63 protein-coding genes and 2 tRNA genes (1 of these 65 cut by a window edge) are annotated in these 56,826 nt (G+C 42.2%); 32 read left to right on the top strand and 33 right to left on the bottom strand.

What is annotated here, in order from left to right; translation table 11 throughout:
* Together FTU40_RS05355 and FTU40_RS05350 are read left to right on the top strand one after the other, a co-directional pair.
* On the top strand, nt 1-487 hold the 3' portion of the coding sequence (locus FTU40_RS05355) for a hypothetical protein (protein WP_180040074.1). 161 nt of this gene lie to the left of the window's left edge; the window shows 487 of its 648 coding nt (coding positions 162-648); its start codon lies off the left edge, out of view; the stop codon is at nt 485-487.
* A gap of 216 nt (nt 488-703) precedes the next feature.
* On the top strand, nt 704-1,054 hold the full coding sequence (locus FTU40_RS05350) for a hypothetical protein (protein WP_005170170.1): 351 nt from the start codon (nt 704-706) through the stop codon (nt 1,052-1,054).
* Between the two features lie 161 nt (nt 1,055-1,215).
* Here FTU40_RS05350 and FTU40_RS05345 read toward each other — a convergent pair whose 3' ends face one another.
* Nucleotides 1,216-1,434 (bottom strand): hypothetical protein, encoded by a 219-nt coding sequence (locus tag FTU40_RS05345; protein WP_005170167.1) that lies wholly within the window; start codon nt 1,432-1,434, stop codon nt 1,216-1,218.
* 873 nt (nt 1,435-2,307) lie between these two features.
* On the opposite strand from FTU40_RS05345, the gene FTU40_RS05340 reads away from it, so the two are divergent.
* Nucleotides 2,308-2,481, top strand: coding sequence for a hypothetical protein (locus tag FTU40_RS05340; RefSeq protein WP_005097508.1), 174 nt, complete (start codon nt 2,308-2,310; stop codon nt 2,479-2,481).
* Between the two features lie 37 nt (nt 2,482-2,518).
* On the opposite strand, the gene FTU40_RS05335 is transcribed toward FTU40_RS05340, so the two are convergent.
* A complete protein-coding gene (locus FTU40_RS05335; protein ID WP_005097509.1) occupies nt 2,519-3,436 on the bottom strand; it encodes a LysR family transcriptional regulator in 918 nt (305 codons plus the stop codon).
* Between the two features lie 485 nt (nt 3,437-3,921).
* Nucleotides 3,922-3,997: transfer RNA gene (locus FTU40_RS05330), tRNA-Arg, on the bottom strand.
* Between the two features lie 178 nt (nt 3,998-4,175).
* Between FTU40_RS05330 and FTU40_RS05325 the strand changes: the two genes are divergently transcribed.
* The 7 genes from FTU40_RS05325 (at nt 4,176) to FTU40_RS05295 (ending at nt 10,270) form a co-directional block, all read left to right on the top strand.
* Nucleotides 4,176-5,111, top strand: a complete 936-nt coding sequence (locus tag FTU40_RS05325; RefSeq protein WP_005170164.1) for an ABC transporter ATP-binding protein — start codon at nt 4,176-4,178, stop codon at nt 5,109-5,111.
* Nucleotides 5,108-5,881 carry an ABC transporter permease gene (locus FTU40_RS05320; RefSeq protein ID WP_005097525.1) on the top strand — a complete coding sequence of 258 codons (774 nt, stop codon included), beginning with the start codon at nt 5,108-5,110 and terminating at the stop codon, nt 5,879-5,881. Before FTU40_RS05325 ends, FTU40_RS05320 begins: the two co-directional genes overlap by 4 nt.
* On the top strand, nt 5,881-6,696 hold the full coding sequence (gene queF / locus FTU40_RS05315; RefSeq protein WP_180001202.1) for an NADPH-dependent 7-cyano-7-deazaguanine reductase QueF: 816 nt from the start codon (nt 5,881-5,883) through the stop codon (nt 6,694-6,696). The genes FTU40_RS05320 and queF overlap by 1 nt, the downstream gene beginning before the upstream one ends.
* Before the next feature lie 18 nt (nt 6,697-6,714).
* On the top strand, nt 6,715-7,368 hold the full coding sequence (locus tag FTU40_RS05310) for a hypothetical protein (RefSeq protein WP_005097528.1): 654 nt from the start codon (nt 6,715-6,717) through the stop codon (nt 7,366-7,368).
* 294 nt (nt 7,369-7,662) lie between these two features.
* Nucleotides 7,663-8,664, top strand: a complete 1,002-nt coding sequence (gene mltB, locus FTU40_RS05305) for a lytic murein transglycosylase B (protein ID WP_074383547.1) — start codon at nt 7,663-7,665, stop codon at nt 8,662-8,664.
* A gap of 290 nt (nt 8,665-8,954) precedes the next feature.
* A complete protein-coding gene (locus tag FTU40_RS05300) occupies nt 8,955-9,569 on the top strand; it encodes a septal ring lytic transglycosylase RlpA family protein (protein ID WP_005097531.1) in 615 nt (204 codons plus the stop codon).
* A 245-nt stretch (nt 9,570-9,814) separates the two neighbouring features.
* On the top strand, nt 9,815-10,270 hold the full coding sequence (locus FTU40_RS05295; protein WP_005097532.1) for a DUF962 domain-containing protein: 456 nt from the start codon (nt 9,815-9,817) through the stop codon (nt 10,268-10,270).
* Between the two features lie 18 nt (nt 10,271-10,288).
* Here FTU40_RS05295 and FTU40_RS15365 read toward each other — a convergent pair whose 3' ends face one another.
* The 4 genes from FTU40_RS15365 to rpsB form a co-directional block, all read right to left on the bottom strand.
* Nucleotides 10,289-10,432 (bottom strand): DUF3465 domain-containing protein, encoded by a 144-nt coding sequence (locus tag FTU40_RS15365; RefSeq protein ID WP_347929744.1) that lies wholly within the window; start codon nt 10,430-10,432, stop codon nt 10,289-10,291.
* Nucleotides 10,398-10,538 carry a DUF3465 domain-containing protein gene (locus FTU40_RS15360; protein WP_347929327.1) on the bottom strand — a complete coding sequence of 47 codons (141 nt, stop codon included), beginning with the start codon at nt 10,536-10,538 and terminating at the stop codon, nt 10,398-10,400. The genes FTU40_RS15365 and FTU40_RS15360 overlap by 35 nt, the downstream gene beginning before the upstream one ends.
* 410 nt (nt 10,539-10,948) lie before the next feature.
* The gene (gene tsf, locus FTU40_RS05285) at nt 10,949-11,824 is read right to left on the bottom strand and encodes a translation elongation factor Ts (RefSeq protein ID WP_005097533.1); all 876 of its coding nucleotides are present in this window, start codon (nt 11,822-11,824) and stop codon (nt 10,949-10,951) included.
* 142 nt (nt 11,825-11,966) lie between these two features.
* Nucleotides 11,967-12,713 (bottom strand): 30S ribosomal protein S2, encoded by a 747-nt coding sequence (gene rpsB / locus FTU40_RS05280; RefSeq protein ID WP_005097534.1) that lies wholly within the window; start codon nt 12,711-12,713, stop codon nt 11,967-11,969.
* A 471-nt stretch (nt 12,714-13,184) separates the two neighbouring features.
* Between rpsB and map the strand changes: the two genes are divergently transcribed.
* From map to FTU40_RS05265, 3 genes are all read left to right on the top strand, one after another.
* Nucleotides 13,185-14,012: a type I methionyl aminopeptidase gene (map, locus tag FTU40_RS05275; RefSeq protein ID WP_005097535.1), complete on the top strand. Its 828-nt coding sequence runs from the start codon at nt 13,185-13,187 to the stop codon at nt 14,010-14,012.
* A 252-nt stretch (nt 14,013-14,264) separates the two neighbouring features.
* Nucleotides 14,265-15,500, top strand: coding sequence for a pyridoxal phosphate-dependent aminotransferase (locus FTU40_RS05270; RefSeq protein WP_180040072.1), 1,236 nt, complete (start codon nt 14,265-14,267; stop codon nt 15,498-15,500).
* Nucleotides 15,501-15,865: 365 nt separating this feature from the next.
* Nucleotides 15,866-16,303: a PaaI family thioesterase gene (locus tag FTU40_RS05265; RefSeq protein ID WP_180040070.1), complete on the top strand. Its 438-nt coding sequence runs from the start codon at nt 15,866-15,868 to the stop codon at nt 16,301-16,303.
* A 35-nt stretch (nt 16,304-16,338) separates the two neighbouring features.
* Here the strand turns inward: FTU40_RS05265 and FTU40_RS05260 are convergent, their stop codons facing one another.
* A complete protein-coding gene (locus FTU40_RS05260; RefSeq protein ID WP_180040068.1) occupies nt 16,339-16,794 on the bottom strand; it encodes a hypothetical protein in 456 nt (151 codons plus the stop codon).
* Nucleotides 16,795-17,030: 236 nt separating this feature from the next.
* Here FTU40_RS05260 and FTU40_RS05255 point away from each other — a divergent pair.
* A tRNA-Asn gene (locus tag FTU40_RS05255) sits at nt 17,031-17,106 on the top strand.
* A gap of 90 nt (nt 17,107-17,196) precedes the next feature.
* Here the strand turns inward: FTU40_RS05255 and FTU40_RS05250 are convergent.
* The 12 genes from FTU40_RS05250 to FTU40_RS05195 all read right to left on the bottom strand — a co-directional run bounded on the left by FTU40_RS05250 (nt 17,197) and on the right by FTU40_RS05195 (nt 27,501).
* Complete coding sequence (locus FTU40_RS05250; RefSeq protein WP_180040066.1) at nt 17,197-18,030, bottom strand: DUF4198 domain-containing protein; 834 nt, start codon at nt 18,028-18,030, stop codon at nt 17,197-17,199.
* A 136-nt stretch (nt 18,031-18,166) separates the two neighbouring features.
* Nucleotides 18,167-18,820, bottom strand: a complete 654-nt coding sequence (locus tag FTU40_RS05245; protein WP_159138194.1) for a tRNA-(ms[2]io[6]A)-hydroxylase — start codon at nt 18,818-18,820, stop codon at nt 18,167-18,169.
* 13 nt (nt 18,821-18,833) lie between these two features.
* Entirely contained in the window at nt 18,834-19,559 is a 726-nt protein-coding gene (gene pdxJ, locus FTU40_RS05240; protein WP_180040064.1) for a pyridoxine 5'-phosphate synthase, read from the bottom strand.
* Nucleotides 19,560-19,572: 13 nt separating this feature from the next.
* Nucleotides 19,573-20,283: a DNA repair protein RecO gene (locus FTU40_RS05235; protein ID WP_005097545.1), complete on the bottom strand. Its 711-nt coding sequence runs from the start codon at nt 20,281-20,283 to the stop codon at nt 19,573-19,575.
* Between the two features lie 11 nt (nt 20,284-20,294).
* On the bottom strand, nt 20,295-20,489 hold the full coding sequence (locus FTU40_RS05230; protein WP_005097547.1) for an NF038104 family lipoprotein: 195 nt from the start codon (nt 20,487-20,489) through the stop codon (nt 20,295-20,297).
* Nucleotides 20,490-20,526: 37 nt separating this feature from the next.
* Nucleotides 20,527-21,555 carry a GTPase Era gene (gene era, locus FTU40_RS05225; RefSeq protein WP_005097549.1) on the bottom strand — a complete coding sequence of 343 codons (1,029 nt, stop codon included), beginning with the start codon at nt 21,553-21,555 and terminating at the stop codon, nt 20,527-20,529.
* On the bottom strand, nt 21,555-22,253 hold the full coding sequence (gene rnc, locus FTU40_RS05220) for a ribonuclease III (RefSeq protein ID WP_005097550.1): 699 nt from the start codon (nt 22,251-22,253) through the stop codon (nt 21,555-21,557). Before rnc ends, era begins: the two co-directional genes overlap by 1 nt.
* A complete protein-coding gene (locus FTU40_RS05215; RefSeq protein ID WP_005170117.1) occupies nt 22,225-22,596 on the bottom strand; it encodes a DUF4845 domain-containing protein in 372 nt (123 codons plus the stop codon). Before FTU40_RS05215 ends, rnc begins: the two co-directional genes overlap by 29 nt.
* Nucleotides 22,597-22,620: 24 nt before the next feature.
* Nucleotides 22,621-23,448, bottom strand: coding sequence for a signal peptidase I (gene lepB, locus FTU40_RS05210; RefSeq protein WP_005097555.1), 828 nt, complete (start codon nt 23,446-23,448; stop codon nt 22,621-22,623).
* A 20-nt stretch (nt 23,449-23,468) separates the two neighbouring features.
* A complete protein-coding gene (lepA, locus tag FTU40_RS05205; RefSeq protein WP_005097556.1) occupies nt 23,469-25,286 on the bottom strand; it encodes a translation elongation factor 4 in 1,818 nt (605 codons plus the stop codon).
* A 249-nt stretch (nt 25,287-25,535) separates the two neighbouring features.
* On the bottom strand, nt 25,536-25,991 hold the full coding sequence (locus tag FTU40_RS05200) for a thioesterase family protein (RefSeq protein WP_180000175.1): 456 nt from the start codon (nt 25,989-25,991) through the stop codon (nt 25,536-25,538).
* 127 nt (nt 25,992-26,118) lie between these two features.
* On the bottom strand, nt 26,119-27,501 hold the full coding sequence (locus tag FTU40_RS05195) for a Do family serine endopeptidase (protein ID WP_100355698.1): 1,383 nt from the start codon (nt 27,499-27,501) through the stop codon (nt 26,119-26,121).
* Nucleotides 27,502-27,737: 236 nt separating this feature from the next.
* Between FTU40_RS05195 and nadB the strand changes: the two genes are divergently transcribed.
* The gene (nadB, locus tag FTU40_RS05190) at nt 27,738-29,366 is read left to right on the top strand and encodes an L-aspartate oxidase (RefSeq protein ID WP_180040062.1); all 1,629 of its coding nucleotides are present in this window, start codon (nt 27,738-27,740) and stop codon (nt 29,364-29,366) included.
* A gap of 108 nt (nt 29,367-29,474) precedes the next feature.
* Here the strand turns inward: nadB and FTU40_RS05185 are convergent, their stop codons facing one another.
* The 4 genes from FTU40_RS05185 to pabC all read right to left on the bottom strand — a co-directional run bounded on the left by FTU40_RS05185 (nt 29,475) and on the right by pabC (nt 32,462).
* Nucleotides 29,475-29,891: a PaaI family thioesterase gene (locus FTU40_RS05185; RefSeq protein ID WP_005097561.1), complete on the bottom strand. Its 417-nt coding sequence runs from the start codon at nt 29,889-29,891 to the stop codon at nt 29,475-29,477.
* An 84-nt stretch (nt 29,892-29,975) separates the two neighbouring features.
* Entirely contained in the window at nt 29,976-30,587 is a 612-nt protein-coding gene (gene tmk, locus FTU40_RS05180; RefSeq protein ID WP_180040061.1) for a dTMP kinase, read from the bottom strand.
* Between the two features lie 2 nt (nt 30,588-30,589).
* Nucleotides 30,590-31,648, bottom strand: a complete 1,059-nt coding sequence (gene mltG, locus FTU40_RS05175) for an endolytic transglycosylase MltG (RefSeq protein ID WP_005097564.1) — start codon at nt 31,646-31,648, stop codon at nt 30,590-30,592.
* A 1-nt stretch (nt 31,649) separates the two neighbouring features.
* Nucleotides 31,650-32,462 carry an aminodeoxychorismate lyase gene (gene pabC / locus FTU40_RS05170; protein ID WP_159516070.1) on the bottom strand — a complete coding sequence of 271 codons (813 nt, stop codon included), beginning with the start codon at nt 32,460-32,462 and terminating at the stop codon, nt 31,650-31,652.
* Between the two features lie 159 nt (nt 32,463-32,621).
* On the opposite strand from pabC, the gene FTU40_RS05165 reads away from it, so the two are divergent.
* From FTU40_RS05165 to FTU40_RS05130, 8 genes are all read left to right on the top strand, one after another.
* Nucleotides 32,622-33,629, top strand: coding sequence for a sulfate ABC transporter substrate-binding protein (locus FTU40_RS05165; protein ID WP_180040059.1), 1,008 nt, complete (start codon nt 32,622-32,624; stop codon nt 33,627-33,629).
* Nucleotides 33,630-33,807: 178 nt separating this feature from the next.
* Nucleotides 33,808-34,821, top strand: a complete 1,014-nt coding sequence (locus tag FTU40_RS05160; protein ID WP_180040057.1) for a sulfate ABC transporter substrate-binding protein — start codon at nt 33,808-33,810, stop codon at nt 34,819-34,821.
* A gap of 29 nt (nt 34,822-34,850) precedes the next feature.
* Nucleotides 34,851-35,456 carry an alpha/beta hydrolase gene (locus FTU40_RS05155; RefSeq protein ID WP_180040055.1) on the top strand — a complete coding sequence of 202 codons (606 nt, stop codon included), beginning with the start codon at nt 34,851-34,853 and terminating at the stop codon, nt 35,454-35,456.
* Between the two features lie 87 nt (nt 35,457-35,543).
* Complete coding sequence (cysT, locus tag FTU40_RS05150; protein ID WP_005097570.1) at nt 35,544-36,377, top strand: sulfate ABC transporter permease subunit CysT; 834 nt, start codon at nt 35,544-35,546, stop codon at nt 36,375-36,377.
* Nucleotides 36,374-37,267, top strand: coding sequence for a sulfate ABC transporter permease subunit CysW (gene cysW / locus FTU40_RS05145; RefSeq protein ID WP_005097571.1), 894 nt, complete (start codon nt 36,374-36,376; stop codon nt 37,265-37,267). Before cysT ends, cysW begins: the two co-directional genes overlap by 4 nt.
* A gap of 11 nt (nt 37,268-37,278) precedes the next feature.
* A complete protein-coding gene (locus FTU40_RS05140; RefSeq protein WP_100329043.1) occupies nt 37,279-38,340 on the top strand; it encodes a sulfate/molybdate ABC transporter ATP-binding protein in 1,062 nt (353 codons plus the stop codon).
* 54 nt (nt 38,341-38,394) lie between these two features.
* Nucleotides 38,395-39,318, top strand: a complete 924-nt coding sequence (locus FTU40_RS05135) for a CysB family HTH-type transcriptional regulator (RefSeq protein ID WP_005097573.1) — start codon at nt 38,395-38,397, stop codon at nt 39,316-39,318.
* Between the two features lie 114 nt (nt 39,319-39,432).
* Nucleotides 39,433-40,635 carry an outer membrane protein transport protein gene (locus tag FTU40_RS05130; RefSeq protein WP_180040053.1) on the top strand — a complete coding sequence of 401 codons (1,203 nt, stop codon included), beginning with the start codon at nt 39,433-39,435 and terminating at the stop codon, nt 40,633-40,635.
* Nucleotides 40,636-40,695: 60 nt separating this feature from the next.
* On the opposite strand, the gene carO is transcribed toward FTU40_RS05130, so the two are convergent.
* Nucleotides 40,696-41,427: an ornithine uptake porin CarO gene (gene carO / locus FTU40_RS05125; RefSeq protein ID WP_180040051.1), complete on the bottom strand. Its 732-nt coding sequence runs from the start codon at nt 41,425-41,427 to the stop codon at nt 40,696-40,698.
* Between the two features lie 318 nt (nt 41,428-41,745).
* Between carO and dapD the strand changes: the two genes are divergently transcribed.
* The 5 genes from dapD to FTU40_RS05100 all read left to right on the top strand — a co-directional run bounded on the left by dapD (nt 41,746) and on the right by FTU40_RS05100 (nt 45,082).
* Nucleotides 41,746-42,567 (top strand): 2,3,4,5-tetrahydropyridine-2,6-dicarboxylate N-succinyltransferase, encoded by an 822-nt coding sequence (gene dapD, locus FTU40_RS05120; RefSeq protein WP_100329046.1) that lies wholly within the window; start codon nt 41,746-41,748, stop codon nt 42,565-42,567.
* Between the two features lie 131 nt (nt 42,568-42,698).
* A complete protein-coding gene (gene queE, locus FTU40_RS05115) occupies nt 42,699-43,409 on the top strand; it encodes a 7-carboxy-7-deazaguanine synthase QueE (protein ID WP_005170091.1) in 711 nt (236 codons plus the stop codon).
* A gap of 35 nt (nt 43,410-43,444) precedes the next feature.
* Nucleotides 43,445-44,113, top strand: coding sequence for a 7-cyano-7-deazaguanine synthase QueC (gene queC / locus FTU40_RS05110; protein ID WP_005170088.1), 669 nt, complete (start codon nt 43,445-43,447; stop codon nt 44,111-44,113).
* Between the two features lie 16 nt (nt 44,114-44,129).
* Nucleotides 44,130-44,543 carry a hypothetical protein gene (locus FTU40_RS05105; RefSeq protein ID WP_005170085.1) on the top strand — a complete coding sequence of 138 codons (414 nt, stop codon included), beginning with the start codon at nt 44,130-44,132 and terminating at the stop codon, nt 44,541-44,543.
* A gap of 80 nt (nt 44,544-44,623) precedes the next feature.
* Nucleotides 44,624-45,082: a peroxiredoxin gene (locus FTU40_RS05100; RefSeq protein WP_005170083.1), complete on the top strand. Its 459-nt coding sequence runs from the start codon at nt 44,624-44,626 to the stop codon at nt 45,080-45,082.
* A 166-nt stretch (nt 45,083-45,248) separates the two neighbouring features.
* On the opposite strand, the gene FTU40_RS05095 is transcribed toward FTU40_RS05100, so the two are convergent.
* Entirely contained in the window at nt 45,249-45,812 is a 564-nt protein-coding gene (locus tag FTU40_RS05095) for a YceI family protein (protein WP_051064995.1), read from the bottom strand.
* A gap of 453 nt (nt 45,813-46,265) precedes the next feature.
* Nucleotides 46,266-46,871, bottom strand: a complete 606-nt coding sequence (locus FTU40_RS05090) for a LysE/ArgO family amino acid transporter (RefSeq protein WP_005097584.1) — start codon at nt 46,869-46,871, stop codon at nt 46,266-46,268.
* A 103-nt stretch (nt 46,872-46,974) separates the two neighbouring features.
* Here FTU40_RS05090 and FTU40_RS05085 point away from each other — a divergent pair, with 103 nt between their 5' ends.
* On the top strand, nt 46,975-47,880 hold the full coding sequence (locus FTU40_RS05085) for a LysR family transcriptional regulator ArgP (RefSeq protein WP_180040049.1): 906 nt from the start codon (nt 46,975-46,977) through the stop codon (nt 47,878-47,880).
* A gap of 5 nt (nt 47,881-47,885) precedes the next feature.
* Here the strand turns inward: FTU40_RS05085 and FTU40_RS05080 are convergent, their stop codons facing one another.
* Complete coding sequence (locus FTU40_RS05080; protein WP_005097586.1) at nt 47,886-48,455, bottom strand: nicotinate-nicotinamide nucleotide adenylyltransferase; 570 nt, start codon at nt 48,453-48,455, stop codon at nt 47,886-47,888.
* A gap of 101 nt (nt 48,456-48,556) precedes the next feature.
* Between FTU40_RS05080 and FTU40_RS05075 the strand changes: the two genes are divergently transcribed.
* Entirely contained in the window at nt 48,557-49,357 is an 801-nt protein-coding gene (locus FTU40_RS05075) for an enoyl-CoA hydratase-related protein (RefSeq protein WP_005097587.1), read from the top strand.
* A gap of 73 nt (nt 49,358-49,430) precedes the next feature.
* The gene (locus FTU40_RS05070) at nt 49,431-50,234 is read left to right on the top strand and encodes a nitroreductase family protein (protein ID WP_074383348.1); all 804 of its coding nucleotides are present in this window, start codon (nt 49,431-49,433) and stop codon (nt 50,232-50,234) included.
* A gap of 226 nt (nt 50,235-50,460) precedes the next feature.
* Here the strand turns inward: FTU40_RS05070 and FTU40_RS05065 are convergent, their stop codons facing one another.
* The 3 genes from FTU40_RS05065 to FTU40_RS05055 all read right to left on the bottom strand — a co-directional run bounded on the left by FTU40_RS05065 (nt 50,461) and on the right by FTU40_RS05055 (nt 53,293).
* Entirely contained in the window at nt 50,461-51,930 is a 1,470-nt protein-coding gene (locus tag FTU40_RS05065) for a carotenoid oxygenase family protein (protein ID WP_180040047.1), read from the bottom strand.
* 140 nt (nt 51,931-52,070) lie between these two features.
* Nucleotides 52,071-52,388, bottom strand: coding sequence for an NGG1p interacting factor NIF3 (locus FTU40_RS05060; RefSeq protein WP_180040045.1), 318 nt, complete (start codon nt 52,386-52,388; stop codon nt 52,071-52,073).
* Nucleotides 52,389-52,417: 29 nt separating this feature from the next.
* Nucleotides 52,418-53,293, bottom strand: a complete 876-nt coding sequence (locus FTU40_RS05055) for a LysR substrate-binding domain-containing protein (protein WP_100329052.1) — start codon at nt 53,291-53,293, stop codon at nt 52,418-52,420.
* A gap of 171 nt (nt 53,294-53,464) precedes the next feature.
* Here FTU40_RS05055 and FTU40_RS05050 point away from each other — a divergent pair, with 171 nt between their 5' ends.
* The gene (locus tag FTU40_RS05050) at nt 53,465-55,207 is read left to right on the top strand and encodes an FAD-dependent monooxygenase (RefSeq protein ID WP_180040043.1); all 1,743 of its coding nucleotides are present in this window, start codon (nt 53,465-53,467) and stop codon (nt 55,205-55,207) included.
* Between the two features lie 189 nt (nt 55,208-55,396).
* Here the strand turns inward: FTU40_RS05050 and FTU40_RS15210 are convergent, their stop codons facing one another.
* Nucleotides 55,397-55,522: a KGW motif small protein gene (locus FTU40_RS15210; protein ID WP_005170067.1), complete on the bottom strand. Its 126-nt coding sequence runs from the start codon at nt 55,520-55,522 to the stop codon at nt 55,397-55,399.
* A gap of 352 nt (nt 55,523-55,874) precedes the next feature.
* Nucleotides 55,875-56,321, bottom strand: a complete 447-nt coding sequence (locus FTU40_RS05045) for a hypothetical protein (RefSeq protein WP_051064989.1) — start codon at nt 56,319-56,321, stop codon at nt 55,875-55,877.
* Nucleotides 56,322-56,826: the final 505 nt, after the last annotated feature.

The raw sequence follows: 56,826 nt of genomic DNA, 5'->3' as shown, positions 1-56,826 counted from the left end.
AGAGCAACTTTGTGAAATGGATTTAATTGTTCCGGCTCACACCAGCATAATATCAAACAGTCCACATCAGACCGGCACAGAAGTCGATACCAAAATCAATTTGGCGCATTCCGAGATTTACCGTCCCTTAAATTCACCTCTGCCCGTCCCTTCTGTAACCGAGAACCGCAAAAACCTCCTAGTTCCTATCGAAGAGCTGCAAGAAAACTCATCTATTGAAACAAATCCAGACAATCAACCCCATCTACCCGAACCGCAAGCTTTATCTTTTGAAGACCTCAAATATATGATGATGGAAAGCTTACAAAAATATTGTGGCTTGATGGCCAAACAGCAAATTCAGCATATTTTACAGGTACAGGATGTGCGCAGTTTAAAAATGTGCCAAATACAGTGGATCACCTCACTGCAGGAAAGCCGACTTCCTCCGCAAGAATTGAATTACATTCTAAAACAGATCAATTTTTCTTTGGCACAATTACAGTAAAATCAAGCTCATGAATAAGCATGTCTTAGTCTTTTAAACTCTTAAATGAGTGACTTTAGCAATCAAGCAGATTTAGAATTCAAATATAGACAATTGATTTTACACTATATTTATATTATCTCTAAATTTAAATCCTGAAATATCAGACTTAAGCGGGATAGAAAAAACCTGAAAATCTCGCCATATAGTGATCATTAAAATCCGCTTGGTTGCTATATGCCACATTATTTAGAATTCGATGCGTTTGATAACCCCATGCAACTGAGCAAGGTGGGCAATTGGGTCATTACCTTTTTAAGTCCGGCTGAAGAACTAGAACTTGTGCAACTGGCAATTACCTATGTACTGCCCCGCCAGCTCAGTGACAGTTTACAACCGCGACGTGTAGTGATTCAAAAAAGCTCTATCGAGCACCATTGGCTGATTCAAGCCATTGAATGTTTTGACAGTAATACTCGTCAGGAAATTTCTTTAAGCCCCGAACATATCACCGCTCAGAAAACCTTAAAACAGATTCTGCAAGAATTTGAAAAATATGATGTGAATGTACAACTTAAGCACATCTAATTTCTGGCTCACCTCGGTGGGCTTTTTTATTAATAGGGGATAAATTTTGCTTTTCTGCATTCATTAAAAACTCACCAGGAAGGTGAGTTTTTAATGGCTAAACCTGTAATATCGGATAGATGGACTCAATTTTTTCACCTTTGTATAACGTATTGATCCAGTTATTCTACGACTTTATAAATATTTGAAGACTTTTGACTTTCAAATAACAGTTCAATACTCGGTAAAATAGTTTCGCCATCTACCACGATATGTTCAATTTTTTTTACCAGATCAATTGCATCATGCTGATGTTGCTCTACAAATGAACGTAATAAAGCTTTCGCCTCAATGACCTTGCTAAATTGGTCTTTCACCTTTATATCAATAATCTTTGACATTTTCCTCTCCTTTCTATTTTCTAAGTTTCCATTTTTTATATCACACTTAAATCGCTTATTTAACGTCAAGATGTTAGCGAATTTGGCAATGTAAACTTTTTTATATGAATCAATTAGAAAAGAAATTATCTGGAATCATTAAACAAAGCTTTATAACAGACATTAAAAAAGCTCGCATTGCTGCGAGCTCTGTGTTGGATGGCTAGTGCTAGATTTATTGTTTGGTGATCAACATCAAACTCAACTAACTGTCATTGATCCGTCCAACTTATCGGTAGCGTCTTATTGGTTTTACGACCTACCATGAATTCAATATAGCAACATTTTTCAGACCTACAAGCCCTCTTTACACTTCTAAAAGAAGACTCATACAAGATTTAAATTGTCATTTTTCAAAACTAAATTATGCTATTTCAGGCTTATTAATTTCCAAATATTATTCTTTTTAGAAGAAAATATTTTTAGAATAAATATATGATTTCTATAAAATTTTAATTTAAGTTAATTTAGCTCAATATGTGTTCACATCATCCTTTATTAATTTATTCAGTTTTTTAAAATTTATTTTTTTAAATTATTGAGAATAATAAGCGCTACTCAGAAATTAGCGAACCTCTACAGGAACCGCTGTAATTAGCCGAATTAAAAGTAATTTTCTTATAGATATAATCCATTGTTATTTTGAACATAAAGCACTAATTTTTATTTAAAATGTACTGTATAAACACACTTATAAGCATCACAATTTGTAAAATCAAATCAGTTATAAAACAACAGTGTAATAAAGTCGCTCATATACAATAAACAAATGTACTCAAACCCGATATTAAATCGATCAAAACAAATTTATATTTCTAGAAAAGGTATATTGCGATGACTCATCCAGATGAAAAAATTAATGAAGAATTTCCAGAAGAGGAATTGGACCCACAAGAAAAACAGGATCGAGAGATGCAGCGCGGCCAGCTGGGCGTAGATAAAGACCCTCAGGTAAAAAGAGACCAAATCCGTCAACAACATCAGGATGAAGAGGAACAGAATCCTTAATATTCATATTATTGAGCCTGCTCCTTTGAGATTAGGATCAAGTGTAATACTGTGCCCGCTTTTTAGAGAATCGGTCAAGCTGCTTTAAGAATCCCTCAAAGTAATCTTTCTGTTTTTCTTCAGTTCGATAACCTGCATATAAAGTACGGCGTAAGCCTTCAGGGGCTACACAATCCAGACGGCGCGAAGTCACCCAGCCCTTCTGTTCATATTCATTTACCACCCAATCTGGCAATGCCGCAATCCCACGACCACTGGCAACAAGCTGAATCAGCATTTGAGTCAGATCGGTCGTCCGAATCTGTTTTGGCAAAATATTCGCAGGAATAAACAAGCGTGACATGATATCCAGACGATGCTTATCTACCGGATAAGTTACTAATGTTTCTTCTGCCAGTTCCTGCACCGTAATCTCTTGGGCACGTACTAAAGGATGTGTATTAGACAACACCAAACGTGATTCATATTCAAATACCGGGAAATATTCCACACCTTTGAGTGCAATCGGATCGGCAGTAATCAGTAAGTCAAACTCGCCCGTTTGTAACAATTCATGCGGATTGGCTTCAAAGCCCGAAGCAAAATCCAAATCAACATCTGGATATTGGATACGATACTGATTCAAAAGTGGCATTAGCCAGTCAAAACAACTATGACACTCTGACGAGAATATAATACGGCCTGTCTGTCCATGCACAATACGTGTGATATCACTTTGCGCTATCTGTACTTGTGGTAGCACATCATCAGCCAGTTTCAACAAACGTAAACCTACATTAGAAAAACTCACAGGGCGACTACGGCGATTGACCACTTCAACCCCGAACCATTGATCGAGTTCGCGCAATTGGTGAGACAAAGCTGAAGGTGTTAAACAGAGATCTCCTGCTGCTGCAACCAGTGATCCATGTTCTCTTAGCGCTGTCAGTGTTTTTAAATGTCGTAGTTCTATCATATGGCTTACCCAAAAAAATACAGAAACCAGCTACTCAAGCTTGGTGAATAGCATAATCTATTTTAGGATAATCACTTTAATATTTTCACGTTTAAATTATTTTAATGAATTTTACTCAACAAATAATCTGTTCAAAAATGGGTTTATTAAAACATTTGAGTTATTTCATCCTCAAGATATTCAAGAGTCGTACTCTGCATTGCAATCAGCTCTCGTATTCAAAATATTCAAAGCCGTTGTGAATTAGCGCATCAACTCAAAATATAGAATCAGAATAAGTAAAAGAAAATGAGCATGTCATTTGTTTGTCTGAAAACTTTTAAGATTATTTTTGAGCAGTATCAAATAAAGTGAAAAGACAGAGTTTGAGATTCGATTTAAGCAATGCAATCTATATGGTGGCACTGAATAAAATGTTTTATGAAAAGCGATCTGGTATAAAGATTTAATTTAGAGAGATTTTTATGTTGTAAGAAATAAGAAAATGGTGCGCTCAGCGGGACTCGAACCCACGCCACAGGCTTCGGAGACCTGTACTCTATCCAGTTGAGCTATGAGCGCGCGATGCACATCATAACAAAAAAAATCATAAGGTAAAGCAACTATCTATAACTTCGTCATTTTATGCTTAGACTTTATACAATGTTCCAAAACAGCAACACAGAATTCCATGTGAATCACTTGGCTTATTTTCCAAGATCACTCACAATATCTCAACTTTTCACCATTTGAGATATTCATGACTGATGCACTGATCTTAAGAGATGTGTCAAAGACCTATCGCAATGGCTTTCAGGCATTAAAAGGAATCAACTTAAATGTACCAGAAGGTGAGTTTTATGCACTTCTGGGGCCAAATGGCGCCGGAAAATCCACCACCATCGGTATTATCAGTTCATTAACAAAAAAAACCGCCGGCACAGTCGAAATTTTTGGTCATAACCTGGATACCCATCCCTCCCAAGCCAAACAGTGTTTAGGTGTGGTTCCTCAGGAATTTAACTTCGCCCAGTTTGAAAAAACTTTCGACATTCTGGTGACGCAAGCCGGCTATTACGGGATTCCTAAAAAAATTGCACAGCAACGGGCTGAACTCTATCTGACCAAGCTGGGCCTATGGGAAAAACGTGCAACGCAGGCGCGTATGCTGTCGGGCGGTATGAAACGTCGTTTGATGATTGCACGTGCCATGATGCATGAACCGAAACTTTTGATTCTGGATGAACCAACTGCGGGTGTCGACATCGAATTACGTCGTTCAATGTGGGAGTTTTTGAACGAGATGAATGAGCAAGGGACATCCATCATTCTCACCACCCACTATTTAGAAGAAGCCGAAATGCTGTGTCGCCGCATTGCGATTATCGATCGTGGTGTGATTAAAGAAGACACCAGCATGAAGAGCTTCCTAAGTCAGCTGAATGAAGAATCCTTTATTTTTGATCTTGCAGCACCGATTGAACCTTTGCATCTGGAGATTATCGGGGTACGTTTTAATTTAATCGACCCGATGACCTTAGAAATTACCATGGACAAGGCACATAGCATGAATGATCTGTTCCAGCTATTGGAATCACAGAATATTCAGGTACGCAGTATGCGTAACAAATCCAATCGTCTGGAAGAGCTTTTTGTCAAAATGGTCGAAAAAAATCTGGATGGAGCTGCGCAATGAACATTAATCAACTCAGCGTAGCTTTATATACCATTGTATATAAAGAAGTCCGCCGTTTTATGCGGATCTGGCCGCAAACCTTGTTACCACCTGCCATCACCATGAGCTTGTATTTCGTGATTTTCGGCAATCTGATCGGTTCGCGGATTGGAGACATGGGCGGCTATAGCTATATGGAGTTCATTGTGCCCGGTCTGATCATGATGGCCGTGATTACCAACAGCTATGCCAACGTCTCTTCCAGTTTTTTCAGTTCAAAATTTCAAAAGAGTATTGAAGAGCTGGTCATGAGTCCGGTACCGATGCATGCCATTCTTTGGGGACATGTGCTGGGCGGTGTGATTCGTGGAGTACTGGTGGCGATTATTGTTAGTGCCGTAAGTTTGTTTTTTGCGGATCTATACATTACCAACTGGTTTGTGACGATTTATACCGTATTGATTACCTCCCTGCTGTTTTCTTTGGGTGGTTTTATCAATGCCGTCTATGCCAAATCTTTTGATGATATTTCGATTATCCCGACCTTTGTTTTAACGCCACTGACTTATTTAGGCGGTGTGTTTTATGCAATTTCTGCCTTAAGTCCATTCTGGCAAAATTTATCTTTGATCAACCCTGTGGTGTATATGGTCAATGCCTTCCGCTATGGCATTTTAGGACATAGCGATGTCAATGTAACTGTTTCACTTGCAGTGGTCACCTTATGTTGCGGCCTGCTCTATGCATTGGCCTATCATTTACTCTCCCGTGGTTCAGGAATGCGTGAATAATGAGTGTAGAACAATCTCTCCTTGGTAAAGACACCAATTACCCGACAGAATATCAGCCGGATGTTCTGTTTCCAATTTCGCGCGCGCCTGCCCGTGAACAATACGCACATGTTGAAGCGATTCAGCAAGGCACCGACTGGTGGCATGTTTTTGAAATTTCCTGGTTAAATTCAGCCGGTGTGCCGCAAGTCGCAATTGGACGGATCAGCCTGCCTGCTTCTTCGCCGAATCTGATTGAATCCAAATCACTCAAGCTCTACTTTAATAGTTTGAATTTTGCCAAATTTGAATCTCAAGCTGACTTTATCGCCACGGTGGAAAAAGATTTATCTGCTGCGGCTGGCGCAGAGATTACGTTAGATTTATTTCAGGTTGATGACTTGGAAGTTGCCAAGCCTGAAGGCATCTGCATTGATGAACTAATTCCGGAACGTCTGGAAAATCATCCTGATGCGAGTCTTTTGGCTCTGGATGCGAACCATACCGAAGAAGTTGAAATCCAGCTGTATTCACATTTATTAAGAAGTAACTGCCCAGTCACTGGACAACCGGATTGGGGTACAGTATTTATACGCTATCAGGGCAAAAAACCTTGTTATAAGAGTATTTTGGCTTATATTATTTCTTATCGTCAGCATAACGGTTTTCACGAACAATGCGTGGAGCAGATGTTTGCCGATCTCTGGCAACAACTGAAACCGGAAAAGCTGATGGTCTACGCAACCTATACACGCCGCGGTGGATTGGATATCAACCCTTGCCGTGTATCGGATTTAACATGGATGCCTCGCCCTATTCGATTAGCGCGACAATAAAAACATTGAGGTTTAACAATGCCATTTTTTGGTTTTATTCCTTCTGCAGAGCTTTTAAATACAATTCAGACTGCACAACAAAATAAAAATTCAAATGAGCCGCTTTACCCACTTCGTGATAAAACCGCATTGATGATTAATGATGAAATTATTGATGCGATTCTCACGGAACTGGTGCGTCGTTTTCCTGCAAGTGATAAGCGCGATACTGCGGAAAAACTGGCGGGCTATATCAAGTCAACTGTGGCGGTATTGCTGAAACAGTTATTGAGTAAAGCGCCGAATGATGTGGTGAAGCAATCTATTGCTTTCTCTGAACGTAGTCTGTTTAAAGACCCTGAAGGACAAATCCGTATTGGTGAGTCGCTGGATGCCAATCTGGTGACCAATTTAAAACATCATTATGCGGAACTAAAAGCCGGTCAGAGTATCGACAAACAAATGTTTAGCAACCTGTATAAGCAGTTTGGTGAAGCGACGGTACGTCACTTTATGGTCGATTTTAATAAGACCTTAGATCTCGGCATGATCAAACGCAAGGCAGCAGATATTGGTGCTTCTGCTGTGATTAAGGCCATCAATATGGCTGCAGATAAAATCATTCTCAATCTGAACAAGGATGAGCTTCGCGCCATGGCTGAATATCATGACACCTTGTTCTATACAGAATAGGTCTGCATAGAATCATCTAAGAGTGATTTTTTGAAATTAGCCTGACTTCGGTCAGGCTTTTTTATGTTCAATGAAATAGCTTGTTACAGATAAGCAGCTCCACAAGGCAAACTGACGCAAAAATAACCAGTCTTTCACTATTTTTGTATATGCATCTAGGTCTCTTAATCATCCGAATGTTATCTTTAATCTGGTTTTTACAGCCTCATGATTGAAAAAATTTCTCAATCTTTTTCATGGCATGATTCAAATAACATTGCCCGCAACTTATCAAAAATTGGAAATCGTACCAAGATGTTGAAATCGAATTTTTATAAAAAATTTAAACAGCTTTCAATCGCATTGACCGCATTCGGTCTCAGCAGTTTCAGTCTGGCCAACGATTTCCAATCTCATCCCTCTTATGCCAGTTTTAAACAGACTGCCATGCAAAATTATGGACTGAGTGCCCAGCAAGTCGATTCAGCCATGAACGGGGCGCGTAACCTGCCCAATATCATCAATATTATGAATCGTCCAGGTGAAAGCAAGCCTTGGTATTCTTATAAAACCAACTTTCTGGCTGAGTCGACCATTCAACGCGGTGTGCGCTTTAAACAGCAATATGCGGAAACGCTGAATCGCGCTGAACAGCAGTTTGGTGTACCACAGTCAATCATTCTCGGGATTTTAGGGGTAGAAACCGGCTTTGGTACCAATAAGGGTTCTTTTGTCACCCGTGATGCGCTGGCCACCTTAGGTTTTGGTTATGAGCGTCGTGCCCAGTATTTTCAAGATGAACTGGCGGCATTAATTGCCTGGTCTTATAAAGATGGCGTTTCAGCTTCTTCTATCGTCGGCTCTTATGCAGGTGCGGTCGGTTATCCACAATTCATGCCAAGTAATATTCCAAAATTCGGCGTGGACTACGATGGTAACGGACATATTGACCTGCGTAATTCAGCAGTAGATGCGATTGGCTCGATTGCCAACTATTTAGCCCAGCATGGCTGGCAGCGTAATCAACCGATTGCTTTTCCGGCCCGTTATAGTGGCTCGAACCCGGATGCGGTAATTGCCAAAGATCTGACTCAACCTAGCCCATATGGTGTGTTAAAAACACAAGGGATTAGCCCAATGAATCCTATTGTTCAAATTGACGATCTAGACTTGGTCAATGTAATTCAATTACAAGAAAATTATGGGCATATTTACTATATTACTTATCCAAATTTTCAAGTGATTACTACTTATAATCGCAGCCGAATGTATGCCACTGCATTGTGGTTATTAGGTACAGAAATTACTAGCCGTTAACATGAGAATTTAATACAAATTATTAAAGTCAACATTTTTATGAGTGATTATGAGCAAATATTGATCAATTTTAATATTGTGTTACAATATTGATCATATTTTAATCACTCATTGTTTATTTTAAGTTCTTTTTTAAACTATTTTAATTAAATACTAGACAGGATATTGCAGGCATGAATATTATCCATTTCGTTAAATGTAGTTGCATAAGTTAAATATCAGGCGTGTTTACATGGTTTTTCAGTTACTTATGAACAAATCCATGCGATATGCTGTTAGGAGTTGATTCGATGCATTCTTCAATTTTGAAGTATTTTATGGCTATTGCCACGATAGTCACACTGACGCAATCGCAGGCAGATATGGTTCCGTCATCTTCGTTTAATCACGAAAATGACAATTCGCGCCTTGCAACGCGTGTATTAAATAAAGAAGCTCAAAGCTTCAATTCAAATTTCACCAATTTGAACAGCCTTTCAATCACTGAGCGTTCTGGCGATAAAGTTCGCCGTGAAACCATTGCAGCGAAAATTGAAATTCCTGCAGAAGAGCCTTCAGTGATTGAAAAACTGAATACCGTGGCTTCTAATACTGTACGCAAGTTCAGTCAGACAGGTACAGCCTCTTGGTATGGTCGCCAGTTCCACGGCCGTAAAACTGCAAGCGGTGAAACCTTTGACATGAATGCAATGACTGCTGCTCATCGTAGCCTGCCATTGAACTGTTATATTCGTGTGACCAATAGAAATAATGGTAAAAGCGTAGTGGTTAAAGTCAATGACCGCGGCCCATTCCATGGTAACCGTGTCGTCGATTTATCTTATGGCGCAGCGAAGAAACTCGGCATTACCAATGCCGGTGTTGGCAATGTCAGTATTGAGCGTGTCGCTGGTCCAAATTCTTAAGATTTAACTTGCAATACATTTAACCAAAAGCCACAGTAATGTGGCTTTTTTATTAACTTCAAGTTATAGAAAAATGACAATCAATCTATAGTTCCTCTTATCTCCGGCTACCTGTCCATTACAGCTTGAATGTTGCAAATTCGCCAAATAAAATTCACGTTCTGGCACGATTAACTTTTGACCAAACCTAGATTCTGCTTTATATTTTCAGGCAAGCACAACGTATTCATGGAATGGAGCGAATAATGAAAACAATATCTGAATGGCTGGATGAATATAGTGACAGTCATCAAAACAAAACCAATAAGCTGATTCACTGGGTCTGCGTACCGACTATCTATTTTTCGATTATTGGCATTATTGCGCACTTTAGTGCTTTACTGACCGCCCTTCTGCTAGCTCTGGCTTTTATTTTCTATGCCCGACTAGATATTGTTTTGGCAGTTGCAATGGCTGCTTTAACATTGATCATGGCCTGGTTAATCTGGATTCTGCCAGTCGGTGCCGGTTTTTATGTTGGCCTATTTGTTTTTGCCTGGATTGGTCAGTTTTATGGCCACAAAGTGGAAGGCAAAAAGCCATCTTTCTTTAAAGACCTTCAATTCCTTCTTATTGGCCCGATTTGGTGCATGGATGCTTATTTAGCTAAAGTAGCACCTTCCTGGAAAAGTCGCCAGATACGAGACATGAAGAGCATTTAGCAGCATTCTTCATTTTTTCTAATGAGAAGAACCTTCTTGATAGGTTCTTCCTTGATGTTTTAACCGGCCATACACATGTTTTCGGGCACAATCATGATGCATCCAGTGCGCCACATCCCCCTTCTCGCTATTTATATTCACTATAAAATTCGACAATATCATCTTTTTGAATCGAACCAATGCCGGGTGCGGAATCGATATTATATGTCACCAATACAATTTGATCATTCAAGCATGAACTCTTAATAGCGTGATCCTTTATGATCATCACCTAACGTTGCAATCATTGTTCGATAAGATCGAACCCCAATAGCACCCTGATGATGTTGAAAAGCAGTCTAAATTTTATTGAGATCATCTTGAGACATAGCTTCAAAATGAGTGTCGGTGTGGCGACTTGGCTGACTTTGTGTTAAGGAGCTCCACTCAAACTGGTTTTGCTAGGTATCAACACAGATATACAGCAATCAATAAGCAATCATCACCCCAATACCCATGTCGGTTTTATATGCGCTATTAATGATTTTCAATTCTTTAAATTTCGTTGATTTTATCACGCGTACTTTCTAAGCAAACTCGCATTTTCCAAGAAAAACTACCGCTTTCGACTTATTGTATTTTTATGCAGATATAAAAAAAGCCCCACAAAGTGGAGCTTCTTTATAATTCGTTACCGAATTATTGAGCAGCAGCCTGAGCAGCAGCAACTTCTTCTGCGAAACTCATTTCAGCTTTCTTCTCGATACCTTCACCAACTTCGAAACGAACGAATTCAGCTACAGTAGTACCTGTTGCTTTAAGAACGTCAGCAACTTTCTTGTCGTTGTCGATTACGTACATTTGACGCTCAAGAACAACTTCGTTCAAGTATTTCTCAACAGAACCCACAACCATCTTCTCAACGATGTTTGCTGGCTTGCCAGATTCAAGTGCTTTCGCTTCAGCAATTTCTTTCTCTTTCGCGATAAGCTCAGCAGAAACGCCTTCAGCATTTACAGCGACTGGGTTGAACGCAGCAACGTGCATTGCCAAGCCTTTACCAGTTGCTTCATCACCAGTATAAGAAACAACAACACCGATACGAAGACCGTGTTTGTAAACTGCAAGGTTAGCACCTTCAACAATTTTCGCACGACGTACTTGGATGTTTTCACCGATTTTTTGAACAAGAGCGATACGCGCTTCTTCTACAGTTGCACCATCTTCTAGTTTCAATTCAGCGATTTGAGCAGGATCAGTTACGTTTGCAGCAAGTGCAGCAGCCGCAACTTTCGCAGAGAAACCAGCAAAGTTTTCATCTTTTGCAACGAAGTCAGTCTGGCAGTTTACTTCTAAAAGAAGTGCTTTGTTGCCTTCTTGAGCAATCGTGATCGCGCCATCAGCAGCGATGTTACCCGCTTTTTTAGCAGCTTTCGCTTGACCAGATTTACGTAGGTTATCGATCGCTAATTCAACGTCGCCGCCCGCCTCTGTCAAAGCTTTTTTACATTCCATCATTGCAAGACCAGTACGATCGCGCAATTCTTTAACCATGCTTGCTGTAACTGCAGTCATGTTTATCTCCTAAATTCGGTAGAAAATGAATTCTTTTTAGAACAGAAACGGCCCAGAGGAGTTCTCATGGGCCGCCTGCATACATAACGCTTACTTTGCCACCATCACATGTCGCAAAAATGACAAGCTTGCGTCAAACGCATTAAGCCTCAGAAGCTGGAGCTTCTTCTGCTTTAGCTTGTGCATTCGCTTGTGATTGAGCATATTCTTTACCAGCAAGAATCGCATCAGCCATAGCAGAAGCATACAGTGTTACTGCACGGATCGCATCATCGTTACCCGGAATAACGTAATCTACGTTGTCTGGGTTAGAGTTTGTATCAACGATACCGATTACAGGAATACCAAGGTTCTTTGCTTCTTTGATTGCAATTGCTTCGTGATCAACGTCGATTACGAATAATGCGTCAGGTAAACCACCCATGTTTTTCACGCCGCCAAGACCGCGTTCAAGTTTTTCCATCTCACGAGTACGTTCTAAAGCTTCACGTTTAGTTAGCTTAAGGAAAGTACCGTCTTGAGATTGAGTTTGAAGGTCTTTTAGACGGTTGATAGATTGGCGAAGTGTTTTCCAGTTCGTCAACATACCACCTAACCAGCGGTGATCAACATATGGTTGACCAGCACGTTGCGCTTGTTCACGGATGATTGCAGAAGCTGCGCGCTTAGTACCAACAAACAAAACTTTGTTCTTTTTGCTCGCCAAGTTGTTAGCAAAGTTCAAAGCATCATTTAACGCAGGAACAGTGTGCTCAAGGTTGATGATGTGAATTTTGTTACGCGCACCAAAGATGTAATCGCGCATTTTTGGGTTCCAAAAACGTGTTTGGTGACCAAAGTGTGCGCCTGCTTGTAGAAGGTCGCGCATGCCTACGTTGTAATCTGCCATTTTCTTTACCTTAAAGTTTGGGTTAGGCCTCCATATACCCGCATTCTCCACCCAAGGGATTGCTGTCATTTTATCAGTGGTTGCGACAGAGGACATTTTTTAGCGATACAAGGCATGAATAGTGAGATTTAACATTCTAAATAAACTATTCATAACGCAGTAGCGTCAAAAAACGTCCCTGTCCCTAAGGGTTGTAGCTAAAATCCCCTCATACTTCGTTATGAAACTCGATAAGGGAATACCATTACCATCGTTTCATGCCTCGCATGACGAAATTTTAGCTGACAACGCAACTCACATATAAAGTGACAACAATCCCTAGAAGCACCCAGAGTAATGTGTCGATATATGTGCGGATTTTTTGTCCCATCGCACAAAGCCCGTGAAATTTATTCACGAAAAAGCATTTGATAAAATGGGCGGCTATTTATACCATAGTCACACACAAATTTCCAAAAGTTTTTAGAGATCATGAACAACACTTACCAAGCGCCACGTCGACTTATCAAAACCCCTGACGAAATTGAAAAAATGCGTGTGGCAGGGCGACTGGCGGCAGAAGTATTGGATATGATCAAACCGCATATTGTTCCAGGTGTTACTACGCTAGAACTTGATACGATTTGTCATGACTATATTGTTAACCAACAACAAGCCATTCCAGCCTGCTTAGGTTATGGTGCAGCACCAGGTCGGCCTGCTTTCCAGCATGTGATTTGCACTTCTGTGAATCATGTGGTGTGTCACGGCATTCCATCGGATAGCAAAAAGTTGAAAAAAGGTGACATTCTGAATATCGATGTCACTGTGATTAAAGATGGCTATCATGGCGATACCAACATGATGTACATCGTCGGTGGTGAAACGTCTATTCTTGCTAACCGTCTATGTAAAGTAGCGCAAGAAGCCATGTACCGGGGTATTGAAACTGTAAAACCAGGGTCAACCATTGGTGATATTGGCCACGTGATTCAAAAATATGTCGAATCTGAACGTTTTGGTGTGGTACGTGAATATTGTGGTCATGGAATTGGCACGACTTTCCATGACGAACCACAAGTATTGCATTACGGCCAGCCAGATACCGGGATGATTTTAGAAGAAGGCATGACTTTTACCATTGAGCCTATGGTGAATGGTGGCGACTGGAAAACCAAATTACTGGGTGATAAATGGACGGTGGTCACCAAAGACCATTCATTGTCAGCACAGTATGAACATACCCTGCTCGTCACTAAAACAGGGGTTGAAATCTTAACCGCGCGTCCGGATGAAGATCTGTCACGCTTTAATAAATAAGTACCAAGACAACACCACAAAATGGTCACTATAAAGTGGCCATTTTTAGTTTATATTGACTGGCTTATGGGGGTTTACTGGATAACTCAAGCCTTTTAACTGTTGTCCCTTGGCATCGGAGTTCAAGATAAAGCTCTGCAAGTACACCATTTTTTCCTCAAAGTTTTCCAAATTCTTTTGCCCCATGCCTCGCATTTTAAGCTAAGATAATGTGCTTTTTATTTTTTAATCCCTATAAGAAGGAATACTGCCGTGGACGTACGTCTCTCTGATCGTGTAAATGCCATCAAACCGTCCCCAACGCTTGCTGTGACCAACAAAGCTGCTGAATTAAAAGCTGCAGGTCATAATGTTATTGGTTTGGGCGCAGGTGAGCCAGATTTTGATACACCGCAACACATCAAAGATGCAGCAATTGCAGCGATTAACAACGGTTTCACCAAATACACCGCTGTTGACGGTACGCCAGGTCTTAAAAAAGCCATTATTGCTAAATTGAAACGTGACAATAACCTAGACTACGCAGCAAACCAGATTCTGGTTTCTTGTGGTGGTAAACAATCATTCTTTAACCTGTCTTTGGCTTTGTTGAACAAAGGTGATGAAGTTATCATTCCTGCACCTTTCTGGGTCAGCTACCCGGATATGGTGATCATCGCTGAAGGCGTACCTGTGATTGTGAAATGTGGTGAAGAACAGCGTTTCAAAATCACACCTGAACAACTAGAAGCTGCGATCACTGACAAAACACGTTTAGTGGTATTGAACAGTCCCTCTAACCCGACTGGCATGATCTACACCAAAGAAGAACTTCTTGCTTTGGCTGAGGTACTGCGTAAATACCCTGAAGTATTCATCGCGTCTGATGACATGTATGAACCGATTCGTTGGGAAGATGAGTTCTATAACATCGCCACTGTTGCACCAGACCTGTATGACCGCACAATCGTGTTAAACGGTGTATCTAAAGCCTATGCAATGACTGGCTGGCGTATTGGCTATGCAGCGGGCCCTGCTAAACTGATCAGTGCGATGAAAAAAATCCAGTCACAATCCACTTCAAATCCAACTTCAATTTCACAAGTTGCTGCCGAAGCTGCATTGAATGGTCCTCAAGATGTTCTTGAGCCAATGATTGAAGCATTCAAACGTCGTCATGACCTGGTTGTGAAAGGCTTGAATGACATCAATGGTATTTCTTGCTTACCTGCGGATGGTGCATTCTATGCATACGCAAACATCAAGCCGTTGATTCGTGCCAAAGGTTTGAAATCTTGCACAGAATTCTCTGCTTGGTTACTGGAAGAAACTGGCGTTGCCGTTGTTCCTGGCGATGCATTCGGTCTGGGCGGTTTCATGCGTATTTCTTATGCAACTGCAGATGAAGTGTTGGTTGATGCACTTGCGCGCATCAAGAAAGCTGCTGATTCAATCGAAGGCGTTGACGCCGCAATTGCTTCAATCGAAGCTGAAAAAGCTGCACAATAATCAATTCGCTTGATTTAAAAACCCGCGTTGATCGCGGGTTTTTTTATGCCATTCCAAGCTGCTTTTGATAACGTATTTTAAGCAGATCAAACAAATGATCGCAGCCAAAGTGTATGCCACACATAGCATTGATCGAAATTCCTGAATATCTAAAGTATCTCTATTTCCGGTAGAAATAGCACTCTCCTGCTATCTGCAATAGCATTGAAAAAAATAAATATTTTAACCACAATAACTTTTAACCATCTAATATAACTAACTATTGCTATGAGCAACATTACATCAAAATATGTCACTTGCTATTATTGATGTTTCACTTTTAAATAAAATCGAAACAGCTAAAGAATAATCACAGGAAAAGCAGAATGAATCCAAAAGAAATGAACGGTTTGGCCTTATTACAAGCGATGCGAGATGGGAAAATTCCCGCTCCAAGCATTAGCGAAACCATGTCGATGCAACCTGCCGTTATCCAAAGCGGATACGTAGAATTTAAAGTCAAAGCCGATCACCGGCATTTAAATCCGCTTGGTGGCGTGCATGGTGGTTTTGCAGCAACTGTTTTAGACACGGTGACAGGCTGTGCGATTCATACTTTACTCGAAGCAGGGGTCGGTTATGGCACGATTGATCTGAATGTTAAAATGTGCCGACCGATTCCTCGAGACCAGCAGCTTAAAGCGACCGGACAATCAATTAACCTCAGTAAAAATCTGGGTATTGCTGAAGGTCGGATTCTGGATGAAGAAGGCCGTTTATATGCCCATGCCACTGCGACCTGTATGATTATTCACCCTGAATAACCAGGAGAACCTATGGCCAGCATTCAATCGATGACCTAAGCAATATTGCCCTTCGTCTGTCCGGCTTGAACACAGGCGATCTGTGGTCGGCTTAAGCCCTGAAACTCAAAATAATGCTTGGACACATTGGCCAGCTCTACATCTTGTATTTGCGCTGTCGATGCCTGCCAAGCTTTGGATTGATTGGTACCGGTCAAAAGATTACCTGAAATGGCATAGATATATAATTCTTTGCTTTGCTCTTTCAGATAATCGGCATTCAAAAACACTTTAAAGCTAAATTGACGTTCAGTTTCTACCAACCATTTTTCTGCAAACCACAATTGCAGCAAATCACCTAGATACAAGGACTGTTGCGCCAAGGGCCATAGCTTGATATGAGCATCTGTAACAGGAATATAATACTGTGCTGGATCTGCAATAATCTGCAGATAGTTTTCTTGATAATAAGTGAGTTGAGAGAAAATTTGAGGGATGCTGAGCGTATTCATTCGCTGTCTCCGGTTTAGCCATTTTTGTGCTGGCAAGTAGGTTTAAATCCACACTGTTTGACCATTTGGTCAAACGACTTTATGGTTTTAATCTAGCAAGTGAAATTTATTCTGACAAGTATTTTTCGTAAAATTTATGCAATTGTCTAAATTAAAAACAGACAGGCTGAATTTGTTATAAATATGACAGTTTTTGCTTGACCCCTGTCAAAATCCCTCTATAATCGCTTTCAGATTCTCCAATAGCTCAGTCGGTAGAGCGACGGACTGTTAATCCGCAGGTCCCTGGTTCGAGCCCAGGTTGGAGAGCCAAATACTAAAAAGCCCACTCATAACGAAGTGGGCTTTTTTTCGTTTAATATTTTATAAAACAAGCCTGAATGATTTCAGGCTCGTTTTGGCTTAATCCATTACATTAAAAGCCAAGGTATATTTATAACGCTTTAAATCATTCTTTTTTATTTCGAAAGGCTGCTGATAATCAATTTTCATTAAGTACTGGCCTTTTTCCTGCATATTAAAGTTGAGTAACCCTTGCGCATCTGTTGTGAGCGCTTTATAGATTTTTTTATCACGACTAAAATCTGTCGTTTGTGCCAAAATCTCAACGTTTAAATTCGCAACTCCTTTTTTATCATCCAGTACTTTCAATTGAATCGCTTGAGATTTTTTAAATGCATTTGGATGCGTGATAAATTGAACATCAAAGCCAGCATGGATATGCTGAATGACCTGATTCGACGTCACACGCCGTGAGACAAAGGTTTCAATAATATCGATAGTCTTCACAGTTTTCTGTGGCATTTTTTTCTTCAGCGCTTGCTGATAAATCACATTTTGATTGGCGGCTTGATTGGCTTTTGGAACAGCACTTAGAACCATTTTCCATTTTTGAGCAACCTGTGCATACTTTAGGCTATTCCCCTGTTTCTCGCCACGAATCCGATAGGTACCCTCTTGTTTATTTTCCAGACTATAACTACTTAGGGTTTGTGTTTTGGTCCATGCATCATCTGCAAGATAAATCTTTTGGCCTGTAGGCGTATGATAATGAAACTTAAAGTTTTTAATCGCCACTTCCGAGGCAAATGGATTGTCATAAAACCCAGATACAATCGCAGTGTGATTGTTAAAAGTTTGATAACTTAGTGGGGCAACATAAGGATAGTGTGCAAAGACTGTATTGCTGATCGCCCCCAAGATCAAAAAAGGCATGACTTTTACCAGCTTATTCATTATTTCATCATCGTTATTAAGAAATCTGCTGTATTTTATGGATTAAGCCTGTAGATGTAAATAATTCTCATTTATATATTTGCTCTGGATATAAAAAATCCCCCATGAACGGAGGATTTTTAAATGTTCACTGCAATTAAGCCGCTTGAGCCGGAACACCGCTATGGAAACGGAAAGTGTCATCTGGTGTCAGAATCAGCTGCTTTTCAACGTTACGAATATGATCAATCCGGCTTTGAATATCCTCTTGCGGATTTTTCAATTTTGCCGTGGTCGCCACATCCATCGCCAAAGCCAGATAGTCCTCAAAGTGACGAGATTCAGACTTAAGCAAGTAACGGTAATAACGTGCCAACTCATCATCCACACGCGAAGCCAGCGCGTAGAAACGCTCACAAGAGCGTGCTTCCACAAAAGCACCAATCACCAAGACATCAATCAAGGCTTCAGGTTCAAAAGTCCGGATTTCTTTGCGCAAGCCACCGGCATAACGTCCCGCACTTAAGTTCTGCCAGGCCTGTCCACGTTTGTTCATCAGTTCAAGCACTTGTTCATAATGCAGCATTTCTTCACGCACTAACTGCGCAAGCTTCACCTGTAAATCGACAAAGTAACTATAGCGAAACATCAGGTTCATGGCCGTGCTGGCTGCTTTTTTCTCACAATTAGCATGATCTTGCATCAAGATTTCAAGATTTTCGACTGCCACATTCAGCCATGCCTTGGGCGTTTCACACCCCAAGAAAGCAATCACCGGCTGCATCAGTTCATCATAATTAATATTCGACATAACGATTCTGATCTTAACGTGCTGACTTAATCACAGCTTTCATTTGCTGAACGGCTTGTGCCAGACCTACAAATACAGCATCTGCAATTAATGAGTGGCCAATATTAAGTTCATGAATTTGTGGAATCGCCGCAATTGGCGTTACATTATCGAGGTTTAAACCATGACCGGCATTCACTACCAGACCTTTCGATGCGGCATATTCAGCGCCTTTAATAATGCGCTCAAGCTCAGTCTGCTGGGTTTCAGGCGTTTCTGCATCGGCATAAGCCCCAGTATGAATCTCGATGGTCGGTGCACCACAAGCAACTGCTGCATCAATTTGGGCAAAGTCGGCATCAATAAACAAAGACACATCACAACCAATCGCCGCCAGTTCTTGCGTAGCTGCTTTGACTGATTCGAAATGGGTCACCACATCCAGACCACCTTCAGTGGTGACTTCCTGACGTTTTTCAGGGACAAAACAGACATGATGCGGTTTAATTTCCTTGGCAAAAGCGACCATCTCATCTGTCACCGCCAGCTCGAGGTTCATACGGGTTTTCAGTGCAGGACGCATACGACGCACATCTTCATCCTGAATGTGACGACGGTCTTCACGCAAGTGCAAGGTAATGCCCTCTGCCCCAGCCTGCTCACAGATCAATGCAGCATTGACTGGGTCTGGGTACGTTGTACCACGTGCTTGTCTTAATGTTGCGACATGGTCAATATTGACACCAAGTAATGCAGCCATAATCTTTTCCTAACTACGTTTGAGATTGAGAGTTTTGAATCCAGAGTTGCCGACTTTTTAATGGTCGATCACCCAATAAGGCCGTGATCACCTGTCGATACAGTTTCGTCAACAATTGTAACTGTTCCGGATTAAAATCCCCACCATTTTCATGATCTAGCATACTTAAAATCTGCTGACCTGACATGGTAGAGCGTAATGCTTTGGCCGATGGCATAAAACCGGCATTGAGCTGAAAATAATAGTGTTGTAACGGATCGATTTTTACCTGATGAGCATCTAGGGAAAAATCCAGACCATAACCGAGTTCTTCCAGCAAGATATGTTCAAATTGCCGCAAAATCTGTTTTAAGTATAAATTAGGATTAGATTGTTCTGATAATTGCTGCAATGCAGTTAATGTCTCTGCATATTTGGCAAAGGTTTGCGGCATTTCCACTTCTAGAGGGCACAAACGTAACAGAACTTCATTCAGGTAAAAGCCTGAAAAAAAGGCATCGCCAAAAAAGAAAATCGGCTGATTGACAATTTCCAGCTTGGTAAAGTTTTTGAGTTCTGATTTTCCGGTGGCTTGCAAACTGATGGGCTGATATTGCGGCGGCGGTGTTTGCCGGAGAATGCCATCCATACGACCGTATTCCTGAGTAAATAAATGCACAATATGGCTGCGCTCACGGTACTTACGATGATGAATCAAATAACCATGCAGTACTTCGTTACGCATAAGCGGACACTTTAATCCTTATCTTTTTTTGATTTTTTATCATCGTCGTCATCTCCATCCGGGATGACTGCGCCCACAACAGCCGCAGTGCCTTTGACTGCGACTTTTGTGGTTTTATAAGCCACCTTGACAGGAACCGTGACCACTTTATGGATACAGCCTTGCAAGAATAAAACACATGCAAGCACTGCCAACACTTTCATCATCACGAAATTCCTTAAAGGGGCTTATTAATTTTATAACTTAGATATCGCTATAACCTAAGCTTTTCAATGCACGTTCATCATCAGACCAGCCGCCTTTGACTTTCACCCAAAGGGTCAGCATGATTTTCTGTTCGAACATTTTTTCCATGTCGAGACGTGCATCCATACCGATTTTTTTCAGCTTAACGCCTTTCTCACCAATCACAATGGCTTTTTGGCTTGGACGATCGACAAAAATCGTAGCATCAATATAGGTACAGGCCGGCTTCATACGACCAGTCTTTTCATTCATCACTGGCTGTTCAGTTTTGAATGATTCAATCTGCACGGTTAAATCATATGGCAGTTCTTCACCCAGCTGACGCATGATCTTTTCACGAATAATTTCAGAAGCCAGGAAACGCTCTGAACGGTCAGTTAGTTGATCCAGGGAGTACAATGGCGGCTGGAACGGCAGATACTTGGCAATCGTGTCACGTAAATGCTCAAGATTGGCACCACGAAGTGCAGATACCGGTACGATTTCCGCAAAATTCATCAGCTTTTCGCGCTCACGAATCAGTGGTAAAGCTTCGTTCTTGTTCTCAAAAGTATCTAATTTGTTGATCACCAGAATCACCGGCATTTCAGCATTTTTCAGCTTTTCCAGTACCAGATCATCATTCGGCGTCCACTTCTGTGCATCCACCACAAACAAAACCAGATTCACATCACGTAAAGCCGAATGGGCAGCACGGTTCATCATTTTATTGATGGCGCGTACTTCCTTTTTATGCATCCCCGGCGTATCCACGAATACCGCCTGAGACTTTTCACGCGAATCAATCCCGACAATTTTATGCCGTGTAGTTTGCGGTTTACGTGAGGTAATTGAGAGTTTCTGACCCAAAATATGGTTCATTAAGGTAGATTTACCCACATTCGGGCGACCTACAATAGCGACAAAACCACTGCGATAATCCGACGGAATTTCGGTGCCTTGTGCGCTAAAAAATTGATTTACCAGGTCGTGACTGTCGCTTTGCGACTCGTGATCAGCATCAATGTGATCGGAATGAGTAGTCATTAAGACTTATGCTCCAAAAGTTTTAAAATATCTGCCGCAACGGCTTGTTCAGCAAAACGTCGGCTGGCGCCTTCACCCTGCATGGTCGGTAATCCCTCAATCTCACATTCCACTTTAAAATGCTGATTAGGGGCATCACCTTGAATATCTACAACCTCGTAAACTGGGAGAGGTTTCTTACGTGCTTGTAGATACTCTTGTAAACGTGATTTAGGGTCTTTAAGCTGATCGGTCGGCTCAATATGATCCAAATACGGTTCATACCATTTTAACACAATCGGCTCTAACACAGTGAGATCAGCGCAATCCACATAGATTGCGCCAATAATGGCTTCTACAGTATCTGCCAGTATAGACTCGCGATGATGACCGCCAGATTTCAATTCACCGGTACTGAGAATTAAACTCTGACTGAGTTTTAAATCATTGGCGATTTTCCCCAATGCTTCCTGTCGAACCAAGGTGGCACGCATACGCGTCAGCCGGCCTTCGTTTTCGCTTGGGTAGGCAGTGAAGAGATAATTCGCAATGATCATCCCTAAAAGAGAATCGCCTAGAAATTCTAGGCGTTCATAGTTTTGTTTATGACTGACTGAACGATGGGTCAGTGCCAGCTTGAGCAGTTCAGCTTGTTTAAACTGATAACCGATCCGTCTGGCAAGACGTTCATCATTGAGTTTTGACTGCGCTTTGATCAAAATTTTTCTCAAACTTCATCACTAAATCGATATTCATTATGAAATTTTTACGAATTTCATAATTCTTGTGTATCTGCAAACCATCGGTATGGATAACTTTGGCAATTTCATCAAACTTCAGATCGCGAATATTATTCATTGATAAACGCTGATCCATCTGCTGACGGAATTTTTCTGGTGTTATATTGGCTGGCGCACTTTTTAACAGCGCCTCAATTTCACCATCGACCATACGATCATCAAAGTAGGGTCCCCACACTGCAATCGCTACTTTGGCTAGAAATGCAAACCCCACGATTGCAAATAAAATCCCAATATACGAAGCACCTTGTTGATGTCTCATTTTTTATTTTCCTGATTGAAACAATTAATCGATTGTCCCGTTGCGACCAAACGATGGCAATTTAAAGCCAGGTTCTTTATGCATCCAGATATAGAATGCACGACCTGTTAAGTTTTCTTCCGGAACAAGCCCCCAGAAACGGCTGTCAGCACTCTGATCGCGATTATCCCCCATCGCAAAGTAATGACCTTCTGGCACCTTTACTTCCCAATATAAACCATTTTCACTTGAGTATTTACCATTTTCCACAAAGTTAATATAAGGCGCCTGACGCGCGACATTGACCCCTTCCAGCTCACGCATGGTAAAGCTATGCTGACCTAAAGTTTCTTTATGATAAATGGCATTGGGTGTATCCAGACGATCTTTTTCACGGCTAAATTCCACTGGAACTTTCGCTACTTGTTCACCATTGATGCTCAACTGACCATGATCATAGACAATATGATCACCGGGTAAACCAATAATACGCTTGATATAACTGATGGTCGGTTGTGGTGGATAACGGAATACTGCCACATCGCCACGCTCTGGACTGCCAGTATCAATAATTTTAGTGTTGACCATAGGCAGTTTCACGCCATAGTCAAATTTATTCACCAGAATAAAGTCCCCAGTTTCCAGGGTTGGCACCATTGAATCCGATGGAATATTAAACGGTTCAAACAAGAACGAACGCAGCACCAGTACAATCGTCAGTACTGGCCAAAAGTCATAAGCCCAGGTAATGATAAAATTTTCATTGCCCTTGCCGCGAGTTTGTCTTTGTTTCAGGACAAACTTGTCAAGCAACCACAGTGCGACAAAAAACAGCGTCGCAGGAACAAGAATCAAATTAAAATCAAAATCCATGGGCTTATATCCTTATTCTTCTAGCGTTCGACTTTTAACACAGCGAGGAACGCTTCTTGCGGGATTTCGACACTACCCACCTGCTTCATGCGTTTCTTACCTTCTTTCTGTTTAGACAGAAGTTTTTTCTTACGTGACACGTCACCACCATAACATTTGGCCAATACGTTTTTACGCATGGCTTTTACAGTAGAACGTGCAATGATTTGCGCACCAATTGCCGCCTGAATTGCGACATCAAACATTTGACGTGGAATCAGGTCTTTCATTTTTTCCACCAGCGCAATGCCACGATGACGCGCGTCGTTACGGTGACAGATCATTGCCAGAGCATCGACTTTTTCACCATTGATCAGTACATCTACTTTTACCAATGAAGAACTTTCAAAACGGACAAAGTTATAGTCGAGGGATGCAAAACCACGTGAACAAGACTTCAATTTATCGAAGAAATCCATGACCACTTCTGCCATTGGAATTTCAAAAGTAATCGACACCTGATTGCCGAGGAATTTCATGTCTTTTTGTATGCCACGGCGCTCGATACACAAGGTCATGACATTACCCAGATATTCTTGCGGTACTAAAATATGACATTCGGCAATCGGTTCACGTAAATCTTCTACGGTTGAACCATCCGGCATTTTAGACGGGCTGTCGATATAAATCGTCTGGCCATTTTTCATCACCGCTTCATAAATTACGGTGGGCGCAGAAGAAATCAGATCAAGATCATACTCGCGCTCTAAACGCTCTTGTACAATCTCCATGTGTAGCATGCCCAAGAAGCCACAGCGGAAACCAAAACCAAGTGCATCCGAACTTTCCGGTTCAAAGAACAAGGCCGAGTCATTAATTTGCAGTTTATGCAAAGCTTCACGAAACGGTTCAAAGTCACTGGCATCAATCGGGAATAAACCGGCATAAACCTGCGGTTTTACTTTTTTAAAGCCCGGTAGGGTTGCAACTTCAGGTGTGGTTGCCAAGGTAATGGTATCACCCACCGGCGCACCGAAAATATCTTTAATACCGGCAATCACGAAGCCGACTTCGCCTGCTTCCAACATGCCTGTTTCAGTATGTTTCGGGTTAAAGATCCCCACAGAAGTAATGATGTGCGTTTGACCTGTTGATTTCATCAACATCTTGTCGCCTTTACGCACACGACCCTGCTTTACACGTACCAGAGAAACTACCCCAAGGTAGTTGTCAAACCATGAATCTACAATCAGCGCTTGCAACGGCGCTTCGCGATCACCCACAGGTGCCGGAATCACATTCACCAGGGTTTCTAAAACATTTTCAATGCCCAGACCGGTTTTGGCTGAACATGTCGGTGCTTCTGTCGCTTCAATGCCGATAATTTCTTCAATCTCGTGAATCACACGCTCAGGTTCAGCTTGCGGCAAATCGATCTTGTTCAGTACGGGCAGTACTTCCAGACCTTGCTCAATCGCGGTATAGCAGTTGGCGACAGACTGTGCTTCCACACCTTGCGCCGCATCAACGACTAATAAAGCACCTTCACAGGCTGCGAGCGAGCGCGACACTTCATACGAGAAGTCAACGTGTCCCGGCGTATCAATAAAGTTCAGCTGATAAACTTCACCATTTGGATGGGTATAGTTTAGCGTCACCGAAGTGGCTTTAATGGTAATCCCACGTTCGCGCTCAAGCTCCATAGAATCGAGGACTTGAGCCTGCATTTCACGATCTTGCAAACCACCACAGGTCTGAATAAAGCGATCTGCGAGGGTCGATTTACCGTGGTCAATATGCGCAATAATCGAGAAGTTACGAATGTTTTTAATATCAACAGATTTTTTAGCTTGCGCCATGGGTTACCTTGAGAAAAAACGCGCTATGTAATTTAAAAATATTACATAACAAAAGCCGAATAGAAATTGCGAAGGATTATAGCAGAATGGTGATCTAGAAAAAGAATTATATTTTTAGCTTTGTCCACTCTGCCAAAATACCTGTCCAGCGATCTCAAGCTCAATCACTGCAATGAAAATTTGAAAATCACGCCATATTTTTGCTAAACCTGATTGAAATATCTAACTCTGTGCCAAAGAAGCGAGCACTTATTGATCTAGATACACTATTGAAAAATCATAAGGATTGATCTGCTCAGAAAGAGGTTGATAGGCTTGGGTAAAGGTAGGCGACATGCGTTTAGGACGTCCAGTGGCCATTTCAATACAGGCCCACTGCGTATTACCTGTAAATAACAGGGTTTGATCCTGTGGTCGATAAAATGCATATTGGCGAAATGAATACAGTGCATTGATATCGTTCAGCCAGGTTCGCAAAATAATTTCATCGCCCTCGAAAGCAGCCTTGCGATATTGCACCTGATGCTCAACTGCCACCATGGCATGTTTCAGTTCCACATATTCCTTTAACCCCAATCCCAATTTTTCAATATGGGCTGTGGCGACCTCCTGCATCCACTGTACATAGACCACATTATTGACATGGCCCAAGCCATCGATATGTTCAGCTTGCACCTTTAACGCAAGATCAAAAATAGCTGTCACTTTTCTCTTATCCTTTCCATTATTTTCAACTGAATAGAGTCTACCGAATTTATAGGCTGGGTAAATTGCAAATAATAAAAAACCGCCCATCAAAAGCGGTTTTTTATATTTAAAAATCTGAATAGAATTAGATACGCATTCCGACAATCGCACGCTGCCCTTGGCGCATGAGCGTAACGCGTGCCACATTGCCCTTCTTCAACTCAGAAACTTCTTGTACAAATTGCTCTGCGTTCAATACTGCCTTGTTATTAATATGCGTCACCACATCGTTTGGCATGATACGCGCCTGTGCGGCAATGCCACCTGAACGAACATCCTGAATCATGACCCCGCCTTTGATCTCCAGTCGATCCTTTTCTAGCGAACTTAAATCACGAATAGCCACACCAATTACAGGTCCTTTGCTCGGCTGCGCCTGTGCTCCGGCTTTTGCAGGGGTATCATCCGGTGCGGTACTTAAGGTTGCTGAAATATTACGGCGCTTATCATCTCGTAAAACCTCCAGCTGTACCTGTTGCTGAGGTGCAGTACGGTTGAGATAGTTTAATAATTCACTGGTGCGTGAAATCGCAGTGCCGTTATATTTTAAAATCACGTCGCTGACACGTAGACCGGCACGTGCAGCGGGTGAATTTGGTGCAACCTGAGTAATTAAGGAGCCTTCGGGCTTAGAAAGGTTGTAGGACTCTGCCAGATTACGGTCGATATCCTGCAAGCTGACCCCCAGATAGGAACGGGTCACTTTACCATTCTTTTTCAGCTGCTCTGCCACTTCCATGGCCACATCAATCGGAATCGAGAAGGAGAGCCCCATATAACCGCCGGTTCCACTGAAGATCCGCGAGTTCACCCCGACCACTTCACCATGCTGGTTAAATAAAGGCCCACCAGAGTTACCCGGATTGAGGGCCACGTCTGTCTGGATAAAAGGCACTGCTGTTTCACCCATCATGTTGCGCATTTTGGCACTGACGATTCCGGCAGAGGCCGAATAATCAAAACCAAATGGCGAACCAATCGCAAGCACAGGCTCACCGACACGTAAGCGGCCTACATCCCCGGTACGCAATTCTGGAAAATTCGAACCTGTGACCTTAAGTAAAGCTACGTCGGTACGTGCATCACTTCCCACCACAGTAGCATCAATTTCACGGCGATCATTCAGGGTAATGGTGACTTTAGATGCATCCTCAACCACATGATGGTTGGTCAGCAGATAGCCATCTTTACTGATAAAAAATGCACTGCCATAGCCGGTTTTTTCCTGTGGCATGCGCTGCTGAGGGATAATCACCTGATTGCCAAAGAAGCGACGTAGAATTTCCGGAACTTGTTGTTGTAAGAGTTCTTCTTCGCTCATTTTTTTAACGACATTGACACTGACCACGGCAGGACTGACCTGCTCGACCAGATTTGAAAAATCAACCGGTGTGACAGCCTGCAACTGTGCAGCACTCATGGTCAGGGTCGCTGCAAATAATCCTTTTTTTAAGTTTAGAATTTTCATATAAATTATTCACTCAAATTGTTGATAAATTTATGTAAATAGGTTTTATCACAAACATTGTAAAGTTTAAGTAATAATATGTTTCAATGCTTCACGCTGGACAATATCTCATCATTAAAACACTAAGTTAAGGCTTTGATTAATTTTTTTCATTAATAAATGAGCATTTCAACGCTTGCCTTTTGCACAAAAAAGCGCTGTTATTACCAAACTTTTTTTAAAATTAGCTGATGGACATGTCTAATTCATCCCTTACCCATCAATTTGACGTCATTATTGTGGGCAGTGGCGGTGCCGGTTTAAGTTTAGCCTTATCGCTCCCGGACCATTTTAATATTGCAGTTTTAGCGAAATCCACCCTGACAGATGCCAGCACCTTTTATGCGCAAGGCGGTGTTGCTGCAGTACTCGATGAAATGGATTCGATTGAACAGCATATTGATGACACCATGATTGCAGGTGCACAGCTATGTGAAATGGACGCAGTCAAACAGACGGTAGAAGGGGGCAAACCATCAGTTGACTTTCTGCTAAAACACGGTGTGCAATTTACCCTGGATGAACAGGAACAGTTGCATCTCACCCGTGAAGGCGGCCATTCACAGCGCCGGATTATTCATGCTGCCGATGCCACAGGTCGTGCAATTTCGACTACTTTGGTACAACGCGCCCAAGAAAAATCAAATATCACTATTTTTGAAAATTATATTGCGATTGATCTGATCTGTTCACATAAACTTGGCCTAGACGGTGAAAACCGTGCGCTAGGTTTATATGTGCTGGATGAAAAAAATGAAAAAGTACATACCTTTTTAGCACCATTTACCGCCCTTGCCTGTGGCGGTGCCATGAAAGCCTATCTTTATACGTCAAATCCGGATATTGCCACAGGTGACGGCATTGCCATGGCCTATCGTGCAGGCTGCCGGGTGGCTAACATGGAATTTAACCAGTTCCATCCGACCTGTCTCTATCATCCACAAGCGCGCTCCTTCCTGATCACTGAAGCTATGCGTGGCGAAGGGGCTTATCTGCGTCTGCCCGATGGCGAACGCTTTATGCTGCGTTTTGACGAGCGCGCCGAACTTGCACCACGCGATATTGTCGCACGCGCAATCGACTATGAAATTAAGCGCTTAGGTATTCGACATGTCTGGCTAGATATTACCCATAAGGATGAAAGCTTTGTTAGAGAACATTTCCCTACGCTTTATACCCGCCTGCTGGAACTGGGTATTGATATCACCAAAGATATGATTCCAGTGGTACCTGCAGCCCATTACACCTGTGGTGGCGTTGTGGTCGATGAACATAGCCAGACTGATATCGCAGGTCTATATGCAATTGGGGAAACCTCTTATACTGGTCTGCACGGTGCTAACCGAATGGCCAGCAACTCACTTTTAGAATGCTTTGTGTATGGCATGAGTGCAGCCAAGCATATCGAATCTCATTTCAATGCTGACTATACCTTTCCGCCCGTACCCATCTGGGATGACTCACAGGTAACCAATCCGGATGAAGATGTGGTGATTCTGCAAAACTGGGATGAGCTACGTCAGACCATGTGGAACTATGTCGGTATTGTGCGCAGCACCAAACGTCTGGAACGTGCCTTGCATCGTATTGAAATGCTGAAAAAAGAAATCACCGAGTATTACCAAGATTATCAGGTCAGCAAAAACCTGATCGAGCTTCGCAATCTGGTGCTGGTCTCAGAAATGATTGTGCGCTGTGCCATGCAGCGTAAAGAATCTCGTGGCCTGCATTTCACGCTGGACTATCCGGAATTATTGCCTGAATTACGCAAGACCATTCTAAATCCGGTGAATTTTGAAGTAGAAACACCCTTGGTCAATATTTAGATTATTGGGGAGATATGATTTTTAAATCATATCTCCCTGTCTTTTAGCGCTCACCTACTTAATTAAGCTTAGGCTATTTATATCACTGAACTTCTATTCTTCAGGTGTTTAGTGTTGAGGTGGAATGGCATAAGTCGCAGTAACATGCGCCACTGGCTCATCAAGGTCTACTGAATAAATCCAGACTTCCCCGACAATCAGAACTTTACCGACTTTAATAAGCTTGCACTCTCCTCGCAAATCCGTGCCACCTGAAGGTTTACGGAGAAAATTGATATTCAGATTGGTGGTGACAGCCAAACCCACCAGGCCAATTTCGCCCAGAATAGCGACATATAAGGCAAGATCGGCCAAGGTCATCATGGTTGGGCCAGAAACAGTACCACCCGGACGCAACTCTTGTGCGCTAACCTGATACAGCAAAGTTGCGCCGCGTGGAACAACGGCTTCGATCCTACATTTTTCTAGGCTTTGTGGAAATTCTTGTTGTAAAAATTGTTGGATTTCGGTTTTGGTCGTTTTCATCTTATTAAAAAAATCTTCTATATTGCCTTCAATATAGAAGATTTTTCACACATTTACCTAGTGAAAATTAAAATAAACAGGATTTCAATTTAAACCAGACTTCAAATAACTTAAAGCCTGCTCGAATACCTGCTCCGGTGTACGGGTTGCATCCAGACGTTTGATCCGTTCCGGATGACGCTGCCACAACGTTTCATAGCCGGCTCTTACTTTCTCAAAGAAAGTGACTTTCTCTTGTTCAAAGCGATCCAGTGCGCCACGCGCGCGTGCCCGGTTCATTCCCAGTTCAATCGGTGCTTCTAACCAGAAGGTGATGTCCGGCATACGTGCCACAAAGTGATCATTTAATAACTGCAGCTTTGTTTCACTGAGTCCACGACCTGCACATTGATAGGCAAAGCTGGCATCAGTAAAACGGTCACAGAGTACAATTTTTCCGGCTGCTAAGGCTGGCAGAATGACTTGTGCCAAATGCTGGGCACGCGCCGCATACATCAATAGTAATTCGGTATCATGCGCCATCGCTTCTTCATGATTCACAGCCAGAAGTAGTGCACGGATCTGCTCGGCCATCGGCGTACCACCCGGCTCGCGCGTAAGCACCACATCTTTACCTTGCGCCATAAAATCGTCATAGATCGAACGAATGAGTGTGGTTTTACCTACACCTTCTGTGCCTTCAAAGCTAATAAACATACTCATTCCTTATTCTTCGAGCGTAAAATGGTCAGATACTCCTGCACTGCTTTATTGTGATCATTCAGATTGGTCGTAAACGTATGTCCGCCATTGCCCGTGGCGACAAAATAAAGGTTGTCAGAATTATCCGGATGCATGGCTGCTTCAATGGCTTTCTTACTTGGCAGTGCAATTGGCGTTGGCGGCAAACCAGACATGGTATAGGTGTTATACGGCGTCGGCGTACGTAAATCCTTGCGGGTAATATTGCCATTATAGGCATCGCCCATTCCATAAATCACGGTAGGATCGGTCTGTAAACGCATGCCAATTTTTAAACGGCGCACGAACACTCCAGAAACCTGTTCTAGCTCACTATCCACACTGGTTTCTTTTTCAATGATCGACGCCATGATCAGCGCTTCATATTTATTCTGATAGGGCAGATCAGTCACGCGTTTTTCCCAGGCCTGATCCAGTGCCTTCATCTGGCGCTGATACAGATTGGTTAAAATTTTACGGTCAGTTTCACCTTTAGCAAAAAAGTATGTATCCGGTGCAAACAGACCTTCAGGATGTGAAAATGGAATATTGAGCTCTTTAAGGAGTTGTGCCGTTGGCAAATGTGACACTTCTTTGGTCACCAGATCATCTTTCTTCAAAGCATCAATCAGCTGTTTGAATGTGGTTCCTTCAATCACCAAAATCCGGTTCATCTGGGCATTTTCAGCATTGGAGATCATATCCAGAACCTGACGAATACTCATGCCCTGGCGCACTTCATATACGCCAGCTTTCATGGTGTCATGAATCAGGATGCGCTGATAAAGCTTGAGAATAATCGGGAAACTGACCTGTTTTTCTTTGGCCAGACGGTCAATAAAACCAGAATAGGTTTCCCCTGACCCAATCGCCAGCAGCTGTTTTTGTCCGTCTACAGGATAGTCTTTCCACAAACTACTTTTTAAGACCAGTACCAAAATCAAGGCAAGTCCAATCAGGACGAAGGCAATTCCTTTGAAAAGTGACGAAAATTTGGCTGTATTGTTCTTTTTGGCTTTAGACTTGGAAGCTGACATATTAAGACATCTGATTTAATCGAAGACGGTTAAAAAGTTCAATACAAGCATCGCCATCCAGGGATCGCTGCTCAAATTGAGTGACAATTTTCATCGGGTTTAGCGCATTACAAAAAAACAGACTCTGAATATGGGCTATTTCCTCCATATCGATGTAACGTTGCTGACAGGCAATTCCCTGATCTTGCATCCGTTGTAGAATTTCTGCACGCATCACCCCAAAGACGCCATTATAACGAAGTTCCGGCGTAATCCATGTATTGTTTATACAAATGAAACAATTACTGCTCACCCCTTCGACAACCCCGCCCTGTACATCTGTCACCAGTGCCTCAGACCAACCGCGCTGATCCGCCTCCTGCTTGAGCAAAACCTGCTCCAGGCGATTCAAGGTTTTTAGTCCGACCAGACCCGGCATGGTCAATCCCAGTGCCTGCTGTAATACCCCACTTTGGATCTGTTCATACTTTAAATCATGTAGGGCTTGAGGATAATAAAATACCCACAGATCCGCCGGATGCTCTGGCAAACTATAGCCCCGCTCGCCGACTCCACGACTCAGCACGATCTTTAATGTTCCATTCAGCTGACTTTCTGATTCACGTAAAAGTTCTAAACTTTCTGCAATCAGAGCTAAATCAGCATGCAAACTTAATTTTTGATTACTGAGCTGCAAACGTGCCAGATGACGATCATATAATTCCACCCGGTCCTGTCGAATCCGGGCCGTGCTAAAACAGCCATCACCATAATGAAAGGCCCGATCGAGTACTTCTATCCCACTGACATGTTTCGCATTTTTCAAACAGAGCATATTTTATTGCCTCTCAAATCAACAATTGAGTACTGAGAGATAAGCTCCATCGATTTATCTCTTTTACTCACATCAAATGCATTTTTAATTATTTTTTATGCAAAATATCTCCAGCTATTCTTGCCTTGTCCAACAAAAGCTAAAAAAATTGAGGCAAAAATGAATATTGGTAAATTAAAAATTGGGGTATTGGCTGCACTGGTTTCGGCCACTGCTTTCAGTGTGTCTGCAAAAGATTTCCTTAACGTGTCTTATGACCCAACCCGCGAATTATATGACAATTTTACTAAGGAATTCAGCGCATACTGGAAAAAAACCACGGGTCAGGACGTGAACTATAAACAGTCGCATGGCGGTTCAGGTAAACAGGCCCGTGCTGTGATTGATGGTCTGGATGCAGACGTCGTGACCCTGGCGCTGGCAGCCGACATTGATGAAATTGCAGCGAGAGGTCTGCTGCCTAAAGACTGGCAGAAAAAATTCCCGCAAAACTCAACCCCCTATACTTCCACCATCGTCTTTCTGGTCAAAAAAGGCAATCCAAAAGGGATTAAAGATTGGGGCGATCTGGTGAAGCCTGGAGTAGAGATCATTACGCCAAACCCGAAAACTTCTGGCGGTGCACGCTGGAACTATCTGGCGGCATGGGCATGGGCCAAACATCAACCTGGTGGCAATGACAGCAAAGCACAAGATTTTGTGCGTCAAATTTATAAACAGACCAAAGTGCTGGACTCAGGCGCACGTGGAGCCACCACCACTTTTGCTGAGCGCGGGATCGGTGATGTATTACTGGCTTGGGAAAATGAAGCCCATCTCGCTACTCGTGAACAGCCGGGTAAATTTGAAATCATCACGCCAAGTCTGTCAATTTTGGCCGAGCCACCGGTGGCAATTGTAGAGAAAAACGCCAAGAAAGATGGCAATGAAAACCTGGCCAAAGCTTATTTGAATTATCTGTATTCTCCTGCGGGGCAAACTGTGGCTGCGAAGAATTTCTATCGTCCACGTAATAGCGAAGTATTAAAGAAATATAGCAGCGTATTTAAACCTTTAAAGTTAGTCACCATCGACAAAGAATTTGGTGGCTGGACCAAGGTACAAAAAGCACATTTCGATAATGGCGGGATCTTTGATCAAATTGTAAAGGCAAATCATACGAAATAATGAGGCAGTCCAGCAGAAACAATGGCCTTTATTGATAAGGCCATTTTCATTTCAATAACTTCAGCTCCGTCTTATCTTTTTTTTTCATATAAAATTCGTTTTTATTTATTTTTTACGCATAAAGAATAGGTTTATTCTGCAGCTATGTTACAAAACGTGTAAGAAATTGAGGTTTCTAATGAGTATTTCAAAAACAATAAAACTTGGGGTTCTGGCTGCTGTGATTTCGGCAACCTCATTGGGTGCTTCAGCACGTGATTTTTTGAATGTTTCCTACGATCCGACACGTGAATTGTATGAAGATGTCAACAAGAGTTTTGGCAAATATTGGGAAAGCCGTACGGGTCAAAAAATTAACTTCAAGCAATCCCATGGTGGTTCTGGTAAACAGGCCCGCTCTGTTATTGATGGCTTGAATGCAGATGTGGTGACTTTGGCCCTCGCAGCCGATATTGATGTGCTTGCAGAAAAAGCCAAATTATTGCCAGCAGACTGGCAAAAGAAACTGCCACAAAACTCGACACCGTATACCTCAACAATCGTATTTTTGGTGCATAAAGGCAACCCCAAAGGGATTAAAGACTGGGGCGATCTGGTGAAACCGGGTGTCGGCATTATTACCCCGAATCCGAAAACATCAGGTGGCGCGCGCTGGAACTATCTGGCGGCATGGGCATGGGCCAAACATCAGGCCGGTGGCAATGACACGACTGCACAAGAATTTGTTCGCCAAATTTATAAAAACACCAAAGTCCTGGATTCAGGTGCGCGTGGTGCAACTACCACCTTTGCCGAGCGCGGGATCGGTGATGTCTTGCTGGCCTGGGAAAATGAAGCGTACTTAGCGATTCGTGAGCAACCAGGTAAGTTTGAAATTATCACGCCAAGTCTGTCTATTCTGGCTGAACCGCCAGTGGCGATTGTAGAAAAAAATGCAGCGAAAAAAGGCAATAAGCATCTGGCTCAAGGTTATTTAAACTTCCTGTACTCGCCACTGGGTCAAGACCTGGCAGGCAAACATTATTATCGTCCACGCAGTGAAGTAGCTTTAAAGAAATATAATCATGTGTTCAAACCACTCAAACTGGTGACGATTGATCAGGAATTTGGCGGCTGGGCAAAAGTGCAAAAAGCACATTTTGAGAATGGCGGTATTTTCGACCAGATTGTGAAGGCAAACAGCGCGAAGTAATTCGCAGCTGATCTGACAGGAGCATCGATATGATACATACGCTTATTGTTCCAGGTGTAGGTGGTAGCGAATACAGTCACTGGCAAACATGCTTACAACATCAGCTCAGTCGATGCTCTCGTGTGCAACAAAAAGATTGGAATCATCCCGTTTTGCAGGAATGGATCACTGAATTTGTCAAAGCCCTGCAAGATATTCAAGATGATGTACAGATTGTAGCGCACAGCTTTGGCTGTTTAACCTCGGTCGCAGCACTGGCACAACATCCAGAATTGGCTACTAAAGTTAAAAAGCTGATTCTGGTCGCGCCTGCCAATCCGGCACGTTTTGGGGAAAATGGTTTCGTTCGTAACAGCCAGACCGATTACAGCCATTATTTTCAGCAAGTGCAGATTCAGGTTCCGGCCACGTTATTAATCAGTGAAAATGATCCCTGGTTAAGCTATGCAGATGCCGAGTTTCTGGCCAAAGCCTGGAAACTCAAACCGATTAATCTCGGACAGGTGGGGCATGTCAATGTCGCTTCAGGATTTGGCCCTTTTCCTGAACTTGCCCAGTATTTGATTTCAGAAAAGACTATGCAACATATCAGCAATACTGATGACAGCAAGTATTATTTCAAATTTGCATTTTAGTCGTTGCAAATTATGCTTGTGTCCAATTTCTTTTTTTAATTTTCGCTGGTTAGTTTTAACCAGCTTTCTCTCTTTTGAGGAGTCATCATGTCGCAGCGATCCCGAGTGCTGCCAGGATTTGGTCTTTCTCTAGGCTTTACCCTAGCGTATTTATCATTAATCGTTTTAATCCCGCTGTCTGCTGTTTTTATTAAATCACTGGGCATTGGCTGGGAAGGCTTGTGGGAAATCCTGAGCTCTGAACGTATTCAAAAATCCCTACAACTCAGTTTCAGTGCAGCCATTATTGCTGCGCTGGTGAATGTGGTGTTTGGCCTGTTATTGGCCTGGTGTCTGGTACGTTATAGCTTCCCGGGCAAACGTATTGTCGATGCCTTGGTCGATTTGCCTTTTGCGCTGCCAACAGCGGTGGCCGGTATTGCCTTGACCTCTTTATATGCGCCGACTGGCTGGATTGGTCAGTATCTTGAACCGATTGGTATTCAGGTTGCTTATACCCCGATTGGTATTACGCTGGCTCTAATCTTTATTGGCCTGCCTTTTGTGGTTCGTACCGTACAGCCGGTACTCAGTGATCTGGAAACCGAACTGGAAGAAGCTGCATCTGCACTCGGGGCAAATCGCTTGCAAATTGTGACCAAGGTCATTTTCCCGATTTTACTTCCTGCGCTTATCACTGGCTTTGCGTTAGCTTTCGCTCGCGGTGTTGGTGAATATGGTTCGGTGATCTTCATTGCCGGGAATCAGCCCTTTGAAACAGAAATTGCCCCACTGATGATTATTTCCCGTTTAGAAGAATATGATTATGCCGGTGCAACCACAATTGCGGTGGTGATGTTGCTGATTTCATTTGTCCTGCTGTTCCTGATTAACTTACTGCAAGCTTGGGCCAGCCGCCGTACCGGGAGAACTGCACGATGAGTTTGAATACCAACAGCAATGCACTGGCTGAAAAACTGCAATCCCGTGATGCAACCCGTGAGCCAACCTGGGTACGTTATACCCTGATCACTATTGCACTGATTTTTTTCTTGAGCTGCTTGATCCTGCCTTTGATTCTGGTTTTTGTGGAAGCCTTTAAACAGGGAATTGGTGTTTATACACAGGCATTGGTGCATCCAGATACTTTATCTGCGGTCAAACTTACACTTTTGACTGCTGCAATCGCCGTACCGCTGAACGTGGTATTTGGTGTGGCTGCGGCATGGTCAGTGGCGAAGTTTAACTTTCGGGGTAAATCCTTCCTGACCACCTTGATTGATATGCCATTTTCGGTCTCTCCCGTGATTGCCGGTTTAATGCTGGTACTGATTTTCGGTACGCAAGGCTGGATGGGGTCCTGGCTAATGGACAATGACATCAAGATCCTTTATGCAGTGCCTGCCATTGTCCTGGCGACCATCTTTATTACTGTACCTTTCGTGGCTCGTGAGTTAATTCCATTAATGGAAGCACAAGGCACGGAAGAAGAAGAAGCTGCGATTGTGCTCGGTGCATCTGGCTGGCAAACTTTCTGGAAAGTGACCCTGCCAAATATCAAATGGGGTCTGATTTACGGCGTGATTCTGTGTAATGCACGGGCCATGGGTGAGTTTGGTGCAGTATCGGTTGTATCCGGTCATATCCGCGGTGAAACCAATACTTTACCGCTACACGTCGAAATTCTTTATAACGAATATACCTTTAGTGCTGCGTTTGCCGTGTCTTCGCTTCTGGCTCTCCTCGCAATTGTCACCCTGATTTTAAAAACATGGGTGGAACTGCGCCAGGAAAAACAGGACAAACGTAATCAAGATTCTACAGTTTCTTAAGGAATGCCAACATGAGTATTCAAGTACAAAATATTGAAAAACACTTTGGTGCATTCCATGCACTTAAAAATATCTCGCTGGATTTTCCAGATGGTCAACTGGTGGCCCTGCTCGGCCCATCAGGTTGCGGCAAAACCACGCTGCTACGGATTATTGCAGGTCTAGAATCTGCAGATGGCGGTCAGGTCATTCTGGAAGGTCAGGATGCGACCAATGTTCATGTACGTGAACGTGAAGTCGGCTTCGTGTTTCAACATTATGCCCTGTTTCGTCATATGACGGTATTTGACAATATTGCTTTTGGTCTGCGTGTTCGCCCACGTAAAACCCGTCCATCTGAAGCGGAAATTAAAAAACGTGTTACGCGTTTACTTGATTTGGTTCAGCTGGGTTTTCTGGCTGACCGTTACCCTGCTCAGCTTTCAGGTGGCCAGCGTCAGCGTATTGCATTGGCACGTGCCTTAGCCGTTGAACCGCGTGTGCTGTTGCTAGATGAACCTTTCGGTGCACTGGATGCCAAAGTCCGTAAGGAATTACGTCGCTGGTTACGTACCTTGCATGATGAGTTGCACATCACCTCGATCTTTGTGACCCACGATCAGGAAGAAGCGCTGGAAGTGGCCGATCAGATTGTGGTGATGAACAAAGGTAATGTCGAACAGATCGGTTCGCCACGTGAGGTCTATGAAACGCCGGCAACCCCATTTGTGTTTGATTTCTTGGGTCAAGCCAATCGTTTTGAAGGCCAGAACAACGGCGGCATTATTCAGCTCGGTCAAGATCGTATTCAGTTTGATGGCGCAAAAAATGCTGCTCAAGGTGAAGTGATTTTATTCGCACGTCCTGATGAACTGCGCATTCATGCACAGCCACAAGACAATGCCATTCAGGCCACCTTCATACGTGAATTATGGATTGCGGGTAAAGTCGTTGCAGAACTGAATGACCGTCAGGGTAACTTGATTGAAATCTTACTGACACCTGATGAAGCAAGAGCACACCAATTCCGCCCCAATCAAACCGTGTGGTTAAGTGCGGTGAACTTGCATTTATTTGAAAATCAGGTCGCTTAAGACCAAAAGATGGGGCTTCGAAATGCCCCATCCTCTTCTAGGGTAAAGAGAATTATGAATTTCCAACAATTAAGAATTATACGAGAAACGGTTAGACAGAACTTTAATTTAACTGAAGCCTCAGCTGCACTTTATACTTCGCAGTCTGGAGTAAGTAAGCATATTAAAGATCTGGAAGATGAGCTTGGCGTACAGCTGTTTATCCGTAAGGGTAAGCGTCTACTGGGTTTAACCGAGCCGGGTCAGGCACTATTAGGAATTGTAGAACGCATGCTGGTCGATGCCGATAATATTAAGCGTCTGGCTGATGATTTTAATAAAGTTGATGAAGGTACCTTGACCATTGCCACCACGCATACCCAGGCGCGCTATGTGCTACCGCCGATTGTCAGCCAATTTAAAAAAGAATTTCCTAAAGTACATTTGATTCTGCAACAGGCCAGCCCGGTAGAAATCACGGAAATGCTGCTGCAAGGTCAAGCCGATATCGGTATTGCAACCGAAGCACTGACGACTGAAGACAATCTGGCCAGCGTACCTTATTATAACTGGCAACATAGTATTATTACGCCGCAAAATCATCCACTTGCAACTAAAGATCAGATCCGGATCGAAGATCTGGCCCATTACCCGATTATTACCTATCATGGTGGTTTTACCGGTCGCTCCAAGATTGATACCGCCTTTGAAGAAGCCGGCTTTGATGTCGATATCGTCATGTCCGCACTCGATGCCGATGTCATCAAAACCTATGTAGAAATGAATATGGGCGTCGGCATTGTCAACGATGTCGCTTATGACCCGGAGCGTGATTACCGTTTAAAGCAGATTAAAACGGATATTTTTGGCATGAATACCACCTGGATTGCGGTACGTAAAGGACATTTACTACGTGGTTATGGCTACGAGTTTATTTCCCTGTGCTCGCCGGATGCCGATATTAAAGCGCTTAAAAAAGTCGCCTATCCAGACGAATAAAAATATATAAGTTTTCAATCAAAGAGGCCAGCGAGCCTCTTTATTATTTTCAAGTGGATACTCTGTATAAATATCAAGCATAATCACATTAATAATAAATTGAATTATACCAATATGATCGACAGCAAATTTGCTCTTTTCTGTATGGACTGCGCTTTTTCTGGGTCAGGTTATAGCGCCGCTTTTGAACAGTCCAATCAAAGTATTCACTCTTTTTTTGAAAAAAATCATTATGCTGAAATTTCATTGGCTTGGGTTCGCCCTGATATTAGCGGTCAGGTACAGCATACCGAGCAGCTGCAACAACTGGGTATTACTGACTTTTCTACGGGCCAACTTGCCAGTACGCAATTTATCTCTAATGTTGCCTTAAAATTACAGCTTCACCCTCAACTATCATGGGGACTGATTTATGATCAGCCTTATCATGTAGATGTGGCTTATAGTTATAATCCTGTTTTTGCAGGTGAAGCGCTTTCTGTTGAAGCCGCGACTATCCAGTTTGATAGCCACAATCTCACATCATTAATCGGCTTCCAACCGGATAATCACTGGAATTTTTATACAGGGCTAAGTTATCAAAGTCTGGAAGGAAGCTTATATTTATCCGGGCAAACCTTTTATATATTTAATGGTTATCGGGCTACATTTGAACAAGATCCCGCTTGGGGCTGGCTTGCAGGATTCAGTTATCAACTACCCGAATATTTTTTTAGAACTGCACTGACTTACCGTTCAGCCATTGCTCACCATCATAAAACTGCTGAATCGATTGTCGTAGGCACCAATCCCTCCCCCTATACCCAGATTCAAACCCCTCAATCCATCCATCTGGATTTTCAAACAGGATTGCCTTATCAAAAGGCCTTTTATGGCACATTACGCTGGTTAAACTGGCAAAATTTTGTCATTCAGCCGCCTAAATTCGGTGCAGTGATTGACTATGCGGCCTTAGAATTTCCAGAATTAAAATCATTCAGGATGATTGATTATCGTGAGGATCAATGGTCTGCAAAAATTGGGTTTGCCCATCAATGGCCCTCCTTTGGCATAAATTCTATCGAACTCTTATGGGATTCCGGTACAGGAAATCCGGCTTCGACATTAAATCCGAGTGATGGATATTGGGGTATTGGACTAGGTCATCTTTACAAGATTCAAGATACTTGGGATATTGCCACAGGATTCTATTATTTAAAATTTCAAAAACCTGAGATCTCAACATCTGAGTCACTTACGCCTCAGATAGCGGGTTTATCTGCTGTTTCTGATAATAGTGCCTGGATCATGGGCTTAAAACTGGGTTATCACTTTTAAATTGCTCATTTCAAAGCATAAAAAAACGAGCCGAAGCTCGTTTTTTTATGCAGCTTAAACTTAGAAGCGGAAGCTGACACCCAGTTTCGCTACTGGTAGCCATTCGTATTCATTGTCGTTACGAATTGCATTACGTTCATCAGCTAATGCCTCTCCTAAATTACGGTCACCACTACGTAGGTTTAAAGCTTCTGGATTAGCATTTAAACTTACAGTAGGATTCCCATTATAATAGGCACCAACCTCCCCAAATACGCCCCAACGATTGGTAATTGCTGGAGAGAAACCGATCCCTACATAAGGTGCGATATTATTTTTATATGACAAGTCTCCATTAATACGAACATCTGTGTCGCCTGCATTAAAACGATCTCCATCAACTGTGAATGAGGCATTAGTACCTGGACGACGTTCTAACCCATAATCATTATCAATATATGCAACACCGGCTGCCATATAGAACCAGTTCGCCCAAGGACGGATTTCAGCATTTAAATAGGTCAGGTTATTGTCCATATCTAGATCGTATTTCGAACCATTGATTGACAAGTCATCAGACCAGGAAATATCACCGCCGTTATAGCCTAAAGTCACGCCGACATATGGGTTCACGTTCCATGAAAGTGCACCACCATAACCGGTAGTACCGACTTCAGCACGAACAGCTGCGGGTTTAAAGAAAGAAAAAGATGCCACACCTTCATCTGTTACGATTGTTTCATCAGCAGCCATAGCAGAGCCAGCTACTGCAGCCAAAATGGAAACTGCTAAAATTTTATGTAAAGACTTCATTATTTCTCTCCTCAAAAGAACTTATTTTGATCATTAGTTATTCGTGATGGGTTCAATATAAAGGACTTAAAAAATATTTTTTATTCATGTTTTGCTGATCTTTTGTTATTTTTTGATACAAATTAGTTTTTCTTGTTGATAACCTGGCTTTTTCTAACACTTCTACTACATTTTAAAATAATGAAAAATAACACTTATCACGTTCATTCTTTCAAACTTCCCACACTTTTGGCTATTTTTCATCTATTTTCAATCTGCTCAACTATTTTTAATGCGATATAGTGTAAAATCTAGAAAATTTTTTCTGGAAGGAAGATCATGTCGCAGCTTTCAACAATCATTGAAAAAGCGTTTGAAGATCGTGCGAATTTCACAGCTGCAGATTGCCCTGCTGAAATCCGTCAAGCAATTGAGGACGTAATTGCTGGTCTAGACAATGGTACTTTACGTGTTGCTGAAAAAATCGATGGTGAATGGATTGTTCATCAATGGATTAAGAAAGCGGTATTGTTATCATTTAAATTAAACGACAACAAACCAATGCAAGCTTGTGATCTTCGTTTCTATGACAAAGTAGATACTAAATTCTCAGACTGGACTGAAGAACAATTCAAAGCGGCTGGCGTACGTGTAGTCCCTCCCGCGGTGGCGCGTAAAGGTTCATTCCAGGCCAAAGGCGTGATCTTGATGCCTTCTTATGTCAACATCGGTGCCTATGTAGATGAAGGTACGATGGTGGACACATGGGCAACTGTGGGTTCATGTGCACAGATTGGTAAAAATGTTCACTTGTCTGGTGGTGTTGGTATTGGTGGTGTACTTGAACCACTTCAGGCCAACCCGACGATTATTGAAGATAACTGCTTTATCGGTGCACGTTCTGAAATCGTTGAAGGCGTGATCGTTGAAGAAGGTTCTGTAATTTCAATGGGCGTATTCATTGGTCAATCGACCAAGATTTATGATCGTGCCACTGGTGAAATTCACTATGGTCGCGTACCAGCAGGTTCAGTCGTTGTTGCAGGTAGTCTGCCTTCTAAATGTGGTACTTACAGCCTTTATGCGGCAATTATCGTGAAAAAAGTAGATGCGCAAACTCGTTCTAAAACCAGCCTGAACGATCTATTACGCGAAGACTAATATGTCTTAACTTAGAGGGCACATTGGTGTTCCTCGGAGCTTCAAGCGCTCCCCGTCTCTACGATCAGTCATGATCGTAGGGATTTTTATTTTTATACCCGGTTATTTATTTCTCAGTGGTTAGTTTTGTTATGAATACGCTTCGTTCTTCCGCAATTCCAGTTTCTGATCCGTCTGCGGGTTTACGCATTACGGAGATCTTCTATTCATTACAAGGTGAAGCCAATGCTGCGGGCTTGCCAACGGTTTTTATCCGCTTAACCGGCTGCCCGTTACGTTGTAGCTACTGTGATACCACCTATTCCTTTGAAGGTGGTGAGCGTCAATCTCTGGATGAAATTATTCAGACCACGCTCGATTTTAAAACACCCTTTGTCTGTGTGACCGGTGGTGAACCACTGGCTCAACCGAATGCCTTGCCTTTAATGCAGCGCCTTGCCGATTTAGGTTGTGAGGTTTCTTTAGAGACCAGTGGCGCTTTAGATGTTGCTAAAGTAGATCCGCGCGTTTCCAAAGTTCTAGATTTAAAAACCCCAACTTCAGGTGAAGTTGCACGAAATTTGTTATCCAATCTGGATCATTTAACGCCACATGATCAAATCAAGTTTGTGATCTGCAACCGTGAAGACTATGAATGGTCAAAGCAGCAGCTTGAACAGTATCAGCTCCAAGAGAAAGTCAGTACAGTCTGGTTCTCGCCTGCATTTGCGGTTGAAAAAGGCGCGGTTCGTTTACCGCAACTGGCGCGTGATTTGGCTCAGTGGATTTTAGAAGACCATCTCCCTGTTCGTTTCCAGTTACAGCTGCACAAGTTGTTATGGAATGATGAAACTGGTCGTTAATTTTTTGTAAAGTTACTTTTTTGGAGAATCAGCTTATGCGCCCTCGTGCCATTGTTCTGTTATCTGGCGGATTAGACTCAACTACATGTCTGGCTTGGGCACAGGCACGCTACGAATGTATCGCGATCAGTTTTAAGTATGGTCAGCGTTCAACCACAGAGCTGGATGCAGCCAAAGCACTGACTCAAGCTGCCGGTGTGGAACATCGTGTGATTAATATTGATCTGGGCAATCTGGGTGGCTCAGCCCTTACCGATCATAGCATTGAGGTGCCTGATCATGAACAAGCCGGTATCCCGATTACCTATGTTCCGGCACGTAATACCATCTTCCTGTCTTATGCTTTAGCCGCTGCGGAAGTATTTAAAGCCGAAGCAATTGTGATCGGAATTAATGCGGTTGATTACTCGGGCTATCCGGATTGCCGACCGGAATTTATTGACGCATTTGCCAACATGGCACGCCTTGCGACCAAGGTTGGCGTAGAGGGTCAGGCGCTCAAATTTGAAACACCTTTGTTACATTTATCCAAAGCAAATATTATTCGCTTAGGTATTGAACATGGCGTAGACTACAGTCAAACGGTGTCATGCTATCAAGCAGATGACCAAGGACGTGCCTGTGGCAAATGTGACAGTTGCCGTTTACGTAAACAGGGTTTTGCGGACGCAGGTGTTGAAGACCCGACACGTTATATACCGTAATAACAAGGTAGAGTTTATGAAGAATTTAAAATCAAGCATCGTGCTTTCAGCAATTGTTTCAGCTGCTGCTATGTTCGCAACAACGGCTCAGGCAGCTGATGACAAATTACAACAAGCTTATAAAAGCACCAATGTAAAATCTGCATTGATCAATGTTTGTAAAGATGAAACTGGCAAAGGTAAAAAACTGACCGCTGCTGAAGTCAGTAAATATTGTACTTGCGCTGTTGAAGCAGATGGTAAACTAACCAATGCACAAAAATGGGAAATCCAAAGCACCATTAATCAGAAGAAAAGTCCTGGAACTTTAGCTTTTGTACAGAAGCAGAATAAAGACCTGCAAGCATGTTTTGGTCCACAGTTAACAGGCAAACTGAAAACTTTGACTGAAGAAGCAATGAAATCAGCTCAAGCTGCGCCGAAGAAATAATATCTCATTATTCTTTGATGAAATAAGCCACTATAATGTGGCTTATTTTTTTGAAAAATTTAAATAAAACAGGAGTTAATATGACTGCCATCAGTTTGCTTGACCAGAGTTTCCCTGCAACGACAGCTGAAATCAATTTAACCCAGCTGGATACAGAATGGCTGGTGATTTATTTTTATCCTAAAGATTCTACTCCGGGTTGTACCACTCAAGCCGTCGGATTTTCTTGTTTAAAAGACCAGTTTGATGCTTTAAATACCACCATTATTGGCGTATCTCGTGATTCGGTCAAAGCCCATCAAAACTTTACTGAAAAGCAGAATCTGAGTATTAATCTGATCAGTGATAAAGAAGAAATCCTGTGTAATCACTTTGATGTGATCAAAGAAAAGAACATGTATGGCAAACAAGTCATGGGGATCGAGCGTTCGACTTTTATTTTCCATAACGGCGAACTGGTCAAAGAATATCGTAAAGTCAAAGCCGCAGGTCATGCCGAACAAGTCCTGGAAGATTTAAAAGCTCTGCAAAGTGCTTAATTGACTATTTCCTGCAAGGATAAAAGCTCGAAAAAATCGGGCTTTTTTTGTGATTACTTTGATGTAATACAAGCATTTTATATGTCTTCTATGCTTCAATTTTTAAAGCTAAGCAATAGACATGCAGCAGTCTATTAATCTGAAAAAAGACTGTATTCAAACACCCTTAATTAACTTCACAATGACCCGAGAGATGCAGATTCACTTTCTCCCCTACGCCTGCGATCCCCTTTCTCATGCCGAAATCACTGCGGTTAATCACTGCAAATGCCTGGACTTCGAGCAAGTTGTCATTAGACAGACTCGACTTAAAGGTTGTTTCAAAAATCACCGGTTTGGTCACACCACGCAAAGTCAAATTGCCTAAAACATTGTATTTACCATTGCCCAGGTCTTTAAACTGGATACTTTTAAAACTTACCGTTTTGTATTTTTCAACATAAAAAAGGTCTTCACCCAAAATCATATGTTTCAATAACGGTTTATTAAAACTCAAACTCTCGACATCCATGACCAGATGCGTTGAAGCATTTTGCGGTGCTTTGGCATCAAACTGCATGCTGGATTGCACCTGATTAAACTTGGCTTTGACCACAGTCAGTCCCATTGACTTGATCTCAAAGCCGACATCACTTTTAGGAGTGAGCGTCCATGATTTTGCAAAAGTCTGACTGCTGAAAAATAAACAGATTGCCAGGCCAATCAGTCCAGTTTTTATTGTTGTTTTCAATTTTAAATCCACCTTGTTTAATTTCTTATTGATCGGATTTAGATACACGCTTCAAGCTGAAATTAAATTTTCTTTTCAGTTTTAGAATTTTTGTTTTCGTTATTTTTATACCAGTTAACTGAAGTTTTTGTAAAACCCTTAGTGACTAATGGAAAAAATAATCGTTAGTATTTATTTTTAAGAAATGGCTTAATCGAAGTATACTCATCGAATGGAGACTGTTAATAGTTTGATTTTAAAATTCATCTCCTAAATATGATCATATATTCCAACAAAATCTGAAGTAAAATTTGCTTACACAGCGAGCACTGCAAACTCCATTTTCTATTGTGATTCTCTTTGAAAAATGTTTAAACAGAATGTTTAGACAAATATCAATTACAGACCTTACTCGCATTCTCTTGTTCAAAATATAAAAATCCTCAATTGAGGATTTTTATATTACCAGTTGAATTAAATGCTTAGAATTAATGACCCTGCGACGATCCACATGGTACAAGCAATGAGAGCATCCAGAACCTTCCAGGCATGGCGATGCTGAAACCAGGGTGTCAATATCTTTGCCCCATAGCCCAAGCTAAAAAAGAAAAACCAGGATGCACAGACAGCACCAAGCGCAAACCACCATTTTCCTAGGCTATATTGCGTTGAAATTGAACCAATCAGGATGACGGTTTCTAAATAAACATGCGGGTTTAACCAAGTAAATGCCAGACAGATCATCAATACTTGTAAAAAATGTGCTGTAACTTGATCACTTGGAGCCAAAACTTCTGTTGATTTAAATGCATTGATTGCATGTTGCAGACCATAATAAAACAGGAATCCTGCGCCAATATATTTAGAAAACATAACCGCATTTGGATAATGTTCAATGATGTGAGCAAAACCAAAAACACCTAATAATATCAAAATAGTATCAGACAAGGCACACGTCAAACAGACCAGGAAGATATGCTGCTGTTTTAAACCCTGTTTTAGTACAAAGGCATTCTGCGCCCCGATACTGACAATCAGGCTCATACCTACAGCAAAGCCACTGACCATATAACTGAACATCACATTCCCCTTTTTTGAATACATGAATTATTCAACAAAAAGGAAGCTATTCATTAAAACTAAGTTAATATCAATTTAACTAAATTTTTCTTAGATTGTAGCGATGCTGAATGCGAAACAATGTGATGCTTTTTACGCGGTTGCAAAAACTGGAAGTTTTGATCTGGCGGCAGAACAACTCAATATTACTGCCTCAGCAGTGACCCTTCGTGTTCAGAGTCTGGAAAAACAATTGGGACACTTGCTGCTGGTGAGAGACCGGCCTTGTCGCGTGACTCAATCTGGACAAACTTTATTGCATTATTTACAGCATCAGCGTTTGCTAGAACAAAATTTGATGCAGGATTTGGGCGGACAGGTACAACAGGAAGGTTTTTACTGTCTGAATATTGCCACCAATGCCGATTCACTTGCAACCTGGTTATTGCCGACCTTACAAGCCCAACTGATCCAGCATAAAATTGTGCTGCATTTTCAACTGGATGACCAATCACAAACCCATCATTTACTGGAAGCCGGACTGGTCAACGCCTGTTTAAGCACTGAAGCCAAAGCCATGAAAGGCTGTCTGGCCGAGCGGATTGGACAAATGCACTACCGTCTGGTTGCCACGCCTGAATTTGCCCGGAACTGGTTTCAACAAGGAATACATCGTGATGCCTTACGCCACGCACCGGCGATTCTGTTTAATGAAAAAGACCAGTTGCATACCCAGTATATCCAGCAAGAATTTGGCCTGAGTCCGGCACAATATCCTCACTTTTTTATTCCATCGACGCATGCATTTTTTGATGCCATTGTCATGGGCTTGGGTTATGGCTGGTTGCCGGATTATCAAACCCGGCATTTGCTGGAATCAGGACAATTGATTGAACTTTCCGGTGAAATGCGAATTGAAGTCCCCTTGTATTGGCATCACTGGAAACAGCAGTCTCCTGCTCTGGCGATTCTGGGTAAATGTTTAAAACAGCATGCTCAGACCACCATGAATCAGCCTCTAGCCATCTGATCGAGTCAGGCCAGATTGCTTTTATCCTTCTGGACAAATTTTTGACTGAGTTGCTGATAGGTTTCGGTATGCTGGAATTGCTCTAGAAACTCAATCGTGCCTTGTGGAAATTTATCCCGTTGAATTTCACCGCGATAATAAGCTTCACGCATCGGCGTAGCGGATAAAGCACCTTCTAGGCTTTCCAGTTCGACCATTTCCCATTCCGGGAAAAATTTTAAATAATATGAAGAATCATCTTTAAAATGTCCAATCAGTCCGACTTTGGCATTCGGTTCTATGGCCTGATTTATCAACGATTTCACCAGTTTTTGCCATTTTTCATCATTATAAACATCAATGACTTCTACAAATTGAATCCGCGCCTGATCTTCCGGACTAAAATTTGCAAGGATCATGGCTTCACGTTCCGAAGCCAGAAATGGATTTTTGATATTGCGTTCATTCTGCGCAGAACCAAGGGCCAAAATCACATTTTGACTGTGTTCCAAAGCAATCTGAATGGTTTGCATATGCGCCAGATGAAAAGGCTGAAAACGGCCAATGAAAACCAGATAATCAAATGTATAGTTCATAACAGATCATTTTTATGACTCATGAGTTGTGCCGCCCCAATAAATATGCGACATAATCAATCTCATAAAATCAAATTAAGTTTTAAAGCAAGGATAGTACGATGACACTGAGCTGTATTCAACAACCTCATGAGCATTTGCATGCGAATTTAGAACATGGCGTACTCACTTTAGCCATCAATCGCCCGGAAGCGAAAAATGCCTTATACAGCGAGCTGTATTTATGGATTGCTCAAGCGCTCGATGAAGCAGATCAGGACAATCAGGTGCGTGTGGTGGTGTTACGCGGTCAGGACACGGACTTTAGCGCGGGCAATGATATGCAGGATTTCATGAAATCTGCTGCCAAGAAAGGTCAGGCCCCTGCGGCTGAAGGCCCGCCCTTTATTTTACTCAAAGCGGCTGCCAAGTTTTCCAAGCCTTTAATTGCAGCGGTACGTGGCGTTGCAATCGGGATTGGGGTAACCATCTTATTGCATTGTGACTTGGTCTATAGTGACAATACTGCCCTGTTCCAGATTCCATTTGTCAGTCTGGGCCTATCGCCTGAAGGCGCTTCAAGCAAATTGCTGATTCAGCAGGCGGGCTATCATAAAGCGGCTGAATTATTGCTGACTGCACAAAAATTCAATAGCGAAAAAGCACTCGGTGCCGGTCTGGTGAATAGTATTGAAGAAGATGCCTATGCGGCTGCACAAAAACAGGCGCAGACTTTAGCAGCATTACCTTTGGCATCTTTGAAGCAAACCAAAGCCTTGATGAAACATAATCTGGATGAAATTGTGGCCTGCATCGACCATGAAGCAGAAATTTTCATGCAGCGCGTTGGCTCTCCGGAAATGCTGGAAGCCGTACAAGCTTTTATGCAAAAACGTAAACCTGATTTCACACAATTCAACTAATTTTCAAACTTAGGATCTCAATGAGCTGGTTTAGACTGCCTCATTGATTCCTTTACCTGTAAGAATAAAGAATATGTCTACTGAAAATTCATCCATTATTGCCCAGTCTCCTGAAACCATTGATAGCGCCAATCCTGATAAAAAACGTTATTATGAACCTGCTCCACAGGATATTGATGTCGATAATTTCCGTAAAGTGATCGAAAGTCGTCGTTCAGTGCGTAAATTTACCAAAAAACCAATTCCAGAAGATGTACTTGATGCTTGTCTGGATCTGGCGTTGCTGGCTCCCAATTCGTCAAACTTGCAGCCCTGGACATTTTATGTGGTACAAAACCCGGCGAAGAAAAAGCGACTGGTCAAAGCCTGCATGAGCCAACTGGCAGCAAAAACGGCTTCTGAGCTGATTATCTGTGTGGCACGTACCGACCGTATTGATGAAATGGCCAAACGGAATGTCAATGAATTTCCATATCCGGAAGCACCAGCTGCCATCAAAAAATACTATAAATACATTCCATATAACTATAAAACCGGTTATTTAAATGTCTTTGGCAACTTTAAAAAAGTGGCTTTCAAAGTTGCCCGCACTTTAGATAAACAGATGCCTGTTTCTGCCTTTAGTCCAAGTGATGCCAAACTTTGGGCAACCAAAACAACGGCACTGGCTTGCGAAAATCTGGTCTTGGCCTTACGTGCTTATGGTTTTGACAGCTGCATGATGGAAGGTTTTGATGAACCGATGGTACGCGATATCTTGGGCTTAAATGATCAGCAATATCCAGTCATGGTGATTGGTGCAGGTGAACGCGCCAAAGACGGCGTGTTCTTCCCGCAATACCGTTTTGATCGTGAGTTATTTATCCAGAAAGTTTAACAGTAGCAATAGAAGAATAAATCTTTGATTTGATATTCTTGGCGATATGAATACCACTCTTAGGCAGAGATTCAGAAATGAATTTTCTGCCTAACCTGGGATCTCGGTTAATTTAGACCTACCCTTCTCATCCTTCAAAGTAACATCAACCTATTAAATAAAGATTTAAATCTTCACGCGATATGAGACTGTGCCAGCACCCAAAGTGCTTATGCATCATCAAAATCTAAGAATAATAAGTTCTCAATTTCCGGTCATCCATCCAGTTACAATGAAATCCGACGGATACACGAACCGGTAAATGAATCGTGGCAATAGGCCCCTTCTGAATATATTGCGCATCTAAAATCACCACTTTCGATGGACTGCCATCCAAGGCGTGTAGATAAGACATCAGCCAGCCATCATTTTCTGTTTGAGTACCTTCTCGGGCGACAAAAACTGCCTCACCTGTAACCCAGTTTGCTCCAAAGGAATAGCTTGCTGTACTGCCGGTTTCCAGATCATGGTACAAGAGTGTATTACTGCTAACATGATAAGGATCATCAAAGCCGGCAAAGGAAATACTATAGACATAGCGATAAGGCCGCCCTGTATAGGCTTCATTGATCCGCGGAAATTCCTGCTTGATATTGGATAATACAGTTCGAGTGACTTTTCCTGTTTGCTGCTCGAAGATCAATCTTTCCAGCCGAATCTCCTGATCTTCTATTGGTCCCTGAATGGAACTGACCAGTGCCTTGGAATGTACCACTGCATCCATCACTACATCACCTGTGTTCAGGTCATAAGCATTGACCGTATGAAAAATAAAACAGGGATCAATCTCATACCAGCGGATGTCTGCCGCACTGCCACCAAAAGGCAGCATACCTATACGAGCCTGATGTTTAGGATTCCATTGATAGGGTAATAGTGAGCCTTTTAAGGCACTACGCATAGAAAAGTTGACATTCAAATCCAGAATCAGCACCTGAGATTGAGTAATGGCACAGTCATGCACCATCGGGCCATGTTTGACTGGAATTTCGACATGATGTTGCAGTTTGCCTTGAGCATCAATATGTAAATAAAAAACCTGATGATGATTCAAGGCATCATAACAAACCGCATGAATATCTCCTGTTTCCGGGTCGATATGCGGATGAGCCGTAAACGGTAAATCCTGATCATTTTCAAAAAGTTGATGCCGTTTTGATTCCAGTTCACGATTTACTTCGATCGGATAAGCCCCCGCTTCGACCAGTGCCCAGATTTTCCCGGCAAAGTGGATGATATTGGTATTGACCGCATCCGCGATTCCACGCGTTTTCCCTGAAATCTGTGGTCTATGCAATTTTTTCTGCACACTGGCCGATCCGACATAAGCACTTTTATAGCAATGTGCTTCACCAGCTTTGAGTTTCAGCGCGTGAATCATGCCATCACCGGTGAACCAGTGATAATTTCGTGGGTTCTTTACCGTGATCGGATTCGGGCCAATCCGCATCAGCGCACCTTCCAATTCTACAGGAATTTGCCCTTCTACCATCAATTGAGTAGCAAAATGCTCCTGTCGTTGTGGCGCAAATATCCCATCCAGATAGGGATTGTCATGAGAATACGGAATGCGGCTATGCAGGATTCCCGCACCATGTTTGATAGTTTTACTGAGCGTATTCTTGAGGATATTGCCGAGCTGTTTTGACCACTGCATTATTATTTTCCTGTTTTATTTTTATGATGATGACTGATTTTATACTCATAAAAGGAGGTTAATCATTTTAAACAGATAAGCTGATGGTACGCTAAAACACGATGCGCACCATTACTTCTAGCAGCAATAAGGTTGCACGTTTAGACTTTAATATCCAGGAGCTGAATAAACTCAAAAGCAGGCTCTTCATAAGGATGGCTTGCTTTCAGAGCTTTGGCGACCTCGACCGCCTTTTCATCAGCAACCAGCATTTCTACTCGCCACTCTTCAACCTGCTCTAATTCCCCGACTTCACCAATATAAGGATCTGTACCTTGCTGCGCTTTAAACTGTCCTGTTCCCAGTACCTGCCAGGCACAGTGGGTATAATCTCCGATGCCGCCTGCACCCGCTTTAAACAAGGCTTCCTTAGTCACTTCAAGATGTTCATCTGGTACATAATAAATGAGTTTTAGCATGTTTCCCTTCAACATTTTCAATGGCTTATTTAAGATCTATTGTCCAGTGCCTGGGTAATAATATTCAATGCAGAATTATGAGAATTCTTGTTAAATGTTGCATAAAGTCCTAATTGTGGCAGGACTTGATCTGTTTGCACGATTTTCACATGCTCATTTAAAAAACGCAGCAGATATTCCGGGACGAAGCTAAAACCCATGCCCATATTGATCAGGTTAATATGTTGCAACACATTGGTAACCCACAGTATTTGGTCATGCTGCAATTGTTCAAAAGACATCAGGTGATTCAACTGCGCATAAAAGACTGGCGAGGCATTTTGCTCACACATAATCAACTGATGATTTTTCAGTTCTTGTAACTTCAATGGCCGATCTGTGGGATGTAAATACTCGGCTGCCACCAGATAAATCTGTTCATTCATTAAATGAATATTGTCAAAATCGGGATGTTGCAGACAATAGCGGGTAAAGCTCAAATCCAGCTCGGCATTTTTCAGGCGTTGAATCTGCTCCATACAGGTCAGACTATGCAGATGAATTTTTAAATCAGGAATATTCTGCTTCAGTTTGGCCAGAATATTTGGCATCACTTTCAGTTCTGCAACATTTAAAAAGCCAATATGGATCTGGTTATTTTTCTGCTGCGCCACCTGACGCGCCGCGGCAACTGCCAGTTTGGCACTTTCAAGCGCCTGTTCAGCATGAATCAAAAAAGCTTGCCCTTCATCGGTCAGTTTGATTTGCCGGGATGAGCGGTCAAACAGCATTACACCGACTTCCTGCTCCAGATCCTTAATCTGCTGACTTAAAGAAGGCTGCGCCGTGAACAGCTTATCTGCTGCTTTGGTAAAACTCTGTTCCTGAGCTACTGTTAAAAAAGCACGTAAATGTCGAAGTTCCATAAACTCAGCCGCATATTCTCAGGCATTTTAAGCTGCCAAACGAGAAAGTAGTAAGAATCTCAATAGACCTATAGTTTATATGAATACTCCTATTGTATTGCCTGAATTTCACTACACTGGATTGTAAATATATTCAAATCTTGTTCTTCAGACAGACACATGGAGTCATGTATGACACAGCATTACGATACTGACGTATTGGTAATTGGCACAGGACCTGCAGGATCGACCTTAGGTTTAGCACTGGCAAACTATGGAATTAAAGTTCAACTCTTCACACAGTTTAACTGGCTGGCCAATAGTCCACGTGCACATATTACCAATCAGCGTGCTATGGAAGTATTACGTGATTTAGGCATTGAAGAACAAGTCAAAGAAATTGCGACACCGTGGGAACACATGGGCGAAAGCCTGATTACCACCAGTCTGGTCGGTGAAGAAATTGCCCGTTTAAGCGCTTGGGGCACAGGTGATGAACGTCATGGCGACTATATCAAAGGCAGTCCATGTCCATTGGTGGATTTGATTCAGCCGAAAATGGAAGCCTTACTGGTCAAGAATGCCGGTGAGCGCGGTGCAATCTATAACTTCAATACTGAATATTTATCGCATGTTCAGGATGAAAATGGTGTCACCGCTACTTTCCTGAACCGGATTACCAACACAGAATTTAGTTTAAGAGCCAAATATCTGATTGGTATGGATGGCGCACGCTCAAAAGTGGTTGAGCAACTTGAGCTACCACTCGAAGGTGTGATGGCGCGTGCGGGTACAGTCTATGTGACTTTTAAAGCCGATCTAAGCAAATATGTTCAGCACCGCCCTGCGATTCTGCAATGGATCGTCAATCCTGAGGCCAGCTTTGGTGATCTCGGCATGGGCTTGCTACGTGCCATTACGCCTTGGAATGAATGGATTATGGGCTGGGGCTTTGACATTTCCAAAGGCGAGCCACAAGTGACTGAAGAACAGGTTCGATCGCGTCTGAATACATTTGTTGGCGCTGAAGTGGAAGATGTTGAAATCCAAAAACTGTCCTACTGGTATGTAAACCAGACTTGGGCAACTGAATATTCTAAAGGCCGCGTGTTCTGTGGTGGTGATGCTGTACACCGTCACCCGCCTTCAAGCGGTTTAGGTTCAAATACCTGTATGCAGGATGCGTTTAACCTTGGCTGGAAACTCGCCTATGCAATCAAAGGTTGGGCCGCACCTTCCCTCCTCGATTCATATACGTCTGAACGTGCGCCTGTAGGCAAGCAGATTGTCGCACGTGCCAACCAGTCCCGTTTTGACTATAAGCATTTAAAAGAAGTCTTTGGTTTTGACCAAGGCATCACTACGCAAAAACAAATGCTGGAACGTATTTTTGCTGAAGATGAGCAAGGTGCCAAAATTCGTAAAAAGTTATTTGAAGCACTTGAAATTAAGCATTTTGAATTTAATGCCCAAGGTGTTGAACTGAATCAGCGCTATAGCTCAAATGCGGTAATGAATGAAGCTGAGCCCGAGATCTTTGACAAAGATGAACAGCTTTATCTGCAAGCCACGACTCGTCCGGGTGCCAAAGTTCCACATACCTGGCTAATCAATAGCAAAGGCCAAAAGCAATCCACTTTGGATATTAGCGGTAAAGGCCGTTTTACCTTACTGACAGGTTTATCAGGCAAAGGCTGGAGATTGGCTGCCGAGGCTCTAGATTTACCTTATTTAGATGTAATTCAGATTGGTTCACGTGAGTATCGTGATGTCTATGGTACTTGGAATGCCAAGTCTGAAGTTCATGAATCAGGTGCGGTGCTGGTTCGTCCAGATGGTTATGTGGCTTGGCGTTATCAGGACAGTACCAATGCATCTTTTGATTATGAAAATACGTTAAAGGCGGTATTGAAGCAAGTTCAACTCATAATCTAACTATTCCATCAATCATATTTAATTGACCATCGACATGGATGTCACCTGTCAGCCTGTGGGATATAATCATTCTATCAGTCTGACGAAGGGGTTTTGTCTTTCGGAGCAATGTTCCTCATGCCCGAACAAAAGCAAATATAGAAACAAAACTAAAAAACCACCTCTCGGTGGCTTTTTTAAAGCCAAATATCAAGAACCCTGCATCAAATAACTGCCCACAACAAACAATATTTGTAGTCCTACGACAATAGCAAACAACATCCAGCCTTTCTGACGCATTGCCGCCTTATCCATTATTCTAAGTGTTTTAGCCATGTCATCACCTCATACTTGAGAATTGATACTGAACTGATCTATTCCATCTTTCTTTTATAGTGCAATAAAGTTGTGCATAAAACATACCATAGCACTTTATATACAATATGAAAGCAAAATCTAAACCAAGTTCAGTGGGAGAAGTTAAATTAAAAAATCAGAATGCTTAAAAAGCAAAAATCCACCCCAAGGTGGATACGAATTAAGTAATTATAGATATTTTTAAATTATTTTTCCATAAAGTATAATTAAGTTAATATTTTTAAATGTTATTTATTAAAAATTAAGAAAATTAATGATTAGTAATTTTCTGATATTTCCACATGAGAAGTGACTTTGCTGTAAGCATGAATTATTCATTACATAAGTTCTCATTTGGAAGTGTGATACTTTTACCATCCATCGCTTTACTAAAAGCTAAATACGCCTTAAAGCGCTGTTTTGTGTTTGTGGTGACTGCAATGACATGCTGAACGACATTGGATGGTTTGTACAAAGTATCTTGAGAAAAACGCTCGTAAATGCAGCCTATCGCGCGCGATTTTTCAAATGCAATTTTTCGTAGCGGGTATTGCTGAGAAGTATCGAGTAATAAGCTCTCTTGCAGAACCATAGCCAATTGTTTTACCGCCTGTCTTTGTTCCATATTTATAAAATTCTTTTCAATATAGAGATCAATATCATCACGAATTCCGTTTTGATTCACATCAGGGCCTTCGATATCGCGATCACGATTGAGTTTCGGCAAATAACCACTTTGTTTTATTTCATCTAAATGCTTGATATTAGCTCGCCACATGTATGTATCACACCCCGCCAATGTGAATAGTGAAATAAGTAAAATGCACCTTGAGAATCTGATAAATATTCTTGGCATGAGGTACCTCTTTATTTTATATGCATCATCATTGTCAAAAAGCTCAACATCTATCCTGAATCTCAATATATTTTCATGATTTAGTAGATCTGTAGTGTTTACGATATTTCATATAAAAGATCGCAACAGCGATCAAATGCAAAGCTAAACACAAGATGATTTTTAAATGTGGACTATACAGCTCATCCGACATTTTTTCGAAGAGAGTCAAATAAACCAGACTATAGGAAACGAGTCCTAAAATGGTTATTGCCGTTATTTCTATTTTTAAATATGCACCATCTGCAAAGTTATAATCTGCACTAAAACACAATAATGCAAAGATAAAATATGTAAATATTTTCATGATCTAAACTGGTTACTTATTTGAATTATTTAAACGATGTTAACTCCGAAATATACATAAAAAAAGGGCCGCTACTGCGAC

The sequence above is a fragment of the Acinetobacter sp. YH12100 genome (assembly GCF_013419135.1).
GTDB classification, from domain to species: Bacteria; Pseudomonadota; Gammaproteobacteria; order Pseudomonadales; family Moraxellaceae; genus Acinetobacter; species Acinetobacter pseudolwoffii.
This window is presented reverse-complemented; position numbering and strand designations above follow the sequence as displayed.

Bases quoted from the DNA above. Each gene is read 5' to 3' on its own strand.
- FTU40_RS05350 (WP_005170170.1), top strand. From the start codon at position 704: ATGCCACATTATTTAGAATTCGATGCGTTTGATAACCCCATGCAACTG.
- FTU40_RS05345 (WP_005170167.1), bottom strand. From the start codon at position 1,434: ATGTCAAAGATTATTGATATAAAGGTGAAAGACCAATTTAGCAAGGTC.
- FTU40_RS05340 (WP_005097508.1), top strand. From the start codon at position 2,308: ATGACTCATCCAGATGAAAAAATTAATGAAGAATTTCCAGAAGAGGAA.
- FTU40_RS05335 (WP_005097509.1), bottom strand. From the start codon at position 3,436: ATGATAGAACTACGACATTTAAAAACACTGACAGCGCTAAGAGAACAT.
- FTU40_RS05325 (WP_005170164.1), top strand. From the start codon at position 4,176: ATGACTGATGCACTGATCTTAAGAGATGTGTCAAAGACCTATCGCAAT.
- FTU40_RS05320 (WP_005097525.1), top strand. From the start codon at position 5,108: ATGAACATTAATCAACTCAGCGTAGCTTTATATACCATTGTATATAAA.
- queF (WP_180001202.1), top strand. From the start codon at position 5,881: ATGAGTGTAGAACAATCTCTCCTTGGTAAAGACACCAATTACCCGACA.
- FTU40_RS05310 (WP_005097528.1), top strand. From the start codon at position 6,715: ATGCCATTTTTTGGTTTTATTCCTTCTGCAGAGCTTTTAAATACAATT.
- mltB (WP_074383547.1), top strand. From the start codon at position 7,663: ATGTTGAAATCGAATTTTTATAAAAAATTTAAACAGCTTTCAATCGCA.
- FTU40_RS05300 (WP_005097531.1), top strand. From the start codon at position 8,955: ATGCATTCTTCAATTTTGAAGTATTTTATGGCTATTGCCACGATAGTC.
- FTU40_RS05295 (WP_005097532.1), top strand. From the start codon at position 9,815: ATGAAAACAATATCTGAATGGCTGGATGAATATAGTGACAGTCATCAA.
- FTU40_RS15365 (WP_347929744.1), bottom strand. From the start codon at position 10,432: ATGATATTGTCGAATTTTATAGTGAATATAAATAGCGAGAAGGGGGAT.
- FTU40_RS15360 (WP_347929327.1), bottom strand. From the start codon at position 10,538: ATGATCATAAAGGATCACGCTATTAAGAGTTCATGCTTGAATGATCAA.
- tsf (WP_005097533.1), bottom strand. From the start codon at position 11,824: ATGACTGCAGTTACAGCAAGCATGGTTAAAGAATTGCGCGATCGTACT.
- rpsB (WP_005097534.1), bottom strand. From the start codon at position 12,713: ATGGCAGATTACAACGTAGGCATGCGCGACCTTCTACAAGCAGGCGCA.
- map (WP_005097535.1), top strand. From the start codon at position 13,185: ATGAACAACACTTACCAAGCGCCACGTCGACTTATCAAAACCCCTGAC.
- FTU40_RS05265 (WP_180040070.1), top strand. From the start codon at position 15,866: ATGAATCCAAAAGAAATGAACGGTTTGGCCTTATTACAAGCGATGCGA.
- FTU40_RS05260 (WP_180040068.1), bottom strand. From the start codon at position 16,794: ATGAATACGCTCAGCATCCCTCAAATTTTCTCTCAACTCACTTATTAT.
- FTU40_RS05250 (WP_180040066.1), bottom strand. From the start codon at position 18,030: ATGAATAAGCTGGTAAAAGTCATGCCTTTTTTGATCTTGGGGGCGATC.
- FTU40_RS05245 (WP_159138194.1), bottom strand. From the start codon at position 18,820: ATGTCGAATATTAATTATGATGAACTGATGCAGCCGGTGATTGCTTTC.
- pdxJ (WP_180040064.1), bottom strand. From the start codon at position 19,559: ATGGCTGCATTACTTGGTGTCAATATTGACCATGTCGCAACATTAAGA.
- FTU40_RS05235 (WP_005097545.1), bottom strand. From the start codon at position 20,283: ATGCGTAACGAAGTACTGCATGGTTATTTGATTCATCATCGTAAGTAC.
- FTU40_RS05230 (WP_005097547.1), bottom strand. From the start codon at position 20,489: ATGATGAAAGTGTTGGCAGTGCTTGCATGTGTTTTATTCTTGCAAGGC.
- era (WP_005097549.1), bottom strand. From the start codon at position 21,555: ATGACTACTCATTCCGATCACATTGATGCTGATCACGAGTCGCAAAGC.
- FTU40_RS05215 (WP_005170117.1), bottom strand. From the start codon at position 22,596: ATGAGACATCAACAAGGTGCTTCGTATATTGGGATTTTATTTGCAATC.
- lepB (WP_005097555.1), bottom strand. From the start codon at position 23,448: ATGGATTTTGATTTTAATTTGATTCTTGTTCCTGCGACGCTGTTTTTT.
- lepA (WP_005097556.1), bottom strand. From the start codon at position 25,286: ATGGCGCAAGCTAAAAAATCTGTTGATATTAAAAACATTCGTAACTTC.
- FTU40_RS05195 (WP_100355698.1), bottom strand. From the start codon at position 27,501: ATGAAAATTCTAAACTTAAAAAAAGGATTATTTGCAGCGACCCTGACC.
- nadB (WP_180040062.1), top strand. From the start codon at position 27,738: ATGTCTAATTCATCCCTTACCCATCAATTTGACGTCATTATTGTGGGC.
- FTU40_RS05185 (WP_005097561.1), bottom strand. From the start codon at position 29,891: ATGAAAACGACCAAAACCGAAATCCAACAATTTTTACAACAAGAATTT.
- tmk (WP_180040061.1), bottom strand. From the start codon at position 30,587: ATGTTTATTAGCTTTGAAGGCACAGAAGGTGTAGGTAAAACCACACTC.
- mltG (WP_005097564.1), bottom strand. From the start codon at position 31,648: ATGTCAGCTTCCAAGTCTAAAGCCAAAAAGAACAATACAGCCAAATTT.
- pabC (WP_159516070.1), bottom strand. From the start codon at position 32,462: ATGCTCTGTTTGAAAAATGCGAAACATGTCAGTGGGATAGAAGTACTC.
- FTU40_RS05165 (WP_180040059.1), top strand. From the start codon at position 32,622: ATGAATATTGGTAAATTAAAAATTGGGGTATTGGCTGCACTGGTTTCG.
- FTU40_RS05160 (WP_180040057.1), top strand. From the start codon at position 33,808: ATGAGTATTTCAAAAACAATAAAACTTGGGGTTCTGGCTGCTGTGATT.
- FTU40_RS05155 (WP_180040055.1), top strand. From the start codon at position 34,851: ATGATACATACGCTTATTGTTCCAGGTGTAGGTGGTAGCGAATACAGT.
- cysT (WP_005097570.1), top strand. From the start codon at position 35,544: ATGTCGCAGCGATCCCGAGTGCTGCCAGGATTTGGTCTTTCTCTAGGC.
- cysW (WP_005097571.1), top strand. From the start codon at position 36,374: ATGAGTTTGAATACCAACAGCAATGCACTGGCTGAAAAACTGCAATCC.
- FTU40_RS05140 (WP_100329043.1), top strand. From the start codon at position 37,279: ATGAGTATTCAAGTACAAAATATTGAAAAACACTTTGGTGCATTCCAT.
- FTU40_RS05135 (WP_005097573.1), top strand. From the start codon at position 38,395: ATGAATTTCCAACAATTAAGAATTATACGAGAAACGGTTAGACAGAAC.
- FTU40_RS05130 (WP_180040053.1), top strand. From the start codon at position 39,433: ATGATCGACAGCAAATTTGCTCTTTTCTGTATGGACTGCGCTTTTTCT.
- carO (WP_180040051.1), bottom strand. From the start codon at position 41,427: ATGAAGTCTTTACATAAAATTTTAGCAGTTTCCATTTTGGCTGCAGTA.
- dapD (WP_100329046.1), top strand. From the start codon at position 41,746: ATGTCGCAGCTTTCAACAATCATTGAAAAAGCGTTTGAAGATCGTGCG.
- queE (WP_005170091.1), top strand. From the start codon at position 42,699: ATGAATACGCTTCGTTCTTCCGCAATTCCAGTTTCTGATCCGTCTGCG.
- queC (WP_005170088.1), top strand. From the start codon at position 43,445: ATGCGCCCTCGTGCCATTGTTCTGTTATCTGGCGGATTAGACTCAACT.
- FTU40_RS05105 (WP_005170085.1), top strand. From the start codon at position 44,130: ATGAAGAATTTAAAATCAAGCATCGTGCTTTCAGCAATTGTTTCAGCT.
- FTU40_RS05100 (WP_005170083.1), top strand. From the start codon at position 44,624: ATGACTGCCATCAGTTTGCTTGACCAGAGTTTCCCTGCAACGACAGCT.
- FTU40_RS05090 (WP_005097584.1), bottom strand. From the start codon at position 46,871: ATGTTCAGTTATATGGTCAGTGGCTTTGCTGTAGGTATGAGCCTGATT.
- FTU40_RS05085 (WP_180040049.1), top strand. From the start codon at position 46,975: ATGCTGAATGCGAAACAATGTGATGCTTTTTACGCGGTTGCAAAAACT.
- FTU40_RS05080 (WP_005097586.1), bottom strand. From the start codon at position 48,455: ATGAACTATACATTTGATTATCTGGTTTTCATTGGCCGTTTTCAGCCT.
- FTU40_RS05075 (WP_005097587.1), top strand. From the start codon at position 48,557: ATGACACTGAGCTGTATTCAACAACCTCATGAGCATTTGCATGCGAAT.
- FTU40_RS05070 (WP_074383348.1), top strand. From the start codon at position 49,431: ATGTCTACTGAAAATTCATCCATTATTGCCCAGTCTCCTGAAACCATT.
- FTU40_RS05065 (WP_180040047.1), bottom strand. From the start codon at position 51,930: ATGCAGTGGTCAAAACAGCTCGGCAATATCCTCAAGAATACGCTCAGT.
- FTU40_RS05060 (WP_180040045.1), bottom strand. From the start codon at position 52,388: ATGCTAAAACTCATTTATTATGTACCAGATGAACATCTTGAAGTGACT.
- FTU40_RS05055 (WP_100329052.1), bottom strand. From the start codon at position 53,293: ATGGAACTTCGACATTTACGTGCTTTTTTAACAGTAGCTCAGGAACAG.
- FTU40_RS05050 (WP_180040043.1), top strand. From the start codon at position 53,465: ATGACACAGCATTACGATACTGACGTATTGGTAATTGGCACAGGACCT.
- FTU40_RS15210 (WP_005170067.1), bottom strand. From the start codon at position 55,522: ATGGCTAAAACACTTAGAATAATGGATAAGGCGGCAATGCGTCAGAAA.
- FTU40_RS05045 (WP_051064989.1), bottom strand. From the start codon at position 56,321: ATGTGGCGAGCTAATATCAAGCATTTAGATGAAATAAAACAAAGTGGT.